Source organism: Aureibaculum flavum (assembly GCF_016406085.1).
Classification (GTDB): domain Bacteria; phylum Bacteroidota; class Bacteroidia; order Flavobacteriales; family Flavobacteriaceae; genus Aureibaculum; species Aureibaculum flavum.
On record NZ_JAEHFJ010000002.1, the window covers coordinates 1 to 57,671 of the forward strand.

Genomic DNA, 57,671 nt, shown 5'->3' on the forward strand with positions numbered 1-57,671 from the left:
CTACGTATATAATAACCTTAATCCTCTCTTTTGTTCTTTATGGTTAATTCACTAAATTTATAAAATGTAAACTTAAGCCGTATATAATTTATTGCTGGCTTCTTGCCTACTTGCGAAAGTCCTCGCGGACTTTCTTGGTCGGTAATTATTTACTAAATTAGTTGCTTGAAACACGCAACAAACCATATACAACAACGTTACAGCACATATGAGAAAAACCATCCGTAAAGACATAATTCCACTTCTGATTTCAGTAATTCTTGTGATAATTTCAATCGGAATTACATTGTTTACGGAATACGTTTTGAATTATAAACATTACGTGGGAATTGGACTCGTGGGAATTTCATCAGTCCTGTACTTTAAAAACAAAAAATTATATGTCTATATATTTGGACTAACTTTAATTGTCGGAATTATAAATCTGATTGACATTTATTACTCAAACATATCTTTCGGAATTGGATTAATTAAATTCAATCCAATATTTCTGACTTTATTTATTATTTTCTTGACTTTGAATAAGGAATTGTTGAATAAATTATTTCCTGAAAAGAAACTGAATGAAAATGATTTGGCAGAAAAAAATGCGGAAAACGAAAATCTGATTAAAAATTATGAACTAAAATTTCAATCAAAAACAGAATCGGAATTGAAAAGTATTGCGGATGAAAAAAGCGGATATGTGAACGAGGCGAAAATTGCTTCGAAAAACGTTTTGAGAAATAAATACGTGCTGTAACACCGTATATAATTTATTGCTTGCTTCTCGCCTACTTACGAAAGTCCTCGCGGACTTTCTTGGTCGGTAATTATTTACTAAATTAGTTGCTTGAAACACGCAACAAACCATATACAACAACGTTGGCAATAATTAACCAAAATCAAGAAAATTATGTTCGGAATAATAAACTTTGAGGCATTTATAATAGCTGGATTAATATTGAATTTAACACCAGGTGCTGATACAATGTATATTCTTGGGAGAAGTATTGCTCAAGGAAAAAAAGCTGGAATTTTATCAGCTTTGGGAATATCGACTGGAGCAGTTTTCCATATCATTTTTGCAACATTAGGATTATCTATTATACTCGCTAAATCTGCAATAACTTTTGAGATAGTTAAATATTTAGGAGCTGTTTACCTAATATTTTTAGGACTAAAAACAATCTTTAAAAAAGAAGATGGAAAATTTGAATTGAACAATGGAAACGAAATTGTGAATTATAAAAAGATTTATTTTTCTGGAATTATGACAAATATTCTGAACCCCAAAGTAGCCTTGTTTTTTCTTGCTTTTTTACCACAATTTATTGACCCAAATCATGTACAGAGCTCACTTCCATTTTTATTACTCGGAATTACATTCTTGTTAACAGGAACAATTTGGTGTTTAATTTTAGCTTTATTTGCTTCAAAACTATCTGACCGAATTAGAAAAAACTATAAAATAAAAATGTGGTTGGACAAAATAACTGGTGGAATTTTTGTCGCACTTGGAATAAAATTAGCATTAATGAAAAAATAACTATTGCCAACAAAGAACTGAGCTAAAAAATAAACAATTTCTTCATAAAATTAATTAAAATTAAAACTTATGCCGTATAAAATTTATTGCTGGTTTTAGCTCACTTGGGAATAGCGAAGCCTCGGGACGGTTCTTATTTGCTAAATTACGTGCTTAACCTGCAGCCATATTTCAGGACAAGTCATAAAATTCCATCTTATTTTTTTACCTCAGTCTATTAACATAGTTACTCGTAATATTTACTTCATAACATAAACTTGTTTTCCTGTTATTAAAGAAAGCTTACTACCTCTCCAAAATATTTCACCCTTAATCAAATCTGGTATGGTTATCTCGGCAAAAAGCTTAGAACCTGATTTCTTTAGTTTGAATATTATATTACCTTTTGCGGTGGGCAATAGTCCTTCAATAGTTTTCAATTCACCAAAAGATGGTGCAATACGTATTTCCTCAAAATTATTTTTTACAGATTGAATTCCTGCTAAATAATCGAAATAAAAATACGCTGGAGAAGTACTCCAAGGGTGCACCTCAGAGCGTGCTCGTTTCTCTTTACTATCAAACCGTTCTAATGTAGTCGTCATATGATTTGCAATCATTTCTTCCCATGGTTTTTGTGCTAAAGTAAAAAGTTCAGGTGCATTTACCTTTTTAATTGCTTCAAACAAATAATATCGATAATAATAAGTAGCTTGCAGCAATTCCTTGTCATTAAGCAATTTGATTAAAAGTTCTTTTTGAAGGCTCTCATCAACTGCATCGGTCAGAATGGCCATAATGTTTGTGTGTTGATCATAAATCGATTTATCTGGCCTTTCTGCAAACAATTTCTTTTCGCTGTCAAAACAAAGTTCATAAACGGATTTTTTTATTTCCATTGCCCTTTTTGCATATTGCTGCGAGGCCATTTCATCACCCATTTTTGCATACAACTTTGACGCATTCATTAAGGTATATACATAATGAAGGCTAACAATAGCTGAATTCTCCCCACCATTATTGGTGGCTGTACCTCCACCGTTATTTGGCCCGATATACCAGTCTACAAAATAGCGATACTTCGTTTTATTAACCAAATTTAAATCATTCATGTTCTTTTCAAATCCGCTTATTGTATGGGCTATTCCGTTTTTGTAGCTTCTAATAAAATCATCGTCTTCAGTTAATTTATAGTAGTCAGCTATCATATCAACCCAAATTAATGAATACGTAGGATATATAAAGGTAGAGCGAAGCGGATATGCTCCTAAAATATTTCCTTCTGAGTCTCGCGAATGGTGAAATTGCCGAATTGCGTTTTTTGTGTGAGCAAGATTACCGCTCATAGCATGCCATACTAGTGCTTGTATTTTAGTATCTCCTACATATTGCATTGTTTCATAGTAGGCATCACTCAAATAGTAATCTTGTGTACAAATATCGACAGTTCGTTTACATATCTCAAAAATGCGATTGTAAACTTCATTATCTGAATAAAATTGAGCAATTGATGGTATCGTAGTTCTTGTTTTATAATTCATAAAACTATTAAGGGTTAATGCTTCTTCTTTGGTCTCAATTTCAAATTCAATGAATCGAAAAGTACGCATCCAGTTTGGTAAAAACTTCTGAAACGCTTCGCCATTAGATATGATGTGGTCGTAATACCCCAGTAAAGTTTTGTTCTCCAAGTTATCTCGATCGCCCTTTTTGTTATTTGGGCCAAATAAATTTTCGGCATATTTTATTTTAATTGACGCATCCTTACCTTTACTGAAAACTAGTTCAGGAAATCCATTCATTACCACTTTCTGATCTAATAAGAAAGTAACTTTAGAATTTGAAGGAATTTGCATCTTTTCTTTTGGAAAATTAGATGTCTTACTGCTTGTTGATCTGACAATATTTTTCAGCTGTTCTTTTTCCCAAGAAAGCAAAGGAAGGTTTCTAGCTTCTAATAAATAGGCTATGGAACCACCCATACTACTTCCACTCTCAAAGAATTGATTATGTTGCCAGTCTGTATCATCAAAATCCAATAGCTGCCATGAGCTTTCAAATTTGTTCATATCTACAAAATCTGTAGGATTGTTTGCATAAAAACCACCTACTATTGATTTTTCGCCTTCCGTCCTCCAATTAATTTCTATCGCTTTGTAAGATTTATCAATACTACATTTCCAATGATCGGATTTACCAGATGTTGAAAGTACTTTTGCATTTTCTGTTACACCATTTACTAAAAGTGAAGTATATATAGATTGCATACCTAAAAAACGTCTTTTCCCAAAATCAACAACCTTAATAGCAACTATATTTTTTCCTTTTTTAAGATAATTCTTTAAATTCAATGTTTCATATTTCCAATGTTTAATATCACTTAATTGAGGGCCATGAGTAACAAATATTCCATTTATGTACATAAAATAATGATTGTCTGCTGAAATATTGACAATTAAATCTTCCGAGATATCATTAATCTCAAAAGTATTACGAAAAAGAATAACTTGATCTGACGGACCATTAATGTCAGGATGACTTACCCAACTTGCAGTTATTTTTTCTGGACCATACAACTCATCAGGATAATTTAATTCAGTTTGAGCTAATGCCAAAAATGAGATGGCTAAGAAAATATAAGTAACAAATAGTTTTTGCATTTTGAAAAAATTACGAATGTTTCATTTGCAATTTACTAGTAATTTACTAAATACAATGCATGAATTAATTTGACATATCTTTTATCAAAAAATATGTTTAATTAATTAGTGTTAAAAACAGTTCTTAGGGTAATTTTAACTTTAGAATTCACATATCGTCTGCTGTTTTTCTGAAGACGTGCTATTTATTATTTTTATATAGACTTATTGCAAGCTTTAAATTATGTTATTCAGAATACCCATAGATCGATTATAAATCATTTTGATGAGGATATAATTTGCGGTTTCAATCAGGTAATCAATTATCATATGTATGCCATTTACAGACCAGTTAATTCTATTCTATTAATTTTAAAAATATCAATAACTTTCATCAAAATTAGTAACATCAAAGAATATGTAACTACTATCTTTTCGAAAATATTTCATATCTTTATTCTTATTATTACCCTTTAATGAAAGTACAAATTATGTGAATTTTGGAATCTTATAGAATGGCATTAAATCTGGGTAAAATTGAGTTAAATTATTTCCAAAGACTCGGTATTAAAAAAGTTTATAATTGCTGCTTATTTAGCCACTTTAATCCTCTTTTTTTAATTATTGATTGAATACATTTGAAACATATTTATAAAACTATCCTGAGTTATACTTAAATATTTCCAGTAAGCTTATTATGCACTATTAATAATTTTAAAAATGAAGTTATCCTACATTGTTATTTTCGCAACAATCTTGATTTTGTCATCTTGTAAAAAAGCAGAAAATCAGGTTAAGAAACCTAATTTTATTTTGATTTCATGCGAAGACATCAGTCCTTATTTGAGTTTTTATGGCGATAGTACAGCCAAAACTCCAAATCTAAATCAATTATCAAAGGAAAGCCTGATATTTGACAATGCATTTGCAACAGCAGGAGTTTGTTCTCCCAGTCGTTCAAGCATTATTACTGGCATGCATCCTGTAAGTATTGGCACACACAATATGCGGACTGGAGGAGATGCAGTTGGTTGGGGAATGAGACATTATGAAAATCTTAGCAAAGACCTTATAGATAGTGAAGGTACTCCCTTCTCTATGTATTCAGCAGTACTGCCACCTGAGGTAAAATGTTTTACCAATTTTATGCGTGAAACGGGTTATTTTTGTACCAACAATTATAAAACAGACCTACAGTTTGCCTCTCCTCTCTCTGCATGGGATGAGAATAGCGAAGATGCCCATTTTAAAAATCGTAAAGAAAATCAGCCGTTTTTGGCAATTTTCAATCATATGATTACACACGAATCACGCCTGTGGGAAAAATCAAAGGACAGTTTACGAGTCAATCCTAACAACGTAAAACTACCTTCATACATTGCCGATTTTGACCAATCACGCGTAGATTTTGCTCGAAATTATTCAAACATCGAGGAACTAGATGCACAAGTTGGAAATTTACTCAACGAATTACAAAAATCAGGTGAATACGAAAATACTTATATCATCTTTTATAGTGATCATGGTGGTCCTCTACCTCGTGGAAAAAGAATGATTTATGATAGTGGCTTGAAAGCACCTTTTATGATACGTTTTCCTAACAAATCTCGGACTGGACGCACAGACCATTTAGTTTCATTTGTAGACATTGCTCCTACTATTTTATCATTGGCTAACATTGACATTCCAGAATACATTCAAGGGAAGGCCTTTTTAGGAAGTCAAAAGACTGAAGAACAGGAATATATTTTTGGCTCTGGTGATCGTTTTGATAATTGTTATGATCGTGTTCGTTGTATACGTAACAAAAACTACATGCTGGTAAAAAATTATTATACAAATAAACCCCGTTATATGGATATTGAATATCGCAAAAAAATCCCAATGATGCCTGAATTTCTACGTATGCGAGATGATGGTGAGTTAAACGATACTCAAATGTTATGGTTTAACCCCACAAAGCCTGAGATAGAATTTTATGATGTAAATGCTGACCCTGAACAGGTAAATAATATTGCTGACCTACCAGAATTTAAGCAGAAAATTAATACTATGCATGCGGATTTAGAGAGCTGGCAAAACAAAATTAAAGATAAAGGAAATATACCTGAAGCTCAATTACTATTGAGCAATTGGCCCAATATGGAGCAACCATTTACAGCTTTACCAGAAGTAAACTTAATTAATGACAAATATAAAGTTTCATGTACTACAGAAGGAGCAGATGTTGTATACAGATACAGCAACTCTTCAGATATAATTGAAGAACTAGATCATTGGAAACTATACACAGAACCAATAAAAGAACAGGAAAGTAAATATTTACATGTACGTTCTACACGAATTGGTTTTGTAGATAGCAAACCCGTTATTATAAAGATGTAATAAAAAATAAGCAGGACAGAAATACAACAATAAACAAACTATGGAGATTTTTTTTCCAAACCAAAGATATACGAGTAAAGGTGAACCTGATTTAGGGGTTGGTATTTTAAAAGAAGCCAGCAAAGAAAAAGTACAAATCTATTTTCCTTTGTCTAATGAAACACGATTATACGCAGTTGAAAGTGCTCCTTTGCAACGTGTTATTTTTAAAATTGGTGATACAATAATGGATGCCAAAGGGCAACCATTACTTATAGAACATGTTGAAATAGTCGACAATCTATACGTCTATTATGGCGAAGACAAAAAAATAACTGAGGCAGCACTAGGTGATGTGTCAGCAAATCACAGTGTAGATGACCGTCTTTTTATGGGAGATGTAGATACACCTCAAGCCTTTGCTTTACGTAGAGAAACTTTACAACATGAATATAAACGGAGATTATCGCCTGTACATGGATTTGTAGGCGGAAGAATCGATCTTATTCCACATCAATTGTATATTGCACATGAGGTGAGTTCAAGATATGCTCCTCGTGTCTTACTCTCTGACCAAGTTGGGCTTGGTAAAACTATTGAAGCTTGTTTAATCCTTCATCGTTTATTATTAAGCGGACGCATTTCTAGAGTGCTCATTCTTGTGCCTGAATCGTTATTACATCAATGGTTTGTTGAAGTTTTACGTCGATTTAATATGTGGTTTAATATTTTTGATGAAGAACGTTGTGAAGCACTTGATGACAATGCACCTGATGGTAATCCTTTTTTAGACAATCAACTTATTATTTGTAGTACTGAATTTTTAGCCGGTTCTGCCAAGCGAACAAAGCAAGCGATTTCGGCTAACTGGGATATGCTTGTGGTAGATGAAGCTCATAATCTGGAATGGTCTGTTAACAACATAAGCCCAGAATATCGTATTGTAGAACTTTTGAGTAAGGTTGCAAAAGGGTTATTACTGCTTACGGCTACCCCAGAACAATTAGGCGTAGAAAGTCATTTTGCACGACTCCGATTACTTGATCCTAACAGGTATGAAAACTATGATGATTTTATAAATGAATCTTCCAATCATAAAAATATTGCCTCTATTGTTGAAAAATTACATCTAGGAAAAGACCTAAATACTAAGGATACAAAAATTTTAGAAACACTTTTCTCAAAAGAGAGCGTACAATTGGTAATTGATGGAAAAGCTGGTGCAAAAGATAATCTTATTGAAAATCTACTAGACCAACATGGACCAGGCAGAGTATTATTCCGAAATACTAGATCTGGAATGAGTGGCTTTCCAAAACGAAAGGCACATCTAATTCCCATAAAAGTTGTAAAAGACAAGGAACTGTGGTTAGAACGTTTAAGCAATGAATTTGCCTATGAAATGACTCCAGATGAAACGACAAATAATCAACAATTTTGGTTTGCGAAAGATCCACGTGTTCAATGGCTGTTAACTATGATAAAAGAGCTTTATCCTGCAAAAGTATTGCTTATCTGTAAGCAAAAAGAAAAGGTGCTGGCTTTAGAAGAAATCTTAACAAAACGTGGGAATTTTAAAGTAGGTGTATTTCATGAAGAGCTAACCATTGTACAACGTGATAGAAATGCGGCATGGTTCTCAGAAGCCGATGGTGCTCAAATACTTCTTTGTTCAGAAATAGGGAGCGAAGGTCGAAATTTTCAATTCGCTCATCACCTCATCTTATTTGATTTGCCTTTGAACCCTGAATTGTTGGAGCAGCGAATAGGACGCCTCGACAGAATTGGTCAAAAAAAAGATATTCATATTCATATTCCTTATCTTATCAATAGTCCACAACATATACTTGTAAGATGGTTTCATGAAGGCCTGAATGCCTTTGAAAACAACATTGAAGGTGGAAATAAAATATCTAAATTATTTAGCAATCGATTACTTGAATTATCGAAATCAAATACTGAAGCCGTACATAAAACAGGATTAGAAACTTTAATTACGGAAACGTCAACGTTCCAAAAAGAGCTACAAAAAAGTTTAGCCGATGGCCGAGATAAATTACTAGAAATGAATTCTTTTCGTCCAAAAATAGCTACAAAACTAATCAAACAAATTAAAGCGGAAGACAACGATAAAAGTCTTGAAAATTATATGACCAAAGTCTTTAACCATTTTGATATTGAAATGGAAGACCTCGCTTCTCGAAGCTATTATTTAAAACCTACCTCTCTAATCACTGAAATTTTTCCGTCTATACCTACGGAAGGCATTGGCGTTACATTTGACAGAAAACATGCTCTTAGCAGAGAGGAAATCAGTTTCCTTAGTTGGGATCATCCCATGACCACCGATGCCATAGATATGGTGTTAAGTTCAGGTACAGGTAGTGCTAGTTATGGAGTTCTAAAGGGAAGTAAAAGCCCTGGTCTTCTACTTGAAATCATTTTTATTCTTGAAACACCAACACGACAAAACATAGCTGTAGACCGTTTTCTACCCAACACACCACTAAGAGTTATTGTAGACCATGCGGGTAATGAAGTTACAGAGGAATACCCTGTAGAATTATTAAACAAAAAATTAAGACCTGGTCAAATAGACGCTTTACTGGATAATGAAGCCATCGTTGAAACACTACTACCCAATATGATTGCAGTGGCTACAAAAATCGCTAATGAGATGAGCAACAAAGCAATAGTAAATGGTTTAGATAGCATGAACTTAACATTAAATCATGAAATTGACAGACTAAAACTATTACAAGAGAAAAACAATAATATAAGACCAGAAGAAATTCAAATAGCGTGCAATGACCAAATAGCCCTAACTGCAATCATTAAAAATGCACGTGTAAGGATGGATGCTATTCAATTGATAAGAAAAGAGTAAAACTGCTACCCTTAACCTTTATATAGTGATTCAAAATAAAATACCTGAAAGTTTAACCCGAAAATTCTTTTTTTCTTTTATTTAAAACAATCCCAAAAGTTGCTTTGAATTTTCTAGTACGTGTTTTATTTGTTACTTTAGTAGTTTACACTCAAACCATAACACAACGTTACTTCAACTGACAAAAATCACATATCACCCTCATTATTAAATTTTTATGAAACACAATTTAAAATACTTTTTGTTTGCTATTTTTCTAATTACAACACTTTTTTATCAAAGTTGTGAAAAAGCAACTCCAGATAATTGGAAATGGGAAACAATATCAACAATTGGAGAACCCACTGCGAGACATGAAGCTGGTTTCGTAGCTTACAAATCAAAACTTTACTTAATGGGCGGTCGTAGAATCAATCCAACTTCAGAATTTGACCCGAGCACCAATACATGGACTGAAAAATCACCTTCTCCGATTGAATTACATCATTTTCAACCTGTAGTATATGGTGATGCTATTTATATTATTGGGGCAATGACTGGACAATGGCCAAATGAAAAACCTGTGGACCAAATTATTATTTACTATCCTGAACGTGATGAATATGTTTATGGTGATTCTATTCCAAAACACCGAAAACGAGGTGGTGCCGGTGCTGTTGTTTATAAAGACAAAATTTACCTTGTTGGTGGTATTATAAATGGACATATGAATGGTTTTAAACCATGGTTTGATGAATACAATCCTAAAACTAAAGAATGGAAAACATTGACAGACGCTCCTAATGCACGCGACCATTTTCAAACAGTGGTAAGCAATGACAAGCTATATGCTTTTGCCGGCCGTACTACCTCAAGAATAACCAAAGAAGATTTTTCACTAACAGTGAACCATGGAAATACCTATAACTTTTTGACTCAAAAATGGGAACCCGTAACTAATGATACCGCAATACCCACGATGCGAGCAGGTAATTCTGCCCTTGCTTGGAATGGATCTATTGTTATTGCAGGTGGCGAAAGTATGGTACAAGAACTGGCTCACAATCAAGTAGAAGCTTATAATACAAAAACAAAACTATGGAGTAAATGGCCGTCTTTAAATCAAGGACGACATGGTTCTGGACTTGCCGTTATTGGTGATTATGTTTATACTGCTTCAGGATGTGGAAAACGTGGTGGAGAACCTGAATTGACAACCATTGAACGTTTACAACTCCCTAAGGGTAACGCAGCACCATTGACTGAAATTGCTGATACCACGCCTATTTATCAACAATACAACACACTGACCATACCTTTTGAAGGTCCTGAAACATCGGAAACCGATGCTATGAATCCTTTTCTAACCTATCGCTTAAGTGTTGAATTTCAGCATGAAGATACGAAGCAAACCATACGCGGGTTTTACGCTGCAGATGGAGATGCTGCTGAAACAAGTGCCAATACTGGAAAAATATGGAAAGTTCGGTTTACGCCTAATAAAATTGGAAAATGGACGTATACTGCGAAACTCCAAAAAGGAGATAGTATTGCGTTAACTGACGACTTAACTATTGGAGAGCTTATACCAATGACGAATGCAAAAGGCAACTTTATAATTGTAAATTCTGATAAAGAAGGAGATGACTTTAGAGGAAAAGGAAGGCTAGAAGCGGATAAAGGTTATTTCAAATTTCGTAACACAAATGATTATTGGTTAAAAGTAGGTACTAATAGTCCTGAAAACTTATTGGGCTATGTAGATTTTGACGATACCTATCGCATGAAATCTGAAGCTAGAGAAGGAGAAGCCGCTGCAACTGAAAACATTCACACATACACTCCACATTTAAAAGACTGGAATACAGGTGACCCGTCCTGGAAAAAAGGTAAAGGAAAATCTCTTGTTGGAGCAATTAACTATCTGTCCTCAAAAGGAATGAATTCCGCTTATTTTTTAACATTAAACATTTTAGGAGATGGTAAGGATGTATGGCCTTATGTTACTCCAGATAATTTTACCCGTTTTGACGTTAGTAAGTTAGAGCAATGGGAAATCGTTTTTCAACACATGCAATCTAAAGGTATTTTACTGCATATGGTTTTACAAGAAACCGAGAATGAAACCATGCTTGACAATGGTGATATGGGACCATTACGTCAGCTTTATTTTAGAGAACTGATGGCTCGTTTTGGGCATCACCTCGCTTTAGTTTGGAATTTAGGAGAAGAAAACGGCCCCGCTTCTTGGTCACCGATCGGCCAAAATGATAAGCAACGAAAAGCAATGGCTACATTTTTAAAAGAAACAGACCCCTACCAACACCCTGTATTATTGCATACACATTCTGAAGATCCATTGAGAGAAGATATTCTCAATGATATACTTGGATATAAAGACTTAGATGGCCTATCCTTACAACAGGCAAAACGTGAAGAGGCAAGTACTGTTGTAGAAACATGGAGAAAAAAATCAAAAGCTGCGGGTAAAGATTGGCTTATCACTATGGATGAAATTGGTATGTGGCATACGGGTGCTCTAACAGATACTCAAGACGCTAATCATTTTTCATTGCGACATTATGCCCTTTGGGGAACATTGATGTCAGGTGCCGCTGGTGTTGAATGGTATTTTGGTGCAAAACAACCACAAAATGACTTAACTTCTGAAGATTGGAGACAAAGAGATCATCTTTGGGAAATAACAAACCATGCAAAAGTGTTTTTCAATACCTATTTACCGTATTGGGAAATGCAGCCTAAGCATAGTTTAATTAATTCAAAAGAGGCATATTGCTTAAGAAAAGTGAATGAAATTTATGCGGTATACCTACCAAAATTAGGCAGATATACCATTGACCTAAGTGAAGCCTCAGGTGATTTTCAAATACATTGGTATAATCCATTTACTGGTGGGCCATTACAAACAGGCTCAGTTAAAACAATCTCTGGAGGTGGAATACGGTCATTGACAATACCAAAAGAACTTTCTACTACTGAAAAAAATACAGATTGGGTTGTGCTTATTAGAAAAAATGTTGAAATTAATCAAACGTCTAATTAATTATGCATAGCCGCAGAAAATTCATTTATGATATCACAAAAGGAATGGCTTTTGTTGCCTTAGCACAATCTGGAATTTCTTGTAAAACGAAAGAGCAACCGGCTTTTAGTGACCGAATGCTTCCTGCACCTGTTGGTGGAGGCTTTGAAATGGAAAACTATTGGGTATGGGGTTCTTCTGTGATAAAAGGTGAAGATGGAAAATATCATATGTTTGCTTCTCGTTGGCCAAAAGATATTGGCTTTGGTAAATGGGTTACTAATTCTGAAATTGTTAGAGCTGTATCTGATACTCCAGTAGGTCCATATACCTTTCAAGAAGTTGTTTTACCGATACGAGGTAAAGATTATTTTGATGGTTTGGTTACCCATAATCCTAGAATAATAAAATATGGTGACTATTACCTACTTTATTATTTTGGTACTACATACGATTTTAAAATTCCAGAAACCAATGTAAATATTTGGGGAGATGACAGAGCACGTAAAGCATGGATGAACAAAAGAATTGGTATGGCTTATTCTAAATCAGTTTTAGGTCCATGGAGACGTATGGATCAACCGGTATTAGAACCACGACCAGGAAAATGGGATGCTACGATAACATCAAATCCCGCTCCTGTAGTTAATGAAAAAACAGGTGAAATTCTATTAATTTACAAATCATCTACAAATGGCCCAGAACCGCCTTTATTATTAGGTGTAAGTAAAGCTGCTGGCATGCAAGGTCCTTATCTGAGAATTAAAGACGAACCTATATTTAATTTAGACACTAGTAAAACGAATGAAAATGATGTAGAAGACCCTTTTGTATGGTGGGCAGGTGATCATTATGAACTTATAATGAAAGATCGCTTTGGTCATATTTGTGGTGAAAAGGGCGGTGGAATTCATGCCTTATCGAAGGATGGCATTCATTGGGAATTTGCTCCTAATCCATTAGCCTATAGTAAAACTATTTTATGGGATAATGGGAAAACTGTTTATCAAAACCATTTTGAAAGACCTTCACTATTAATTGAAGACGGTAAGCCAACGCATCTTTTTGCAGCAACAGGTATTGGATCTAAAGAATGGACATTTGAAAAAACTTGGAATATGGTAATTCCTTTACAATCATAAAAGAATATCTAATTAGGTTATAATGTCATTTTTGTGCAAACCTCATCATTAACTCTATAATCACTCTAATTAAGCCGTAATAATTTTATGGCTCATTGCAATAATTAAAAATAATGACCACATTACCTGTAATAGCCTCTACCCTTTCCGCAACAGCTTTAGGTGAATTCGCCAAAGAACACTATGGATTACATAAAAATTTTAATTGTAAATTATTTAGAACAGGGATGAATCACACGTATTTCCTATCAGATAATGAAAGTAAATATGTTCTAAGAGTATACAGCCATAATTGGAGATCAGATTCTGAAATCAATGAAGAATTAACATTTTTAAACTTACTAAATGAAAATCATTTAAGTGTTTCAATTCCTATCCCCGATAAAAATGGCACCCTTATTCAAGAAATTAAAGCTCCTGAAGGTATGCGGTATGCTGTTCTTTTTTCTTTTGCTAAAGGAGATAAAATTAGATTTATGAATGAGGAAACCTGCTACGCAATAGGTTCTCTAATGGCTAACCTTCATAAAACCACTTTAAACAACACTATTAATCGTATTACCTATAATAAAAAGTCGCTTATAGAATTGCCTTATCAGTACTTGAAGCAACACTTTTCTGAGCGTTTACCTGAAATGGAATACATTAAAAACATTGGCACGTCTTTTACAAATAAAGATTTTGAAAATTCCAAAAAAGGAATTGTCCATTTGGATATATGGTATGATAATATGGCCATTACTAAAACTAAAGAAATTACAATCTTCGACTTTGATTTTTGCGGAAATGGATCGCAAATTTTGGATATTGCTTATTTCTGTAATCAGTTATTTAATATAGAATCTGACAAAAAATTGTACGAAACAAAAATGCAACATTTTTTAGAAGGCTACCATAAAACAAATCCCTTATCCAATAATGAACTTACATTAATTCCAAAAGCAGGGTTGGCCATATTCGTGTTTTATTTGGGTGTTCAAAGTCAAAGGTTTGATTGGTCTAATATTTTTCTCACTGAAAATTACCTAAAAATGTATACAAACAGAATGAAATCTTGGACAGCATATAACGATTCTAATAAAATAGGTTTAAAGAATTCTCAGATTTAATTGTAGGAAGTAATCTTTGAAGTATTGAGAAAGCACATCTATCCGCTACTTTTTCGTTTCAAATAATGTACTTAGAATTGTCACAAAATTAAAATAATGTTATTTCTAATCATAAAAAAGCCACTTCAGTTGAAGTGGCTTTTTATTGTAATTATTTACGATTGTATGCTTCTTATAACGGATTAGTTGTCAATAGACCCCATAACACGTTTCATAAATGAATTTAAGGCTTCTTTTTTGGGAGTACCTTCTTTAATCATTTTATTTACTTCTAAAGCACCGTACATATTAGAGATAATTTCTCCTATAACATCAAGTTCTTCATCTTTTAATGAAGGTAACTCTGTTAAGTGTTCTAATGTTTCGATAGTTTCGACTAAAAAATCTTCATCATTGTCTTCAATGAATTGGGACAAATGCTTAATTACTGGTAACTTCATCAACTAATTCTTTTAACACATCTAACTTATTCGTTTGTGTTTGATTAACAAAAGTGCCATTTTTAAAAGTAGCAAATGTTGGTAGGTTATCTACCGTTGCTAATTTTCTAGATTCTGGAAATTTTTCAGCATCAGCTATTACAAAAGTAATATTTTCTAATTCAGAGGCCAATTTCTTAACCTTTGGTTTCATAATTCTACAATTACCACACCATGTGGCAGAATACTGTACAACAACGGTTTCATTGCTGTTCACTATTTCTTGTAAGTTATCTTCACTTAACTCTTGAACCATAATTATATATTTTAAATTACAAACTCTAAATTTCAATAAATTCAAAATTTAGAGTCTGATATATTATTAATTAGTGAGAAGCTAAATATTCAGCAGTTCCTTTTGCATTTGCTTGCATAGCTTCTTTACCTTCTTCCCAGTTTGCAGGACAAACTTCACCTTTTTCTTGAACATGAGTTAAAGCATCAACAATACGTAAGTATTCATTCACGTTTCTACCAATGGGCATATTGTTTATACTTTCGTGTTGTACAACACCATCTTCATCAATAACATATGTTGCTCTATAGGTTACATTATCACCTTCAACCTGAACCGTTCCTGTAGCTTCATCATACGTTTCATTAGTAATATCTAAAATACCTAAGATACTTGATAAATTACGGTTACTATCAGCTAATATTGGATAAGTAACACCTTCTATACCTCCATTATCTTTTGGTGTATTTAACCATGCAAAATGCACTTCTGGCGTATCACAAGATGCACCAATTACAATTGTATTTCTCTTTTCAAATTCAGCCATAGCTCCTTGAAATGCGTGCAATTCAGTTGGACATACAAATGTGAAATCTTTTGGATACCAAAACAACAATACTTTTTTGTTGTTATTTTTTGCTTCTTCGAATACATTTACTTTAAATGTATCGCCCATTTCATTCATTGCGTCTACATTTAAATCTGGAAATTTTTTACCTACTAATGTCATTTTTTTATTGTTTTAAGCGTTATTTTCTGAGTACAAATATAACATGCAAAAAACTCAAAACATAGCGATGATTATGCAATTTTTTTATATGATTATAAAATTTACTTATAGTAATAAAATTACTATACTATTTACTTATAATTGCCAATTTGAATAAAACAATAATGAGATAATTCTATTTGCTTGCAAACAACTTTACATCATCTTCAGACACTTCGGTATTACCTAAAATAATTAAGCGTTCTACCACATTACGTAGTTCGCGTATATTACCGGTCCAATCGTATTCTTGTAGTTTTTTTATGGCCTTATCAGAAAATGATTTTTTAGCGGTTCCTTGTTCATTTGCAATTTTTTCAGCGAAGAAATTTATCAATAAAGGAATGTCTTCTCGTCTGTCGTTTAGAGCAGGTACTTTAATTAAAATCACAGCCAATCTATGATATAAATCTTCCCTAAAATTACCTTCAGATATTTCTTTTTTCAAATTTTTATTAGTTGCTGCCACAACACGAACGTTGACTTTTATATCTCTGTCACTACCTACTCTACTAATTTTATTTTCTTGTAAAGCTCTTAACACTTTCGCTTGAGCTGATAGGCTCATATCGCCAATTTCATCTAAGAAGATGGTACCTCCATTTGCAGCTTCAAACTTACCTGCTCTGTCTTTATTTGCACCAGTAAATGATCCTTTTACATGCCCAAACAATTCACTTTCTATTAATTCTGATGGAATTGCTGCACAATTCACTTCTACCATAGGCGATTTAGAGCGTTCACTTTTTTCGTGCAACCAATGTGCTACCAACTCTTTTCCTGTTCCATTTGGACCAGTAATTAGAACTCTAGCATCCGTAACGGCAACTTTTTCTATAATACCTTTAATATGTGAAATAGCATCACTATCACCAACCATTTCATAATTTTTACTGACCTTTTTCTTTAGTTTTTTATTTTCTACAACTAAACTCTTCTTATCTAAGGCATTCCGTACTGCATTCAATAATCTATTTAAATCTGGCGGCTTAGAAATATAATCAAATGCTCCCAAACGCATCGTTTGTACAGCGGTATCTAAATCACCGTGCCCAGAAATCATTAGCATTGGTATTTCAGGTTTTATTTTTTGTGTTTTTTCCAAAACCTCTACCCCATCCATTTTTGGCATTTTAATATCACATAACACCAAATCATAATCATTATTCTTGATCATTTCCATACCCACAAGACCGTCTTCAGCCTCTTCAACTTCGTACGTGGCGTTTTCTTCAGAAATAATCTTTTTTAATACTCTGCGGATAGCCGCTTCATCTTCAATAACTAATATTTTTGGCATTTTATTTAGGATTTTTCGTCGGAAGCCCAACGTTTATTATTTTATAATTTTAAGTGCAATTATTGTTCCATCTTTTATTTTTCAGCATCTGTATTGTATATATGCACATCTCTTTGCGGAAATGGGATGGTAATATTATTTTCCCTGAACAATCTGTCAATTTCAAATCTAATATCACTTTTTGGAATACGTACATTAAAACTGTCATTAATTGAAAAAGCAACTCTAAAATCTAAAGAACTATCTCCAAAATTCAGAAATAAAACTTTGGGCTCTGGTTCTCTTAATATTGCAGGATGGGTTTTTACTGCTTTTAGAAGTAAAGACTCAACCAATTTAACATCACTACCATAAGCAACACCAACATCTACAACTTCTCTTGTTTCGATACCATTTGCAGTCCAATTATATAAACTATTCGTTAAGTATAAATGATTTGGGATTACCAATACTTTATTATCCACAGTAACCGCTCTGGTGGTTCGTAGTTTTATTTCTTCCACCCTACCCACTTTTCCGTCTAATTCAATAATATCACCCACATGTACGGATTGATCTACCAATATAAATACTCCAGAAATTATATCTTGAAATAAGGTTTGTAATGCCAAACCAATACCAATTAATAAAGCCGCTGAAGCCGTAAAAAGAGCCGTTACATTTACACCAATATTATCGAAAGTGATGATTAAAATGATTAAATAAATAAACCAGCGTCCAAAAGAAAATAACGAAACAAATTTTACTTGATCATGCTTCGGTAGTTTTCGAGTAACTAATTTCCTGATCCATTTTAAAACAAATGATGTAGCAATCAGAGCAACTATTACAATTAACAACCCCTTATAGGTAATAGCTATTGAATCAGAAAATCTGATTGGTCTATTTAGAAGGTTAATTATATCGTCCATAATTTAAATTAAAACGTTAATACTTTAACCACTTATATATTTCTTTATAGCTTGGCTTTTTACCATACATTAAAATACCTACTCTATAAATTTTAGCAGCAAATAAAACAGTGATATAAAATGTTCCAAACAATATTAAAACCGACAATAATTGTTGCCAAATTGGTACACCAAAAGGAATACGCATTAACATAACTACTGGCGATGTAAACGGAATATAAGAAAAAACCTGTGATACCATTCCATGTGGATTTTCAATTACGGTGAAAAAACCGACATAAATTGCTAACATTAGAGGCATAATAATAGGCAACATAAATTGTTGTGTATCTGTTTCATTATCTACTGCTGCACCGATAGCCGCGTAAAGTGAAGCATATAATAAATATCCTCCTATAAAAAATAGAATAAACATTATAATAAGGTTAGCTAATGGCATATTGTAAATCTCTTGAAATATAGTCGCAGCCATTTCCTGAGCCTCAACATTTTGCGATGCCTGTTTCATCATTTCCGCCTGTTGTTGTGCCATGGGTCCTTGAGATGCTTCCACTCCGAAAAAAGCAGAAACACCAATCATTAATGCCGTACCAATTATTATCCAAACTGTAAATTGAGTTAGTCCCGCCAAAGTAGTTCCGAATATTTTACCTAATAATAATTTTATGGGTTTAACTGATGAAATAATAATTTCAATAATTCGACTCGTTTTTTCTTCAATCACACTTCGCATAATCATGTTTCCATAAATAATGATAAACATAAATAACAAATACCCTGCAGCCCCTCCAAATATCAATTTCATGTAGCTACCCGCCTTTGATGTCTTTTCCCCATCAAAAGTTTCTAAATTGGCTCTTACTTTGATATTTAATTTACTTACGAGAACAGGATCTAAACCCGATTCTTTTAGTTTTATAGCTCTAGCTTCCTCTTCAATTTTATCTTCAATACCATTCATTACTCCAACGGAAGGTGATTCTTCGGAATAAAATTTAATTTTATCGGCAATGGCATCTACATTTTCAGCAGGCGGAATGTATAACAACCCATAATTTTCAGCTTTTCTTACTAATTGCTTGGCGTCTTCTAAACTTAAACCTGTTAAAATATCATATTTGGTATGCTCCGTATTTTCAAATTCATTGGCAAATAAATTACTTTCATCTAGAACTGAAATTGTCCTAACACCATCATTATTCAATTGTGTTAAAAAACCAATTAATGCGAAAATGCCCACCATAATAAGGGGACTTAAAAAAGTCATGATGATAAATGACTTATTTTTAACTTTATTAAGATATTCTCTTTTTGTAATTAGAGATAAATGATTCATATTAATTATTTTGAACAGTTTGAATAAAAATATCATTTACACTTGGAATTACCTCAACAAAATGAGTAAGTTCTCCTTTAGAAGTCAAATGCTGTATGAGTTGATTCACAGGTAGTTTATTGTCAATTTTGATATTGAATTGTAATTCGTCATTTAAGGTTTTAAATGTAGCATTTGACAACTCAAAATTCTCTTTCAAGTTCTGAGTTACTTCTGCTTTATTATCAGTAATCAAGCCTACCTCATACATGTTGTTTTTGTATTGACGCTTTATGTCAATTAACTTGCCTTCCAAAATTTTATTTGATTTGTGTATCAGAGCAATGTCATCGCAAAGTTCTTCTACAGATTCCATACGATGTGTAGAAAAAATAACCGTTGCACCTTCTTCTCTTAATTTTAGAATTTCATCTTTAATAAGGTTCGCATTAATAGGATCAAAACCACTAAAAGGTTCATCAAATATTAATAATTTTGGCTGATGAAGTACAGTTACTATAAACTGTATTTTTTGAGCCATCCCTTTAGATAGTTCTTGAATTTTCTTATTCCACCAATCGCCAATTTCAAACTTATCAAACCAATATTTTAATCTTGCCTTGGCTTCTGATTCCGACAATCCTTTTAATTGTGCCAAATAAAGAGCCTGCTCCCCTACTTTCATAGATTTATATAATCCACGTTCTTCTGGCAGATAACCAATATCTTTAATATGATCTTGTTTTAAAGGTTCACCGTCTAAAGTTATCAACCCTTCATCAGGCATCGTAATCTGATTGATAATTCTAATTAATGTTGTTTTACCTGCTCCATTTGGACCCAAAAGTCCAAAAATGCTTCCCTTAGCAACATTTATAGAAACATTGTTTAAAGCCTTGTAATCGCCGTAATTTTTAACTATATTTTCAGCAACGAGGATATCACTCATATTTTAATTTTATTTTTCAAAGATATTGATTTGACGTTGTTAACCGCCAATTGTTACTTAGTAATTTATATTTATTACTAAATTTAAAGATACTATTTTTTAGTGGTAAGTTGTTTATCTATAATCCTATCGAAATAATCCTTCATAAAAGCTTTACAAGCCTCTTCAATTTCGTCCATTTCTGGAGTTCTTTTTTCAATAAGATTATCAACTAGTCCTTTATCATTGACACTAAAAAAGCCAGTTGCTTTTTCCCCATCAAAAGTACAGATTAAATTACCACGTTGCAATTGATATTGCGTTCCGTTATAATTCATTACATAAGGTTCAATTTCAGATTCGCTTAATAAACTTCTTCCCCAACTTCTAAATGGTTTCTCATAACCAATAGCATCTAACACTGTAGGATAAATATCTATTTGTTGAGCTAATTTTGTATCTACACCAACAAAAGTACTATCTGGCTTATAGATTAAAATAGGCACAGCTCCTCTATTGATAATTTTGTAATATTCATCCTTATAAAAGGATTGATTGGTATGATCAGCTGTTAGAATAAAAATAGTATTATTAAACCAAGGTTCTTTTTTAGCGGCTTCAAAAAACTTTTTAAATGCATAATCGGTATACCCTACAACTTGATGAATGGGGATATCTCCTTTAGGAAATTTATCTTTATATTTTTCTGGTGGTAGAAATGGCTCGTGTGAAGTAAGTGTAAAAAGTGAAGCAAAAAACGGTTCCTTTTTAGTATCTAAAACCTCTTTGGTGAATTGCATAAACTCCTCATCCCAAATACCCCAAAAGCCGTCATCATCTTCATCATTTGCATATTCTGTCATCCCATAATAATGGTCAAAACCTAAAATATTACCAAAACCTAAAAACCCCATAGACCCATTAGGTGCCCCATGAAAAAAAGAAGTATCATAATTACGTTCTTTTAATGTAGAGACTAACGATTCTATTTTCTGATTGGCGTATGGAGAAGAGGTAAACGCATGTTCAAAAGAAGGTATACCCGCTATTACTGATGACATACCATGAATGGATTTTCTTCCATTTGCAAAAGCATTTGTAAAAATAAGACTGTGCTCCGCTAAAGAATCTAAGAAAGGTGTATAACTTTTAAAATTTGGAATTTTAGTATCTTTATTAAAGGCTTGCCAATATTCTCGTCCATAACTCTCTACTATAAACACAACAATGTTAGGTGATGTTTTCGGGTTGTTTTTATACTGCTTTACAGGTTTGAAATACTTTTCAACAGCCTTAGGATCCACCTGATATTTCACTTTCTTTATGTTAATTGTATTAAACGTTCTTATAAAAGCAAATGGAGAGTTTAATACAAAATCGGCTTGTTGTAATTTAGTAACATGCCTACTCGCATCTACTAAATTTATTGGCCGAGTACTTTTCTTAAAATCTCCACCACGAATGGCTCCTATCATCATGATCACTAAAAAAACAAATACTAGGGTTGAGGATAAAAAATAACTCAAGTTACTTTTCTGATACCTTTTTTTAGTTAATTTCACTTTATTATAAAGGTAAATCCATAAGCCCGCAGCTATAAAAAACAGCAGGTATACATGCCAATAATTCGCTAAAAATCGAAAAAACATACTTGATTTATTCGATTCATTTTCCAACGTTTCAAAAACCGCCTTGGTTGTTCTACTAAACGTAAACCTATAATATATAAAGTCTATAAAGTTAATGGCATATGCGACAAGATTAAAGGTGAAATAAATAAAAAACAATAATTTTTGATACCATTTTTTCGTGTTTACTTTAAAAGGCAATAACGATAGCACAATAAACAAGGCATTTACATATAAAATGGCTGCGGTATCAAACGCAAGACCGTAATACGATAATCTAAAAAAATCAAAAAAGGTATCAATTCCTAATAAGTCACTGTTGTAGAAATAGAATAAAACCCTAGCAATGAAATAAAAAAAATAGGCTAGTAATAGCCTATAAAACATTATTTTATATTCATTCTTTCTTAAATAACTAAACATACATAAATTAGGTGTAGACATCAAAAGTACAACTTATTGAATAAATTACGATAATTTTAATTTTACAATTTTATTATGCGTGCATAGTATTTTTTTGCTATATTTGTAATATGCAAAAAGAAACGACGATCGATCATGCCTTAAGAGCAACCTGGCAAGCAGTTGCAAAAATGTACAATGAACAGGCGGCAAAACACGGTAGTACAATGGCTACAGCATTTGTATTGTTAAATATCGATTATGAAAATGGAACCCCTTCTACTGCACTGGGTCCATTAATGGGAATGGAACCTACAAGTTTGTCTCGAATTTTAAAAACAATGGAAGACAAAGGTGCCATTTTTAGAGAAAAACATCCTGAAGACGGCAGGAGTGTACTTATAAAATTGACTGACTACGGAAAGGAAATGCGGAAAGTTTCTAGAGCGTCAGTTATCGCTTTTAACGAAAAAGTTAAAGAAGAATTAGATGAAGAAAAGTTAAACAACTTTTTTGAAGTAACTGAAAAAATAAATCAATTAATAGCAGAACGTGACATTTTCAATGAAAATAAGCGTAAAGCGATTTAAAATAGTTAACAAATGAACAAAAGGCATATTAAAAAAGTAGCTGTTATTGGGTCTGGTATAATGGGGTCTGGTATTGCATGTCATTTTGCCAATATTGGCGTAGATGTATTACTATTAGACATTGTTCCTAGAGAACTAAACGACAAAGAAAAGGCTAAAGGGTTGACTTTAGAAGACAAAGTTGTAAGAAACAGATTGGTTAACGATGCTTTAACGGCATCCTTAAAATCTAAACCCTCTCCTATTTATAGTCAATCTTTTGCAAGTCGAATTACTACGGGTAATTTAGAAGACGACATTGCTAAAGTTGCTGACGTAGATTGGATTATGGAAGTTGTCGTTGAAAGACTAGACATCAAAAAAATGGTGTTCGAAAACTTAGAAAAATATAGAACTCCAGGCACATTAATTACTTCTAACACTTCTGGTATTCCTATTAAATTTATGAGTGATGGACGTAGTGAAGATTTTCAGAGACATTTCTGTGGAACGCACTTTTTTAATCCCGCTCGTTACTTAAAATTATTCGAAATAATTCCTGGTCCCAAAACAGATGCTTCTGTTTTAGATTTTTTAAATGAATATGGTGAGAAATTCCTAGGAAAAACATCTGTAGTTGCAAAAGACACTCCTGCTTTTATTGGAAACAGAGTTGGTATATTCAGTATCCAAAGTTTATTTCACGCGGTTAAAGAATTAGATTTAACCATTGAAGAAGTAGATAAATTATCAGGACCTGTAATTGGTCGCCCTAAATCTGCAACTTTCAGAACTGTTGATGTTGTTGGATTAGATACTTTAGTGCATGTGGCAAACGGAATTAGAGAAAACTGTCCTAAAGACGAACGTTTAGAGCTTTTCAAATTACCTGATTTCATCAACAAAATGATGGAAAAGAAATGGTTAGGAAGTAAAACAGGACAAGGGTTTTATAAAAAAACAGTTTCAGCTGAAGGTCAAAAAGAAATTTTGTCACTTGACTTAAACACCTTAGAATATCGTTCTGCAAAACGAGCAAAATTTGCAACTTTAGAATTAACGAAAACGATTGATAAAGTAGTTGACCGTTTTAAAGTATTAGTAAAAGGTAAAGATAAGGCCGGTGAGTTTTACAGAAAAAGCTTTACAGCATTATTTGCCTATGTATCTAACAGAATTCCAGAAATTTCAGATGAGCTCTACAAAATTGATGATGCCATGAAAGCTGGTTTTGGGTGGGAACAAGGTCCTTTCCAAATTTGGGATGCTATTGGTGTAGAAAAAGGAATCGAATTGATGAAAGCAGAAGGGCTAGCCCCTGCTGCATGGGTTAATGAAATGATTGCTTCTGGTAACACATCTTTTTATACGGTAAAAGAAGGATCTTCATATTTTTATGATATTCCGACAAAAACACAAACTAAAATCCCTGGTCAAGATAGTTTCATTATCCTAGATAATATTAGAAAAACAAACGAAGTGTTTAAAAACTCGGGGGTTGTTGTTGAAGATTTAGGAGATGGAATTCTTAATGTTGAATTCCAATCAAAAATGAATACTATTGGAGGTGATGTTTTAGCGGGTTTAAATAAAGCTATTGACTTAGCTGAAAAAGATTTTGCTGGATTAGTGGTGGGTAATCAAGCGGCAAACTTCTCTGTTGGGGCAAATATTGGAATGATTTTCATGATGGCTGCAGAGCAAGAATATGATGAGCTTAATATGGCTATCAAATATTTTCAAGATACTATGATGCGTATGCGTTATTCTTCAATACCAACTATTTCCGCTCCACATGGAATGGCTTTAGGTGGTGGTTGTGAATTGTCATTACACGCAGATAAAGTAGTTGCAGCAGCAGAAACCTATATGGGACTTGTAGAGTTTGGCGTTGGTGTTATTCCCGGCGGTGGTGGCTCGAAAGAGATGGCGTTGAGAGCATCAGACCTATTTCATAAAGGAGATGTGCAGTTAAATGTTTTACAAGAACATTTCTTAACTATCGCAATGGCAAAAGTATCTACTTCTGCTTACGAAGCTTTCGATGTAAACCTATTACAAAAAGGAAAAGATATTGTTGTAGTTAATAAAGACCGTCAAATTGCAGTAGCAAAACAACACGCTATTATAATGGCTGATATGGGTTACACACAACCTATAAAAAGGAAAGACGTTTTAGTTCTTGGTAAACAAGCCTTAGGTATGTTCTTGGTAGGAACAGATGCAATGGAAGACAGTCATTATATTTCAGAACATGATATGAAAATAGCTAATAAATTAGCTTACGTTATGGCTGGTGGAGATTTATCAGAACCAACTCGTGTAACAGAACAATATTTATTGGATTTAGAGCGAGAAGCATTCTTAAGTTTATGTACAGAGCGTAAAACTTTAGAACGTATTCAACACATGTTAAAAACAGGTAAACCATTAAGAAACTAAGAACTATGAAAACAGCATATATAGTAAAAGCGTATAGAACAGCAGTTGGTAAAGCACCAAAAGGCGTGTTCCGTTTTAAAAGAACTGATGAAATGGCTGCAGAAACCATTCAGCATATGATGAAAGAACTTCCAAATTTAGACAAAAAACGGATTGACGATGTGATTGTTGGTAATGCAATGCCAGAAGGTTCACAAGGATTAAATATGGCTCGATTTATTTCATTAATTGGATTAGATAGTGTAGATGTTCCTGGTGTAACTGTGAATCGTTTTTGTGCTTCTGGAATTGAAACTATAGGAATTGCAACTGCAAAAATTCAAGCTGGAATGGCAGATTGTATTATTGCGGGTGGAGCCGAAAGTATGAGTTCTGTACCCATGACAGGTTTTAAGCCAGAATTAAACTACGACACTGTAAAAGCAGGTCACGAAAATTATTATTGGGGAATGGGAAATACTGCAGAAGCTGTTGCAAATCAGTTTAAAGTATCTCGTGAAGACCAAGATGCCTTTGCATACAATTCGCATATGAAAGCGTTAAAAGCACAAGCTGAAAATCGTTTCCAAGATCAAATTGTTCCTATTGACGTGGAACAGACTTATGTGGATGCTAACGGAAAAAAAGCAACAAAATCATACACAGTAACGAAAGATGAAGGTCCTCGTGCTGGAACGAGTATGGAAGCTTTAGCTAAACTAAGAGCCGTATTTGCTGCTGGTGGTAGTGTAACTGCCGGTAACTCATCACAAATGAGTGATGGTGCAGCTTTTGTAATGATAATGAGTGAAGATATGGTTAAAGAGTTAAATCTAGAACCCATTGCACGTTTAGTAAACTATGCAGCTGCAGGCGTTGAACCACGTATTATGGGTATTGGACCCGTAAAAGCAATTCCCAAAGCATTAAAACAAGCAGGTTTAAAACAAGCGGATTTAGGCTTAATTGAATTGAACGAAGCATTTGCTTCGCAATCAATCGCAGTAATTAGAGAGTTGGATTTAAATCCTGATATTATTAATGTAAATGGTGGTGCAATTGCACTCGGTCATCCATTAGGATGTACTGGAGCTAAATTATCGGTACAACTTTTTGATGAAATGCGTAAACGCGATATGAAAGGTAAATATGGTGCAGTAACTATGTGTGTTGGTACAGGTCAAGGTGCTTGTGGCATTTTTGAATTTCTTTCTTAAACGAGAAACAAGAATAGAGAGAAAAGAAAAAAGACTTACGTGTGCTAAGAAAAGACATAATTACAAGAATTTGAAGATTTGGAAAATTGGTTTAGAGATTGCGAATGATATTTCTGACTTATTATTAAATTTTCCTAAACATGAAAGGTTTGATCTTAGTTCACAAATTAGTAGATGTTCTGTTTCAATGCCAAGTAATATTGCTGAAGGCTCAGCTAGAAAAGATAAATCATTTAGTCATTTTTTAGATATTTCTTTAGGCTCTTCATTCGAATTAGGAACACAACTGTTGGTAGCAAAACATAGAAATTATATAAACAAAAACAATTTAGAAACACTTGAAGAAAAAATAGAAGAATTCCAAAGGATGACAATGGGATTTCAAAATAGTCTCAATTAAAATCTATTCTCTATTTTCTATCTTCTCTAATCTTAAAAAACAATATGGAAGCAACTGAAAAAGACATCCTTCGTGGTGGTCAATTCTTAGTAAAAGAAACAAAATGTGAAGACGTTTTTACTCCTGAAGATTTTTCAGAAGAGCAAACAATGATGAAAGAATCAGTAATGGAATTTAATGATCGTGAAATCATTCCTCATAAACCTCGTTTTGAAGCCAAAGATTATGCTTTAACGGAAGAAGTGATGCGTAAAGCTGGAGATATGGGATTTTTAAGCGTTTCTGTACCCGAAGCTTATGGAGGAATGGGTATGGGATTTGTTTCTACAGTATTAACTTGTGACTATATTTCATCTGGAACAGGTTCATTTAGTACTGCTTTTGGTGCTCATACAGGTATTGGAACTTTGCCAATTACACTTTACGGTACAGAAGAGCAAAAACAAAAATACGTGCCAAAGTTAGCAACTGGAGAATGGTTTGGAGCCTATTGTTTAACAGAACCGGGAGCGGGATCTGATGCCAACTCTGGTAAAACAACTGCGACACTTTCTGCTGATGGTAAAACATACAAAATTAACGGTCAAAAAATGTGGATTTCAAATGCAGGCTTCTGTAGTTTGATGATTGTTTTTGCTCGTATTGAAGACGATAAAAATATTACAGGATTCATTGTTGAATTTGATAAAAACAACCCGAATGGAATTACCATGGGTGAAGAGGAGCATAAACTGGGTATTAGAGCTTCCTCAACACGTCAAGTATTTTTTAACGACACTGTTGTTCCTGCAGATAACATGTTGGCTGGGCGTGGCGAAGGTTTTAAAATTGCCATGAACGCTTTAAACGTTGGTCGTATTAAATTGGCTGCAGCATGTTTAGATTCTCAAAGACGAATTTTAAGTATCGCTGTAAATTATGCTAATGAGCGTAAACAATTTAAAACGCCTATTGCGGATTTCGGTGCCATTAAAACGAAATTAGCAGAGATGGCGGCTAGTGCTTATGCTGGTGAATCTGCAACCTATAGAGCAGCAAAAAATATTGAGGATCGCATCACTCTTCGCGAGGCTTCAGGCAACTCTCACCAAGAGGCTGAGTTAAAAGGTGTTGAAGAATATGCAATTGAATGTTCTATCCTTAAAGTGGCCGTATCAGAAGATGTTCAAAATGCTGCTGATGAAGGTATCCAAATTTTTGGTGGTATGGGATTCTCTGAAGAAACTCCGATGGAGTCTGCTTGGAGAGACGCTCGTATTGCTCGTATTTACGAAGGAACTAACGAAATTAACAGAATGCTTTCTGTTGGTATGTTAGTGAAGAAAGCCATGAAAGGTCATGTAGATTTATTAGGACCTGCTCAAAAAGTTCAAGAAGAATTAATGGGTATTCCTTCTTTTGATACTCCTGATTATTCTGAATTATTTTCAGAGGAAAAGGAAATGATTAAAAAACTTAAAAAGACATTTTTAATGGTTGCTGGTGGTGCTGTTCAAAAATATGGACAGAACTTAGAAGATCATCAACAATTATTAATAGCAGCTGCAGATATTTTAATAGAAATCTATATGGCAGAATCTGCAATTTTAAGAACTGAGAAAAATGTAAAACGAACTAGCGAAAAAGAGCAATCTGCACAAATCGCTATGGCAAAATTATATTTATATCATGCAGTTGATATCGTTGAAGAAAAAGGAAAAGAAAGTATTATTTCTTTTGCTGAAGGCGATGAACAACGTATGATGTTGATGGGACTTAAACGTTTCACTAAATACGCTAACTATCCAGATATTGTTGATTTACGTATCGAAATAGCTGAGAAAGTTAAAGCAGAAAACAAGTATTGTTTTTAAAAGTAGTATACTCAAATAATTATTTATTATAGTGGATAAAACCGTTTTCTAACTACCATATTTATGCTGGTATTGAAAACGGTTTTTATTTACACAAAATAAATACGTCAACTTTAGAAATGTTGAAAGGTTATTAAATCAAATAAGCACCACTCGCTTTAACAACATATTATTTATAATTTTATGGATATTACAAACAACTGGAAGGCAATTAGAAGTCATTTTAACAATAGTTTTAAATCGAATTTACATGTGTCAATAGCTTCAGTAGATACTAAAAACAATCCCACGGTTACTCCTGTTGGAACTTTATTTTTAAATGGTGATCAAACTGGATTTTATTTTGAAAAATACATATCAAAACTACCAGAAAACGCTAAATCCAACAATAACATTTGTGTTTTGGCCGTAAATAGTAATAAATGGTTTTGGTTAAAATCATTATACAATTTGAAATTTAATACCTATCCTGCACTTAAATTATATGGTAAGCTTGGTATAAAAAGAGAAGCCTCTGAAATTGAAATCAGTAGATTAAAAAAAAGAATGAAATCTACCAATACTCTTAAAGGCAATAAATACCTTTGGGGAGATATGGTACATGTTAGAGAAGTTTACTTTACCAACGTAGAAAAAATTAATATTGGCAAAATGACCTCGCATTTGTAAGATAACAGCAAACTTCAAATTAGCTCAAATGACGCTATAAATATCTATATAACAATACATTACACCAACTTCCGTTTCGTTCTCAAAAGAGATTTTTTTTCTACTACCCATATTTGATGCTACTAGATTCGTGAGTTTTTATTTTAAATGCAACCCATCTATTTTTTTATTTTTCTTATTTTAGTCCAAAATAAAAAAATATGAAAAAACTATTATTTATAGTTTTATACTTAATGATTATTTCTTGTTCAAAAGAAGAAAAAAGACCAGATTATGTAACTATAAACTTAGAAAATGATTCCATTTATATTGAAGTAATTAACCCAGTAACTTCTACTTCATTTTTAAAAATTGAAAATCTGGATAACGGTGAAACTAAAATATTAGATTTTGATAAACCAGATACCCTAATCGTTTTAAAGTTTCATAAATCTGAAATTGATACCGCTGAAATATTCAAAAATTATAAAATAAAAATAAATTATGGTTCATCAGTCTTTACAAAATACGATAGCTTATATAATTATGGACTTCCTTTTTTAAAAGGAAAACGCTTTCGTGTGTTACAAGGACAAAATTCTAGTTTTACGCATAATGGCCAAGTATCTAGTTATGCAATAGATTTTAAAATGGATATTGGTCAAGAAGTTTGTGCAATACGAGAAGGTGTAGTTGTTTATGTAAAAAATGATTCTGATGAAGGTGGTTCTGGCAAAGAATATAAATCAAAAGCGAATAGTACTTTGATTTTTCATAATGATGGAACATTTTCACAATATGCACATTTTAAAAAAAATGGAATTATTGTTAAGAAAGGTGATACAATTAAAAAAGGGCAACTAATTGGATATTCAGGAAACACGGGACAATCTACAGAACCACATCTACATTTTGTAGTTTATAAACCAACAATTAACGGTTTAGCATCAATTCCCTATATTTTAGACTCCATTCCAACGAATAAATATAAAACAGGAAGAATTGCTACAAATAACTAAAGTTAATTTAAACTTTAAATTTGAAATGGCTTAGTCGACTATCTTAGTTTGCCTCATGAAAAAATCAGAATACATAATTTCGAGTATTATAATTATATTCGCATATCTAACTTAAATTTTCAAAATGTCTAAAATCAACCTACTTATTTATGTTGTTATTTTTCTTTCGTTCAATCTCAATGCTCAAGATGAAAAGTCTAAAAAATGGGATGTATCAAATCCCGAAGGCGATTGGAATTTTAAAGAAGTTAAATTAAATACAGATGAAGGTACTTGGATGAACGTAGATGTGAGTCCTGACGGAAAGAGCATCGTATTTGACCTTTTAGGTGATATTTACAAAATGCCTATTGTAGGAGGAAAAGCCGTTTTATTAAGACAGGGGTTACCATTTGAAGTACAGCCACAATTTAGTCCCGATGGTGAAAAAATCCTTTTTACAAGTGATGCAGGTGGTGGAGATAATATTTGGACAATGAATGCAGACGGTTCAGATGCGAAACAAATTACTAAAGAAAGTTTTAGATTGTTAAATAATGCCACTTGGATGCCTGATGGCGACTTTATTATCGCTAGAAAGCATTTTACGTCTGGCAGATCTTTGGGTGCAGGAGAAATGTGGATGTATCATATTACCGGCGGTTCTGGAACTCAATTGACAAAAAGAAAAAACGATCAACAAGATGTAAACGAGCCTACTGTATCACCTGATAGTAAGTATTTATATTACAGCGAAGATGTATATCCTGGTGGAGCATTTAATTATAACAAAGATCCGAACAGTCAGATTTATGTCATAAAAAGATACAGCTTTGAAGATGGCAGTATAGAAACCATCACTGGTGGGCCAGGTGGAGCTGCACGTCCTCAGATTTCACCTGATGGAAAAAAAATAGCATTTATAAAACGCGTAAGAACAAAAACAGTACTCTATATCCATAATTTAGAAACAGGAGAAGAATTTCCTGTGTACGACAACTTAAACAAAGACCAACAAGAAGCTTGGGCAGTATTTGGAGTGTACACTCGCTTCAGTTGGATGCCTAATAATAACGAATTGGTATTTTGGTCTGGTGGTAAAATCAATAAATTAAACATTGAAACTTTAGCAGTAAGCAACATTCCTTTTGAAGTTGAAGCCACTATTAAAATTGCGAAAGCGGTGGAGTTTGATAATCCCGCATTTACAGATAGTTTTACAGCAAAAGCAATTAGAAACACCGTGACTTCTCCTGACGGGAAATCCTTAGCTTTTAATGCTCTTGGACATATTTACACTAAAAAATTACCAAATGGCACACCAAAACGACTAACTAAAGGAAATGACATTGAAGCAGAACCTCAATTTTCTCCAAACGGAAAAGAAATAGTGTATGTAACTTGGAATGATGAAAATTTCGGAGCCATTTACACAGTATCATCCAAAGGAGGTAAATCAACTAAAATAACTAGTGAAAAAGGTATATATAGAATGCCTTCTTTCAGTAATGATGGCAACAAAATTGTCTATGTAAAAGAAGGAGGTAATAATGAGCAAGGCAGAACGTATTCAAAAAAATCAGGTATTTACACCGTAAATAAAGATGGATCTGACAATAAATGGTTAAAAGTAAGTGGTGAATATCCAAAATTTTCGGCATCAAATCAACATATTATCTATCAAACAGGTGGAACGTATTTTGGTAACTTAACCAAATCCTTAAAAAGTGTTGATTTAAATGGACAACAAGAAAAAACACTAATCACCTCAAAATATGCAAATAGGTTAGTGCCAAGTCCAGATAATAAATGGCTTGCATTCAGTAACCTACACAACGTATACTTGGCACCCATGCCAGTAACTGGCCAAACATTAGATTTAGATAATAAAACCAAAGTAGTTCCTGTTTCTCAAATTTCAAAAGATGCAGGCACCAACTTACATTGGTCAGGCGATAGTAAAACAGTTCATTTTACATTAGGTGAAGAATATTTTAGCAATAAAATTAAAGATCGTTTTACATTTCTAAAAAATTCACCAGATAGCATTGCCCCACCAAACGATAAGGGACTCAAAATAAACTTAGTTGCCAAAATGGATAAACCAATGGGTAAAACAGCATTTACAAATGCTAGAATTATCACCATGGAAGGCAATGAGGTTATTGAAAATGGAACAATAGTAATTGAAGAAAATAAAATTAAAGCGATTGGAAAAGCTTCAGACATAACCATAGATTCAGATACTAGAGTTTATGATGTTGCTGGTAAAACAATTATGCCCGGAATGGTTGATGCTCACGCACACATCGGTGGATTCAGATATGGTCTGAATGCTCAAAAACATTGGCAATTCTATGCCAATTTAGCTCACGGGGTAACAACTTCTCATGATCCTTCGGCAAACACAGAAACTGTATTTACATTAGCCGAAATGATTAAAAACGGTGAGATGGTAGGACCTCGCCTCTACTCTACTGGATTTATTTTATACGGTGCTGATGGCGATTTTAAAGCCGTTGTTAATAGCTTAGATGATGCACGATCTTCTATTCGAAGAACCAAAGCTTTTGGGGCGTTGTCTGTTAAGAGTTATAATCAGCCGAGACGCGAACAGCGTCAACAAATTTTGCAAGCAGCCCGTGAAGAAGGCATTTTTGTGGTGCCTGAAGGTGGTTCTACATTTTATCATAATATGACCATGATTATGGATGGGCATACAGGGATAGAACATAACATTCCAATTGCCCCAGTGTATAAAGATGTCATAACATTGTGGAGTAATAGTAATACGGGCTATACACCCACCCTAATTGTTAATTACGCAGGTATGAGTGGTGAGTATTATTGGTATCAAACTACCAATGTTTGGGAAAATGAAAAATTGTTAAAATACACGCCTAGAAATATTATTGATGCCAGATCGAGACATAGAACCATGGTGCCCATGGAAGAATATGAAAATGGACATATTTTAACTTCAAAAACTACTAAAGCACTTTCTGATGCTGGTGTTAAAGTAAATTTAGGGGCTCACGGACAATTACAAGGTTTAGGTGCTCACTGGGAATTATGGATGCTACAACAGGGTGGTATGACCAACCATGAAGCTTTGCAAACAGCAACTATTAATGGAGCTGAATATTTAGGAATAGGCAATGATGTTGGCTCTCTAAAAGTAGGTAAATTGGCCGATTTAATTGTGTTAGATAAAAATCCGCTAGAAGATATTCAGAACTCAAATACGGTAAAATACACCATGGTAAATGGTAGATTATATGATACCGAAACCATGAACGAAATTGGGAATACAATAAAAAACAGGACTAAATTCTATTGGGAAAACAATAATTACAATCAAGCTTTTCCTTGGCATGAAGAAGCTCAAAGTTTTATGCAACCAGGATGTGGATGTGCAGTGGGGCACAATTAAAAAGCAGCAAAATCGTTTAACTTATTACAACCGATGTAATGATTTTTATTAAATCACATTTAGTTTAATAATTTCCATGCTATTTTATAAAAATTACTAGAAAACGAATGACTAGCTTTAAACCACATTATGTATATTTACTTATTACATTTTTTTTAATTATCTATCTCATCGCAATCATTCGAAAGAAAGATTGGGTTTTATTCGCAGGAAGTGGTAAATATAACTTCGATTATTTTATTAAGATTGTAGGTAAAACAACTGTCCGACTCTTTATAGGGTTTTTATCAATTTTGGGTATTGTAGCGTCATTTTCAGCCTTTTATTATCATCAAAACAAGGACAATAATGATAAAACAATTAATAACATAAAAGAAAATTCAGAAGGTGTTATCAATCAATTTAATAACTTTATAAGTCTAAATCCTCACTATAGCTATTTGCTAGTGGCTGCTGGTTTTGGAATTTTCTTTCTAGGGTTTTTGTTCAGATGGAATTGGGTACTTAACCCTCAAGGAAATCACAGAATGGTAAGATTTCATGAAATATTTGGAGAAGAAAACGTCAGGAAAATTATGATAGTTATTACAGCAATAGTTACCATAATTTGTCTTGGACAATTTTTTAATTCAAACTAATTCACTAAAGTTACAACTGCAAAAACATATTACTTATTCTTCACATAAATTAACTTAAACCTTTTATTACCTTGATCACGTTGTTCAATTTCAAATTGTGTAAGTGACTTGAATAATGGTGTTAACTTATCAAAACCAAAATTACGAGCATCAAAATTAGGTTGCTTTTTAATAATTAATGAACCTACATCACCTAAAAATGCCCATCCATCATCATCTGCAGCATCAGAAACAGATTGCTTTAACAGGCGAATCGTTTTTGGTGTTATTTTATCTAAACTCGGTTTCTTAGTTTCTGGTTTACCATCTTGTTGCTCTGTAAACGTTTCTAGAATTTCTAAATAAATAAATTTATCACAGGCTACAATAAACGGGTCTGGAGTTTTCTTTTCTCCAATGCCGATTACTTGCATACCTGACTCTCTAAGTCGCGTTGCTAATTTTGTAAAATCACTATCTGAAGATACTAAACAAAAACCATCAATATTTTTAGAATATAAAATATCCATGGCATCAATAATCATGGCAGAATCTGTGGCATTTTTACCAGTAGTATATCCGTATTGTTGTATCGGGTTAATGGCATTTTCTAATAGGACATTTTTCCATTTGTTCAAATGCGGTTTCGTCCAATCTCCATAAATCCTTTTAATTGTAGGAGTTCCGTACTTGGTAATTTCTTCCATCATCTCCTTGATGTACTTAGACGGAATATTATCACCGTCTATAAGTACTGCTAATTTTATATCTTTAATCATACTTGTAAATATACTAAAATAACTTAGGTTAATAAAGCATATAAAGCTTCAATATCAACTGTCTAATTCAATTTTTGTTAATTTATAAATGTTAAATTTTGTAGATTGCAGTAAATCAAATAATTATTACTTTTAACTAAATCAAATGTTTTATTTATGATAAATTCTAAATCGACAGTTTTAACCACTTTATTATTACTAATATTAACAACCTTTTTAGCGGCACAAGAAAAACATCATTATCAAACTGACTTTTCTCCCGAAGATTTTAATAAAAGAAGAACTCAAATATTTACCACAATTGGAAACAATGCTTTTGCGTTAATACAAGGCTCTGCGGGTGTTCCTGGATTTAGTGTTTACAGACAATCTAATACGTTTTATTATTTATGTGGATTAGAAACTGCTCATGCCTATTTATTGCTTAATGGGAAGCATAAAACATCAACCCTTTATTTACCCCATAGAGATGAAGGTAGAGAAAAAGGGGAAGGAAAAGTACTGTCTGCTGAAGATGCAGAATTGGTCAAAAAATTAACTGGTGTTGATGAGGTTCGTGGTCTCGAGTTTTTATCAAGTGATATTGTCAGTACCGGATTAATTAAACCACCTGGATTGTTATTATATACGCCTTTAAGCCCTGCTGAAATAGGTAATGATAGTCGTGATGAGATTTTATATGCCCAAGCTAGAACCGCTTCTGATCCGTGGGATGCTCAACCATCTCGAGAAGCTAAATTTACGCAAAAAATAAAAGAACGTTTTCCACAAGTTGAAATACGCGACCTTTCTCCTATTTTAGATGCTATGCGACTTATTAAAAGTCCTAAAGAGATTGACCTTATTAGAAAAGCAACCCAAATAGCTGGACTTGGTATTATTGAAGCCATGAAATCGACAAAACCGGGTATTTACGAATACCAACTAGATGCCGCCGCAAAATATATTTATTACTTAAATGGAGCCAGAGGTGATGGTTACGCGTCAATTATTGGCGGTGGAACCAATGCTTATTTTGGTCACTACTTTCACAAGAAAGATGTACTTAATGATGGTGATTTAGTACTTATGGATTATGCCCCTGACTATCGGTATTACACTAGTGATGTGACCAGAATTTGGCCTGTAAATGGTAAATTTAACAAAGCTCAAACAGCTTTATACGAATTTATTGTAGCTTATCGTGACGCTCTTTTTAAATACATAAAACCAGGAGTAACTTCTAATGAAGTTCTTAACAATGCCGCTGCAGATATGAAGAAATATATTGTAGGCAAAAAATTCGTAAAGCCTTCTCATTTAAAAGCAGTGCAAGACGGGTTAGTATTTCGTGGTCATTTTCAACATCCTGTTGGTATGGCCGTTCATGATGTGAGCAGAGTAAGAGGTGTTGAACTTAAACCAGGTATGGTTTTTACTATAGACCCTATGATTTGGTTACGAGACGAACAACTGTATATACGAATTGAAGATGTTGCCGTAGTTACCGAAACTGGTGTTGAAAACATGAGTGCTTTTGTTCCTTCAAGCATAAGCGATGTTGAAAAAACTATTAAAGGAAAAGGGCTGACTGATTTTAGACCTGCAACTGTATTACCATTAAAAGAATAGACTTAACCTCAACAAACATTTGAAGACCTTTAAATATGAAAAAATCTATACTAAGAATTGTAGGTGTACTTTGTGTATTTGCTATATCAATTATAAACTCATCACTCTATGCTTTTACCGACAACTATCCTAAAAATCCAAAAATTGATATTACTAATTATGCATTTAACATTAAACTCTCTGATACTACTGACGAAATAATTTGTGTTGTTACGATTGACGTAAACTATCTTGCTGATGGTGTAGCATATCTTAGACTCGATTTAATAAATACCTCAACCAAATTAGATCATAAAGGTATGACTGTAAGTAGCATTATTTCAAATGGAAAAGAAATTAAATTTACCCATGAAAATGATGAAATTTTAATTGAGCTTCCAGAAAAATCATACAAAAATCAAACCAGTCAGTATACCGTTTCTTATAAAGGTATTCCTGCCACAGGGCTTAAAATAGCGGATAATAAGTATGGAGACCGAACATTTTTTAGTGATAACTGGCCAAATAAAGGTCGTAACTGGCTAGCTATGGTGGATCATCCGTACGACAAATCAAAATGTGAATTTATAGTCACAGCTCCTAATCATTATCAAGTAGTTTCTAACGGTTTAAAAATAGAAGAAACCGATTTAGAAAACGGTATGCGACTTACACATTGGAAACAATCAGTGCCTATTGCTTCTTGGTTATATGTTCTTGGAGTAGCCAAGTTTGCGGTCCAATATGTCGATAAATTCGAAGGAAAATCAATTGAAACTTGGGTGTACCCTCAAGATCGTGATGCCGGATTTTATGATTTTGCCGAACCCACAAAAAAAGTCTTAGAATTTTACAGCTCCTATATTGGTCCTTTTTCTTATGAAAGATTGGCTAATATTCAATCAAACAGCGTAAGCGGCGGTATGGAAGCAGCATCTGCAATTTTATATAGCGAAACGTCTGTTAAAGGAGATAGAAATGAACGATGGCGAAATGTGGTAATTCACGAAATTGCACATCAATGGTTTGGTAATGCGGTTACTGAATATGACTGGGATGAAGTATGGCTTAGCGAAGGTTTTGCCACCTATTTCACGTTACTTTTTATAGAACATGAATATGGCAGAGACGCCTTTATAAATGGTCTAATTAATAGTCAGAAAAGAGTAGATGACTTTTATAAAAAAAATCCAACATATACAATTATTCATCATAATTTAAAGGACATGAAAGATGTTACGAGCTCTCAGACCTATCAAAAAGGAAGCTGGATTTTACATATGTTACGTGGTAATATTGGAACAGAAATATTTTGGAAAGGAATAAGAGCATATTACAAAAAGTATAAAGACCTTAATGCTACTGTTTCAGATTTTAAAACAGAAATGGAGATTGCATCAGGACAAGACTTAACAGTATTTTTTGATCAGTGGTTATATAAACCTGGAACCTTAAAATATGATGGCGATTGGAGTTATCAGAAAAAGAATAAAAAGGTGAAAATTCGTCTTAATCAAGTTCAAAAAGATGGTAGTTTTTATAAAATGCCAATAGAAATAGCAGTTCATTATCACGGAAATGAAAAACCTATTTTTAAAACCTTACAAGTAAATGAGAAAACAAACACCTTTTATATTGATACCGATACTGAACCAAAGAAAATTGATTTAGACCCCAATTTATGGGTGTTGATGGATGCTACTTTTAAAAAATTATAGTAACCAATTATTTATTTGCTAAATTGGGTTAATCATTTTTGCATTCAAGTCAACGCTTGATATTACGAATGGCTATGTTTGGATTATAATTAAAATAAAAAAAATATGAAGACCAAAACTGCACTACTGATGCTCTCAGTAATTATAATATCAACTTCTTGTAAATCTGATAAAAAAACAGGCAAAACGAATGAAGCTAGCGATACTATAACAGAATTGACTAAAACAATGCCAGAAAATATTATAGAAAAAGATAAAACTATTAAGGTTGAAATGATTTCTAAGAGTAATAGCAAAGTTACAGGAGAAATTGTATTTATTCAAGAGAACGACAAGGTAACAATGACAGCTAGTTTGCAAGGATTAACTCCTGGTGAACATGCCATTCATCTCCATGAAAAAGCAGATTGTAATTCAGATGATGCCACTTCAACAGGTGGTCATTGGAATCCTGAAGGTAAAGACCATGGTAAGTGGGGCGATGAAAACGGATATCACCGCGGTGACATAGGTAACTTAACTGCAGATGAAGATGGAAATGCTACGCTCACCTTTAAAACTGATCAATGGGCGATTGGAGGTTCTGATGAAAACAAAAATATTATCGGTAGAGGTATTATAGTGCATGCAAAAGCTGACGACTTTACAACACAACCTACTGGTGCGGCTGGCGGAAGAGTAGCCTGTGGAGAAATTAAATAATTGTATCTCAATTTATAAATCTAAAAAAACCGTTTTTAAACGGTTTTTTTAGTATTTTTCAACTTTAAAACATCTAAATGACCTTAGAGGAATCTATAATTCTATTTCAAAAAAAAGACGTAAAGGCTTTTGAGTACCTCTATAATACGTATAAAAAGAGTTTATTGGGCGTTATTTTCACCATTGTAAAAAACGACACCATCGCTGAAGAAATACTACAAGACGTTTTTATAAAAGCATGGAATAGTGCAGATTCTTACAATTCAAGTAAAGGCAGATTTTTTACTTGGATGTTGAATATTTCTAGAAATGCTGCTATTGACAAAATCCGATCTAAAAACTTTAAAAACAATAAAAAAAACCAACATGTCGATAATTTCGTAGATGTTATAGAGACCTATGACAATCTTGATGCTACTACAAATAGTATTGGTATAAAAAAGTTTGTCGATAAGCTGGCAGAAAAATGTAAAGAGGTAATTCACCTTCTCTATTTTAAAGGATATACGCAGAAAGAAGTGTCAGAAACGCTAAAAATGCCAATTGGCACAGTTAAAACTAGAAATAGAAATTGTATTAATGAATTGAGAAACATCGTTTTAAATTAGTAATGGAAGTAAAAGAATACATAGCATCAGGAATTTTAGAGCTTTACGTGGCTGGTGTACTTTCTGAACAAGAAAATCAGGAAGTTGCCGATATGGTTCAAAAACATCCTGAAATTGCCGATGAAGTTTCTGAGATTGAAGCTGCCATTTTAAAGTTAACAGCAGCAACTGCACCCGTTACTAACTCTACATTTAGCACTATTAAAGAAGAATTTGGGAATTTAAGTTCCACAAAAGCTAAGGTTATACCATTACAAAAAAAATCGAATAACTGGTTAACATATACTGGTTGGGCAGCTGCCGTACTATTAACAGGTGGTTTAATTTGGACAATGGTTCAGAATAACAATTTAAATACCCAATTAAAATCGGTTGAACTAGAAAAACAACAATTAGAAGAGCAAATATATAAATCGAATACAAGTCTCGCTGAGACCAAAAAATTAAACAAAACGCTTAGAGATAAAGACATTTTAGCAATTCCTTTAGGTGGGCAAACAGTATCACCATATTCTTATGCAAAAGTATATTGGAATAAAAACGATAATCAAGTTTTTGTTGATGTTCAAGGATTACCTAAACCTCCAGCAGGTAAAGTATATCAAGTTTGGTCTTTAAAATTAAATCCACTTACACCTACAAGCATAGGTATCTTAGACCAATTTAATGAAGACGAAAATAAGGTGTTTGCCTTGGCTAACGGCAAAGAAAATGAATCAGAAGCTTTTGGTATTACCTTAGAACCTGAAGGTGGTAGTGAGACACCTACTTTAGAGCAACTGTATACGTTAGGTGCTGTTTAGTGCCCCATAAAGCACTTTTAGCTTACTTATTAATCTCGTATTAATACGTCCAAAAGAAAAATCACACTTCATAGACCAAAAGCAAGTTTTAATTAAAACTGTTCGTAATAAATAATAGTTGGAGAAAAATTTCTGATTGAGTTTGAACGAAGAGTAAAAGATTATTGAAAGTCCAAATGGACTTATTAATAGACCTTTAAATAGTGAAATTCATTGGTATGGAAGTAATAAAGTGAAATTGAAAGCCATACTAGCAATCGAAAAAATAATTGTTAATGGGAATAGATTTTTAAATAAAAAACTTCTTTTATTTAAAGCGATGCTTCCTTTAGCTGGAATTATAATTTTTACTACAAACAATATTCTTTACTAAAAGATCAAAATTGGAATTTTGATATTATTTATTGCTTTAATAATTAGATTAATGACAATTTAAAGAAATCACTGGCTGACATTAAAAAACGGAATAAAAAAATGTTTTGGCCATACCAATACTGAATAGAATGCTTTGAAAGTAACTAAGTTTTGTGCAATTTCATAAGGTTCCCAAATCAATTTGATTAACATATTTTAATAATCAAAAAAAAATAGGCAATCAAAAACTCAAGCGTAGTGCGAAGTCAAAAATGAAACATTTTTTTGCTCTTCGCACTATTCTTAGCTTAGGCTTTGTAACTATATCTATCTCAATTTTACAGAGAATATTTCCGAGATTTAAACAAAAAAAATTATTTGTCCAATTTCATAAAATAATCGAAAATTTCTGGTACATTTTTACTCCCCATATCAGCATCTAAAGCGGACTGAAGATTAGTAGATGTAGCTTCTGCAATTAAAGAAACGGTATCAAGATCTTTCATCATTTGAACAAAATATCCCAAATCTTTATTCGCATTGGCAATAGAGAATCCTAAATCACTAACGTGGTCTACAGCGTAATTTTTACAGAACTTCATAAATGGTGAATTCGATGGTCCAGATGACATGATATCAAACAATTGTTGCCCATCTACTCCAGCTAGTTTCGCAGCAGCAAAAGCCTGTGACATTGCGACTACAGTAGTCATACCCATAAAATTATTAATAAGCTTGGTTGTATGACCAGCACCTAGAGCTCCCAAATAGAATATGTTCTCACCCTGTTCTTCCAATATTGGTTTCACCTTTTCAAAGATCTCTTTATCACCGGCTGCCATAATATTAAGTAATCCATCTTTTGCATGAGCTGGGGTACGTCCAAGTGGAGCGTCAATCATACCAGCTCCCTTTGTTGCAAGGTCTTTACCTATCTTTTTTGTAGACGCAGGTATTGATGTTCCGAAATCGATCAAAACAGCACCTTCTTTTATCCCTGCTAGAATACCTTCTTCTCCATAAACGATCTTTTCAACAACAGCAGAAGTCGTTAGACAAAGCATTATGATATCACTCTTTTCTGCCAATTCTTTTGGTGAGGCAGCTTCTGTTGCACTACCGCGAGCGATAACAGTTGCAACCTCGTCTTTATTAAGATCCATTACTATTAGCTCGAAACCTCTCTTTTGTAGATTTTCAACCATGTTACCTCCCATAAGCCCAAGTCCTATAAATCCGATAGTGGGTTTTTTCATATTTAATTTATTTATATTATATTTATTTGCACAAAGATATGCTTATGTTAGCATTTAAGAAAATTTTTAATAGAACTCTGACGAACTTTGATACGATTAAGTAAATCAATACTCGAAAAATCATTCCTTAAAAATAAAAAACATAACAATATAAAATTAATATTAGGGCTTGTCCTTCGAGAAAATTCAAGCTAATTTATTAACTTTATTTTTTAAATAAAGTTTGTGACTTATTTAATCCGAACCGCTTTTATGCGTGAGATCGTAACACATAAGATGAAAAACAAAATTTTAAACTTAATTTTTCTTTTATTCTTGACGAATTTCTGTTTTTCTCAAAAAAATTATAATTGGAAAGATATTCATAAAACTGAATTATTCTCTTTTTCTGAAAATGAATACTGCGATAATATTGAATCAAAAAATCTGACTGCTGATTTTTTAATATCATCTGAAGAGGGTGATTTTGCAAGTACTCTTATAGGATTAAAAGAACCGGAATTTGATGTACTGTTGGAAAAAAAATGCTTAATCCTTCGAGTTCATTTTTCACATAGGACTAGTGATTTTATTATTTATCGTGAACAAGGAATTCTTGTAGATTTAAACAATCCAATTGTTTTATTGCAATTAGAACATAAATCGGAATTTAATAAAGTATTAAAAAAGTATAGTAAATGATAAACCAGTCTCATCAAAGAACTGAAGTGAAATAACAACCATTCGCCTCTTTGAATTTACACTATCATGCTAAGTTGAAAATATTATTAATTCGTATTTCGTACTTTCAATGATTCTTACTTTAACACATGAAAGTTCACATACATAACGTTGGCATTTATAAAACAAGATGAAAATATTTTATTTAGCCCCCTTATTAATTCTATTTTTTTCCTGTACTGAAAAGAAAACCGTCCCAGATAAAAAGGAGTTTAAAGTGACAGTACAAGAAATTGTAGTTGAAGAATTTCAAACCATTATTGATTCGTCCAATGTTACAGGAGCCATTTTAATTTATGACCTTGAAGAAAATAAGTACTATTCAAACGATTACCAACGGGCTAAAAAAGGAAACTTACCAGCTTCTACCTTCAAAATAACCAATTCAATTATAGCACTTGAAACAGGGATAGTTGAAAACGATAGTACACTTTTCAAATGGAATGGAGAAAATAGAAGACTTAAAGCTTGGGAGCAGGATTTGATGTTTATTGATGCTTTTCGTTTATCATGTGTTCCTTGCTATCAAGAAATAGCAAGAAAAATTGGAGTAAAAAAAATGACAGAATATCTAGATAAACTGGCCTATAGAAATATGAAAGTGGACACTACCAATATTGACCTATTCTGGCTTGAAGGAGCATCTCGAATTAATCAATTTCAGCAAATAGACTTTTTAAAGCGGTTTTATACATCAGAATTACCAATTTCTGAACGCACGGAAAAAATAATGAAAAGAATGCTTATAAATGAAGAAAATGATACGTACAAACTTAGTGGAAAAACAGGTTGGTCCATCAGTGATGAAAAAAATAATGGTTGGTTCGTTGGATACCTAGAATGCCATAATAAAATCTATTTTTTTGCCACAAATATTGAACCCAAAGAGCAATTTGATATGGATAGGTTTCCTCTGATTAGAAAATATGTGACTAATAAAGCATTTGAACAAATAAAAATAATTAAATAAATATGCTCATGCAATCTTTAACTCATTGCTAGTTTTTGACTACTCTGAAATTATTTCCAATTTTATAGTCCATTTTTATTTCCTAAATTGGTAGCTCAATAGACAACTAACCAACTAAGCTTTAAAACAATAGTAATGACTTATAAACGAGATAATTCAATCGAAATCAGTAAGACAGAATTTCGTAAAATTGGATATGAACTCATAGATACCATTTCTGACTTTTTTGATGAGATTTCTGAAAAACCTATCACTACAAGTAAGTCGCCAAAGGAATTACAAAAGACATTAGGGAACTTAGCATTACCTGCAAATGGATTACCAGCAGAAGAATTACTTTCTAAAGCTTCTAAATTACTCTTTGAAAATTCATTATTTAATGGTCACCCAAAATTCTTTGGATTTATAACCTCATCGGCAGCACCTATTGGAGCCTTGGCCGATTTGTTAGCCTCAACAGTGAATGCAAACGTAGGCGGACAAATACTGAGTCCGATGGCTACAGAAATAGAAAAACAAACCATAAAATGGTTGGCTGAGTTTATAGGTGTCTCTCCCAATTATGGAGGTATATTGGTCAGTGGTGGAAACATGGCGAATTTTACTGCCTTTTTAGCCGCAAGAACTGCCAAAGCACCTAAAAACATAAAAGAAGATGGTCTTTCTAATTCTTCAAAAATGTTAATTTCCTATTGTTCAAAAGCTACACATACTTGGATAGACAAAGCCGCTGTTTTGTTTGGACATGGCTCTAATTCTATCCGATGGATTCCTACGGATGCCGCTAACAAAATGAATATAGAACTGCTAGAGCAAACTATAAAAGAAGATATAAAACAAGGAAATCAACCCTTTATGGTTGTTGGTACCGCTGGAGATGTAAGTACTGGTGTTGTTGATAACCTTGAAGCCATCGCTTCAACATGTAAAATGTACAATTTATGGTTTCACATCGATGGTGCCTATGGTATTCCAGCAGCTGTTATTCCTGAATTAAAAGATTTATTTGCAGGAATTAAAGAGGCTGATTCTATCGCTTTAGACCCCCATAAATGGCTTTATAGTGCTTTAGAGGCAGGTTGTACGCTGGTAAAAAACCCACAGCATCTTATTGACACCTACAGTTCGCATCCTGAATATTATAATTTTAGCTTAACGGAAGAAGGTGGCTCTTTGAATTACTTCGAATACGGTCTTCAAAATTCTCGTGGCTTTAGAGCTTTAAAAGTATGGTTGGCTTTACAACAAATTGGAAGTAATGGTTATGTCAAATTGATCAAAGAAGATATAGCATTATCTAAATACTTCTATGAATTGGCACATAAGCAATCGGAATTAGAACCCGTAACTCAAAATTTAAGTATTGCAACGTTTAGGTATGTACCTAAAAACTATCAAGAACAAGGTGAAAAAAGAGAGGCCTATTTAAACACTTTAAATGAAGAATTAGTGAACAGTGTGCAAAACGGAGGTGAATTGTTTTTATCAAACGCAATTGTAGAAAACAAATACTGCTTACGTACCTGTATCGTAAACTTTAGAACTACAAAAAAGGATATAGAAGAAAGTATAGAAATAATAATTAAAGAAGGAAATAAAATACATCTATCCTTACAAGCTTAACAAAATAGAACTTGTTTTTTTGAAGCATAATTTAATTTTGAAAAACGAAAATGCTTATCAAAAGATAAGCATTTTCTCACTACAAACATAAAACTCAAAACTTCAACATAGCAATTCACTTCCCTTTTCCATTTATTTTAATAGTGTTAAAAATTATAAGTAATACTTGTTTTTATGTTAAATGGTGTACCTGGTGTAAAATGAATTTCCTCCACAGAAACCAGTTCATTAAACAATCTCGATTCTGTAGCAAATTGAGTTTCATTCCATTGAGTGTTCAATAGGTTTTCAACAGCAACACCTATGGTAATATTTTTAATTTTATAATTGAGGTTCAAATCCGTTACAAAATAACCTTCGGCATTAATGGAGTTATCTTCATTCGCTGGTCTATCATCTATAAATCGATATCTCAGTCCACCAGAAAATCCTTTATAATCATTTAGAGAAAATCCACCTGCCAGGGTAAAATCGGGTGCTAATGGTATATAATCTTCACCTTTTATTTCATCAATGGAACGTGCATGGGTATATGTTGCATCAACATCAGCATAGATCCACTTGTTCAGCTGATAACGCAATCCTAAATCGACACCAAATCGCTGCGATTTTCCACTAGGCTCGACTATTCCCGCATCACCTACATACACAAACTCTTGTTCTGAAAATAGATACCATAAAGCTGAATTCACAACTAACTTGGGTAATGGCTTATAAATAAAACCTAAATCGGCACCATAAGCTCTTGGCAAAATCTTCTCACCTTCTTTATTTACTACAACACGGGTGTCATTCGAATGAAAACCAATACCCGTCTTTAAAAACCATTGCATATTTTGGTTGGGATTGAATAAAAAATTTAATTTGGGACTCACAATAGCTTTCTGCTCCGCTTGCGTTGTATATTCGGCCAACAATTGATCTTCATATAAAAACGTAAAGTAATCTAAACGTAAAGCGGGTGCTATCGTGAAATTTCCCAATTCAAAATCGGCATTCACAAAAGCAAAAACATTAGATTGATTGATATCACCCAATTGGATATTTTCTAAGGTCGTTTTTCGGTTTAATGTGTGAGACAGTTCCACATCATCAACAATATCATGTCTTAACCCGATACCAGATGTTACAGTGGTTTCAACAGTATTCCATCGAAAATTATTTTTTACTGACGCGTTAAAACCAAAAATATCTCTATCCTCTTTTTGCTTTATTTGATCGCCATTGATAGGGTCATCTAAAAAGAATGTAAAATTAGAATAAAGTTCAAACCCATATCTACTATAAAATACGTTCGATTTAAAAGAGGTATTACCATCTATAAAACCTTTGTATTCTAAATTTAAATTTGATCTTGAGGTCGTTCCACCTTCCGTGTCGTCAATTGCACCAAATCTAGAAATATTTCCATTGGCTATTTCACGTTTTGGAATTTGGCCAGAAGCATCCCACCTACTATTAAAATGAGAAGCAGTAATTGCTAATTTATTGTTCCCTTTTAAAAAAGTAGTATATTTTGTTACCACATTAATCCTATTAAAATTTTGAGGTGATTCAAATGGTCCGTCTGTTGCTATATATTCAAAAGCAACGTATGCATTCTGATTACTATTCTTATTCAATAGATCAAACAACCCCAAGGTTCTAAGTGTATTAAATTGTCCAACTTCTAAGTTTAAAGAACTGTTTTCTAACTTATCTTTAGTTTTGAAAGCTGCATAGCCCGCCGTAGCAAAATCACCACGATCAGCATTATATGGTCCTTTGCCAAAATCAACATTTACTACTGTTTCAGGAATTACAAAGTGAAAATCGCTATACCCCTGACCGTGAGCATGTGAAACCATATTGACGGGCATTCCATCAACAGATAAATTAATATCTGTACCATGGTCTATATCAAAACCTCTTAAAAATAATTGTTCTGCTTTACCACCACCGGCATGTTGACCGATTATAAGTCCAGGAACTTTTCTTAAAATTTCTTGTGAAGAATTCACAGGGTTTGATTGTAAATCAAGTTTTGCGATATGCTGTAAAGCATTGAGCTCTTTTGTAATAACTAACTCATCCAATTGAAAAATTTTGCTTTTCAATTGAATCGGAATTCCATTATCGATATGTGATTGGGTAATTACAATTGTTCTTTTATGAAAGCCTAACATTCCAACTTCTACAATGTCCCCAATATGGGTTCCTTCTATGGTAAATGTTCCAGTTACCAATGTGTGTGCATGCTTTGTGCTGCTAGCATTATAAACATATACACCCTCTAAAGGATATTGATTTTCGTCAGTAATCACCCCTTTTATTTGTTGGGCATACATTAGCTTGGAAAAAAGCACAATAAAAAGTATTATAATTGTCCGCATACCTACTATAAATTTTTAATATTTTGTTCTAAAACTGGCCCTAGTTCATAGGCACTTTCTAACAATTCCTTTTTCAATTTGTTTGCATCTTTTTCCATTCCGCTGGCCTTATAGATTGTAGCCATGTGATATTGAGCTTCCGGCTCATAAGTTTTATCAGCAATATGTTCTTTTACAATTTCTAAGGCCTTTTTCACATCTCCTTTATGGTAATATGACCATGCTAATAAATCATAAGACTGTGGTGTTGGTCGGTTGTCTATTTCAGTTCGTGCAATTTGCAAAGCAACATCTGCTTTATTTAATTCATCTGCAAATAATAAAGCATTGTATTTATTGTACATAGCTCCATATTGTTTGTTTTTTACAGCAGCCAAATACGCTTTTATGTTTTCCTCTTTTTTTACATTATTATTTTGAAATTCAGCAATTTCTGCTTTTAGCAAGTAATAATCTGGTGATTTATGTTGTGTATTTATCGCCTCTAAAATTCGCAATGCTTCTTCAGGGTTTCTTTCATATGAATATACAATCCAAGCAATGCCTTTTTTAGCATAGGCATCATTGGGGTTTAAGGCCAATGTTTTTAAATACATAATATAAGAGTCTTCAATCCGATTGGCATGGCCATAATAATCTCCTAAATTGGTATAAGACCATTGCATCAAACCTTTATTTTTTGAAGATTCTGCCAATGCTTTTGCCTGTTCCATATATTTTATAGCTCCATCTAAATTACCTTCATGATCGCTCCATTTTGATAACCGAATTAAATAACCAAAATCACTCAGGTCTTTTATTTCATTCAAATAGTATTTTGCCTTTTTTGAGTTTCCTAATTCTAAATAAACATCAAATAGCATTTGGTGAGTATTATTTAATTTTTCACCATTTATTTTCGCCCTTAATAAATGTTCTAATGCTTCTTTAAATCTGTGTTGCGAAATATAATTTCTTGCCAATCCTCTTAAATAGCCTGCATTATTATAGTTTGTTTTTTCATTAGCTAAGATTAAGTTCTGTTCTGCATTAATAAGGTAATTGATTTCACCTGTGGTTGAAAAAAGCTGAGAATTAGCACCTGAAATTTTCCCTAAGTATGGAAATTGGTTTGGAGTCTTTTCTAATTTTTCAGTCCAAAATTTATGTTCTTCATTAGCAAAAGCTAAATCCTTATTTTCTTTATTTTGCAGATAGCTGTTGTAGTCTACTGTATCTGTTATTTTATGTGGTATTTTATTACAACTCGCTAAAATAGTTAAGGATAAAACGGCTGTAATTATATGTTTAGAGTTCATGGTTATTTTGTTTTGAGTTTTTATGTGAGAAAAAATAAGGGCATGTCATAGCGGGCACACCCTTATCATTTTTATTTTACCAAGGTGAAGCCAAGTAAGGAAATGATTGTGAAAATGCTTTGTCATTTGCATCAACATGATCATCAGATAAATTTGGATTCTCAGAAAAATCTTCACCACCAAAAATTAATAATAACTCAACAGTAATTACATCATCAGCCAATGCTCTACCAGTCAATACATTTGTACCATCATAGAACGTTGTGGTACCATCTAATGACAGGGTCAAAACATCGGTTGCTAAAACGCCTGAAAAAGCAGCTGCATCTAAACCAAGTGCATTCTTATCTCCTTCATTAGCATATGCAGGACTCAATCCTTTTAAACCTGCTTCAAATTTTGCTTGAAATGCTGCACCTTGATCTTTTGGTGCTGTTGTATTAAACATATCTTTATCAGCCGAAGCTACAAATACAGTATTTATTGCAGGTCTTCCCATTTGGTCTGCTTGTGCATACGTTCCTGAAAAATCAGGTGCTATTGATTCCATTGGATCGTCATTATCATCACAGCTAATAAATACAATACTTGAAAGCAATGCGATGCTCATTAATTTTATATTATTTTTCATTTTTATATATTCTCGTTTCATGATTTTAAGTTTTAAAAATTTCTATTATTGTTTCCTTTTAGATTCTACCCATGTATTAATTGAACCAGATCCACCAACTGCCGATTTAGGAACTTCTACCACAATGGACATTACATTTGTACCTGAGAAGGTATCCGCTCCAGGATTATTAAAAGATGTTGCATTACCTGCAATAATTTCACCGTATTGAGCAAAATCCATAAAGAAAGGATCATCACGAGGACCTGCGAAATATGTCATCCCTGCGTTAGTTGCTGTAATGGCACTTGAACCATAAGGCGTAATGTCTACTGATGATTGCGTTGCGTTGATTAGAATAGTACTGTTTAATCCAGGAGCATTAGGTGCCATTGGTCCGAAAAAGTACATTTTACCATCTCTAGGTATCGCTTGTATTACCAGATCTTCCACATTATCTGCATTGGTGTCAATATTTATTTCTACCAATACATTTTCATCAAAGGATGCATTACCTGTAGCACTTGGACTTAATAGTCCTTGTACATTTGCTACAAATACAACATTGTCTGTATTTTGTCCTTGAAAGGCATAAAAGTCAGTGATATCACTACTCCCCCCCTTTACATCAGGAGCGTCAATATGATCAGCTGCTACAGTTAAAAGTCCGACCACTGCCAGTACTCCAATTCCAATACTAATTTTCATTTTTTTCATAATAGTTGAGATTTCGTTATTATTATTTTATGTTCTCTGCTTTATCTACGAAAAAATGAATGGGACGGTTTTCTAAATAATGAAATAAATTAAAATAAATACATTAAAAAACACAACTAACTGAACGTGTGGGTTTTAAAAATTAAATAAAATTTATTTTTTTAATTTAATATTGTAGTCATTCTATTTAAAGAAGAATGAGCATAAAAAAATGCCAAGATTTTAAAGAAAAATCTTGGCATTATATTATTCGATAACGATATACCTGTAAAAGTAGCGTTTGAGTGTTTAATTTGAACCTATTACTAACAGACCATTATTTTCTAACCTTACCACTAAACACACTTACCTTGGAATTAAAAGGGTTTCCAGATGCTCTTCTTAACATAGCAATTTGACCAGAATGCCAAATTGCATCTTCAATGGTACCACTAATGCTAATCCAAAAAGGATGCTCTGAAGTGCCATAATCATTCTTAAAAATAATATTAAAATCATCTAATGATTCCGCTTCTAATAAAATAGTACTCGCTTTTTGAAAGTTTAATAAAGTTGCACTTCTAAGTTCATCAAAACTTAAAGAATCTTTCTCTATTTTACCATTGGGTGTTTTGGTAGTTGCATTTACAATCATTTTAGACAAATCATAAATATGATGAACAGTTTCTGCACTTGTCCGCCCCTCATCACTTACCTTATAATCCAAATCTTCAGGACGTAAACCTTCTGTTGCCCAATAATACCTAAACCCTAATCCGTCAATCATTCTTGCTGCGACAGTTGTGGCCGTATATTTTTCAGGATGGGGAGGAACTACAGCATAAGGCAAGTCTGATTTCATATTCTGAGCATTAATAGATGAAATTGTAAAAAGGAGTACGATATATACAAAAGGTTTCATGCGATTTATTTATTTTTTATAATTATTATCCCAAAGCATTGGGACTGTTCGTTACTAATAATTTTGTAATGACTTAACGTTTTATACATACGCGTTTCATTATATAATTATTAATTTTGTTGTTTTAAAAGTAATATAAATATTGAAAATGGAAGCCCATTTTGGGTAGTTTAAAAAAAATGATTCACACCTCTCTTTTCAAACAACTATAAACGAGTGTGTTGAATACAATATAATATCGATGAATACAACTTTAGATGTTTTAATAATTGGTGCAGGACCTATTGGGATTGCCTGTGCATTAGAAGCCAAGAAAAAGAATTTAACCTACGTAATTGTTGAAAAAGGAGTTTTGGTCAATTCTTTATACAACTACCCTACTAATATGACTTTTTTTTCTACGTCTGAAAAATTAGAAATTGATGACATTCCATTTATTAGCAGTAATGCCAAACCCAATAAAAAAGAGGCCTTGGAATATTACCGCCGCATTGTGTCTTCAAACAAGCTCAATGTAAATTTATTTGAAAAAGTGGAAACGGTGAAATCTGAAAATGATTGCTACATCGTATCAACTGACAAAAATATTTACCAAGCGAAGCATATCGTTATTTCAACCGGCTTCTATGATATTCCTAATTATTTAAACGTGCCTGGAGAAGAGCTACCTAAGGTTTTTCATTATTATGATGATCCTCATTATTTTTCAGAACAAGATGTTGTTGTTGTCGGAGCTAGTAATTCTGCGGTAGATGCGGCTCTAGAAATTTATAGAAAAGGAGGCAGCGTTACCATGATAATTCGAGGAGAAAATATTGGCAATCGCGTAAAATATTGGGTAAAACCAGATATTGTAAATAGAATTGAAGAAGGCAGTATTAAAGCATACTACTATTCAGAAATTAAAGAAATTTTAAAAGATAATGTAGTTATTTCAACGAAAGAAGGTAAAGAAATAACCTTAAAAAATGACTTTGTAGTCGCCTTAACTGGTTACCAACCTAATTTTGATTTTTTAAAGAATATAGGAATTCAACTGTCAACCGATGGATTGAAAAAGCCAGCTTACAATCCAGATACAATGGAGAGTAATTTAAAAGGAATCTATTTAGCTGGAGTAATATGTGGTGGTAAAGAAACCCATAAATGGTTTATTGAAAACTCTCGCATACATGCAAAAATGATTATAAAAAATATAATAGCTAAACAGTCTTAATTTTGCAAAGACTCAACATGTATTGAAAATGGCTAAACTACCCGAAATTTATTTTAAACGAGATATTGAATGGAGAGCATGGTTGGAAGAAAACCATACTATTGCTGATGGTGTTTATCTTATTTTTTATAAAGTGGAAAGTGATATGCCGAGTATGCGATGGGAAGAGGCCGTAAAAGTTGCCCTATGTTTTGGTTGGATAGACGCTACTGTTAAAAAAATTGATAATGAACGTAGAAGACAATATTTCTGTCCAAGAAATGCTAAAAGTGTTTGGAGTAAACTCAATAAAAATCACATTATAGAGCTTATTGAAAATGACTTAATGCATCAGAGTGGCTTAACAAAAATAGATGTAGCCAAGAAAAATGGCTCATGGATAGCATTAGATGATGTTGAAAATTTAATTGTACCAGAAGAATTACAAAATGCCTTTGATAAAAACAAGTTAGCTTTTGAAAATTACACCAATTTTGCACCCAGTTACAGAAAAAGCTATTTGTATTGGTTAAATCAAGCAAAACGGCCTCAAACAAGAATAAATCGAATTGAGCAAATTATTCAATTTTGTGAGAAAAATATAAAATCTAGAGATACTTGGTAACCCTATAAAAACACATTGCTTGAATTGGCATACGACTTGTCAAACTCTTGTTGATTTAGATTTAATACTACCTCATGCTCTTTAAAATAAGAAACTAATTTCTCGGTAGGCATATTACCTGTTAACTCATCTTTTGCCATTGGACAACCTCCATATCCTTTAATGGCACTATCAAAACGATTACAACCAGAAGAAAATGCAGCATGTACTTTTTCTTTCCATGTGCTAGGTGTAGTATGCAAATGGGCACCAAATTCTACATTAGAATGCATCGGAATCAGATTAGTGAAAAGATATGCTATGATATCTGGTGTTGAACTTCCAATAGTATCTGACAAAGAAATTATTTTAACTCCCATAGCGGCCATTTTTTGTGTCCAATCGGCTACGATATCAACATTCCAAGGATCTCCATAAGGATTACCAAATCCCATGGATAAATAAGCTACCACTTCCTTGTTCGATTTATCTGCAATATTTAAGATTTCCTCTAAAATAACAATAGATTCTCCAATGGTTTTACCAGTATTACGCATTTGAAAGTTTTCAGAAATAGAAAAAGGATAGCCTAGATAATCTATTTCCTCAAATTGAGAAGCGTCATTTGCCCCACGAATATTGGCAACAATTGATAATAATTTACTTTTTGTAGTATTTAAGTCAAGCTTAGAAAGCACCTCAGCAGTATCTCGCATTTGTGGAATTGCCTTCGGTGAAACAAAGCTACCAAAATCAATAGTATCAAAGCCAACCTTTAATAGTTGATTGATATATGCCGCCTTTGTTTCTGTAGGTATAAACAACTTTATACCTTGCATGGCGTCTCTTGGACATTCTATGATTTTTAATAGACTCATTGAAAATCAAAGATACAATTTGATATAACTATTTTAAGAAAAAAAAATAAAAATTGCTATTCCAACAAAAACAATTATTTGTAACCATTTTAAAAACCTACCCATATTTTTATTTTCCTTTATATACGTTGCTATTTGTCCAGAAAGCAATGCCAATAATGAAAAAACAATCAAAGAAACTGCCATAAAAATAAAGCCTAAAATAAAAAACTGTAATAGGGTACTAAGCTCTTCACTGAATAAAAATGAAGGAAAAAAAGCCAAAAAGAAAATAGAAACTTTTGGATTCAGTACATTCATAATGAACCCTCGTTTAAATAATTGGTACATGCTTTTTTCGACTTTAACATCTGTAGTCAAATTAATATTTGATGAACTTTTGTAAACGTTGTAGGCCATAAACACCAAGTAACTTGCACCAAATATCTTAAGTGCTAAAAATAAATTTTCATTGTTTTTTATGATGGCAGATACTCCTAGTGCCACCAACGTAGTATGAATTATGCAGCCCGAGATTAAACCAAATACAGTTGCTAACCCATATTTTACACCATCAGAAATACTTGTAATTAATACATAAATATTATCAGGGCCTGGGGTAATTGCCAATAATGCTGTTGCTGCTATAAATGAAAGTATGATGTCCAAGAAGCTTACTAAATTGTAGGTTAATAGTTATTTTTAATTCAGATACTTGCTAAATTAAGCAAAAAAAAATCCTGCCGAAGCAGGATTTCAATATTCTTATAGTGCTGTATCAATTATAAAGTTGCAGCGTATTCAATAAGGTCAACAATTTTAGTTGAATACCCCATTTCGTTATCATACCAAGAAACAACTTTTACAAAGTTATCATTTAATGCAATACCAGCTTTAGCGTCAAAAATTGAAGTACGAGTATCTCCAACAAAATCTTGAGAAACTACCATATCTTCAGTATATCCTAAAACACCTTTCATTGGTCCGCTTTCTGAAGCAGCTTTCATAGCAGCACAAATTTGTGCATATGTAGCTGGCTTTTCTAACTTCACAGTTAAATCTACAACAGAAACATCCATAGTAGGAATTCTAAAAGCCATACCCGTTAATTTACCATCCATTGCAGGAATTACTTTACCTACAGCTTTTGCAGCTCCCGTAGAAGAAGGAATTACGTTGCCAATAGCAGAACGTCCACCTCTCCAGTCTTTCATAGAAGGACCATCAACAGTTTTTTGAGTTGCAGTTGCAGCATGTACAGTTGTCATTAAACCTTCAACAATACCAAAGTTATCGTTTAAAACTTTAGTTATTGGAGCTAAACAGTTCGTTGTACAAGATGCGTTAGAAAATATTTTTTGATCAGCTTTTAATTCTGTATTGTTTACACCCATTACAAACATTGGTGTATGATCTTTAGAAGGAGCAGATAATACTACTTTTTTAGCACCAGCTTCTAAGTGTTTTCCTGCAGTTTCTTCAGTTAAGAAAAATCCTGTAGATTCAATTACATATTCTGCACCAACTTCATCCCATTTTAAATCTGCTGGGTTTCTTTCTGCTGTAATTCTAATTTCGTTTCCGTTTACAATTAATTTACCGTTTTTTACATCAACAGTTCCATCAAATTTACCGTGAACTGAATCGTATTTTAACATGTAAGCTAAATAATCTACATCTAATAAATCATTTATTGCTACTACTTGTACGTCTTTTCTATTTACTGTAGATCTGAATGCTAATCTTCCTATTCTACCAAATCCGTTAATTCCTATTTTAATCATAATTCTTGTTTTTTATACTGATAGTATATCAGATATTCTTAATAATTCTCTATTTATATCATGAGAGCTAATTATAGCTTCCTCAATGTCTGTTGTTACAATTTTATTGTTTAAAAATCCAACCATTGCATTAGACTGACCGTCCAATAAACTTTCTACAGCTTTAACTCCTAATTTACTAGCTAAAACTCTATCGAAACATGTTGGACTTCCACCACGTTGCATGTGACCTAAAACAGAAACTCTCGCTTCATATTCTGGTAAGTTTTTAGTAACATATTCGGCTAATTCAAATACATTTTTACCCGTTTTATCTCCTTCTGAAACGACTACAATACTAGATGATTTCCCTCTACGTTTACTTTTCTTCAACGATTCTAATAATCTATCTAAACCTAAATCCTCTTCTGGTAATAAAATTTCTTCTGCTCCAGCTCCAACACCTGCATTTAAAGCAATAAACCCTGCATCACGCCCCATAACCTCAACAAAAAACAGTCTATTATGTGAACTTGCAGTATCTCTAATTTTGTCTATACACTCTACTACTGTATTTAATGCCGTATCATATCCTATTGTTGATGACGTACCTGCGATATCATTATCGATAGTTCCAGGAATACCAATAAATGGAATACCATGTTCTTTTCCAAACACAATACCTCCATTAAAAGTACCATCACCACCTATAAGTATTAAAGCATCTACTTTTGCTTTTTTTACTTGCTCATAGGCCTTTAACCTACCTTCTTTTGTACGGAACTCTGTAGAACGAGCAGATTTTAATATTGTACCTCCTTTACTAATAATATTTTTTACACTTCTCGCTGTGAGTTCTACGAAATCACCTTCAATCATACCTTGGTAACCTCTGTAGAAACCAATACATTCAATATTATAATAAGAACAGGCTCTCGCTACAGCTCTAATGGCCGCATTCATTCCTGGAGCATCGCCTCCAGACGTCATTACACCTATTTTTTTTATATTTCCCTTCATTTTTTACTCTTGTTTTAAAGCAGTGTAAAACTAAGAATAATTAAGGTAATTTAAGGACTTTTTAGAAGATTTATACGAAATCGTTATCGTTAGAAGTTGTAACACCTACGGCCTCACATTTTATTTAAATCACTAAATACGTGTAATTTATGGCACTAACGGAAAAGTCATTTAATTTTAACATTGCTGGGTAGAGAATCTTTTTTTCTTGTTCCAATGTTGATTAATTTCTTTTCAGCTTTTAAGCTATCCTTAACTTTTTTCTTAAGCTTACTCTTGTCACTTCTTTGAAGTAATTTATCAACTAACTCTTTTGTGTTATCATAATCAACTCGCCATGACAAACCTATTCCATGTGTATACCCCTCTAAATCAGTAACATCATACTCAATGTCATTTTGCCTAGTATATGCTTTGG

At 33.0% G+C, this 57,671-nt stretch carries 47 protein-coding genes (1 of these 47 running past the window's edge); 26 read left to right on the forward strand and 21 right to left on the reverse strand.

The annotated features are described in order from the left end of the window. Positions 1-208: 208 nt before the first annotated feature. The gene (locus JBL43_RS03440) at positions 209-742 is read left to right on the forward strand and encodes a hypothetical protein (RefSeq protein ID WP_198840091.1); all 534 of its coding nucleotides are present in this window, start codon (positions 209-211) and stop codon (positions 740-742) included. A 153-nt stretch (positions 743-895) separates the two neighbouring features. Further along, positions 896-1,528, forward strand: coding sequence for a LysE family translocator (locus JBL43_RS03445; protein ID WP_198840092.1), 633 nt, complete (start codon positions 896-898; stop codon positions 1,526-1,528). Between the two features lie 239 nt (positions 1,529-1,767). Here the strand turns inward: JBL43_RS03445 and JBL43_RS03450 are convergent, their stop codons facing one another. Next, positions 1,768-4,167, reverse strand: a complete 2,400-nt coding sequence (locus tag JBL43_RS03450; protein ID WP_198840093.1) for an alpha-L-rhamnosidase-related protein — start codon at positions 4,165-4,167, stop codon at positions 1,768-1,770. Positions 4,168-4,866: 699 nt separating this feature from the next. Here JBL43_RS03450 and JBL43_RS03455 point away from each other — a divergent pair. From JBL43_RS03455 to JBL43_RS03475, 5 genes are all read left to right on the forward strand, one after another. Beyond that, positions 4,867-6,531 carry a sulfatase family protein gene (locus JBL43_RS03455; protein WP_198840094.1) on the forward strand — a complete coding sequence of 555 codons (1,665 nt, stop codon included), beginning with the start codon at positions 4,867-4,869 and terminating at the stop codon, positions 6,529-6,531. A 40-nt stretch (positions 6,532-6,571) separates the two neighbouring features. Next, positions 6,572-9,397, forward strand: coding sequence for an RNA polymerase-associated protein RapA (rapA, locus tag JBL43_RS03460; protein WP_198840095.1), 2,826 nt, complete (start codon positions 6,572-6,574; stop codon positions 9,395-9,397). A 217-nt stretch (positions 9,398-9,614) separates the two neighbouring features. Continuing rightward, on the forward strand, positions 9,615-12,440 hold the full coding sequence (locus JBL43_RS03465; RefSeq protein WP_198840096.1) for a Kelch repeat-containing protein: 2,826 nt from the start codon (positions 9,615-9,617) through the stop codon (positions 12,438-12,440). A gap of 2 nt (positions 12,441-12,442) precedes the next feature. Next, entirely contained in the window at positions 12,443-13,561 is a 1,119-nt protein-coding gene (locus tag JBL43_RS03470) for a glycoside hydrolase family protein (RefSeq protein ID WP_198840097.1), read from the forward strand. 113 nt (positions 13,562-13,674) lie between these two features. Then, complete coding sequence (locus tag JBL43_RS03475; RefSeq protein ID WP_198840098.1) at positions 13,675-14,670, forward strand: phosphotransferase; 996 nt, start codon at positions 13,675-13,677, stop codon at positions 14,668-14,670. 182 nt (positions 14,671-14,852) lie between these two features. On the opposite strand, the gene JBL43_RS03480 is transcribed toward JBL43_RS03475, so the two are convergent. The 8 genes from JBL43_RS03480 to JBL43_RS03515 form a co-directional block, all read right to left on the reverse strand. Continuing rightward, positions 14,853-15,110, reverse strand: a complete 258-nt coding sequence (locus JBL43_RS03480; RefSeq protein WP_198840099.1) for a DUF6952 family protein — start codon at positions 15,108-15,110, stop codon at positions 14,853-14,855. Next, positions 15,091-15,405 carry a thioredoxin family protein gene (locus JBL43_RS03485; RefSeq protein ID WP_138948816.1) on the reverse strand — a complete coding sequence of 105 codons (315 nt, stop codon included), beginning with the start codon at positions 15,403-15,405 and terminating at the stop codon, positions 15,091-15,093. The genes JBL43_RS03480 and JBL43_RS03485 overlap by 20 nt, the downstream gene beginning before the upstream one ends. Before the next feature lie 70 nt (positions 15,406-15,475). Further along, a complete protein-coding gene (locus JBL43_RS03490) occupies positions 15,476-16,114 on the reverse strand; it encodes a peroxiredoxin (protein ID WP_198840100.1) in 639 nt (212 codons plus the stop codon). A 175-nt stretch (positions 16,115-16,289) separates the two neighbouring features. Beyond that, positions 16,290-17,453: a sigma-54-dependent transcriptional regulator gene (locus JBL43_RS03495; RefSeq protein WP_198840101.1), complete on the reverse strand. Its 1,164-nt coding sequence runs from the start codon at positions 17,451-17,453 to the stop codon at positions 16,290-16,292. Positions 17,454-17,527: 74 nt separating this feature from the next. Next, positions 17,528-18,364 carry a mechanosensitive ion channel family protein gene (locus tag JBL43_RS03500; RefSeq protein WP_198840102.1) on the reverse strand — a complete coding sequence of 279 codons (837 nt, stop codon included), beginning with the start codon at positions 18,362-18,364 and terminating at the stop codon, positions 17,528-17,530. A gap of 16 nt (positions 18,365-18,380) precedes the next feature. Continuing rightward, on the reverse strand, positions 18,381-19,700 hold the full coding sequence (locus tag JBL43_RS03505; protein WP_198840103.1) for an ABC transporter permease: 1,320 nt from the start codon (positions 19,698-19,700) through the stop codon (positions 18,381-18,383). Between the two features lies 1 nt (position 19,701). After that, a complete protein-coding gene (locus tag JBL43_RS03510) occupies positions 19,702-20,628 on the reverse strand; it encodes an ABC transporter ATP-binding protein (RefSeq protein ID WP_198840104.1) in 927 nt (308 codons plus the stop codon). 92 nt (positions 20,629-20,720) lie between these two features. After that, positions 20,721-22,658 (reverse strand): LTA synthase family protein, encoded by a 1,938-nt coding sequence (locus JBL43_RS03515; protein WP_198840536.1) that lies wholly within the window; start codon positions 22,656-22,658, stop codon positions 20,721-20,723. Positions 22,659-22,768: 110 nt separating this feature from the next. Between JBL43_RS03515 and JBL43_RS03520 the strand changes: the two genes are divergently transcribed. The 9 genes from JBL43_RS03520 (at position 22,769) to JBL43_RS03560 (ending at position 34,814) form a co-directional block, all read left to right on the forward strand. Next, positions 22,769-23,227, forward strand: coding sequence for a MarR family winged helix-turn-helix transcriptional regulator (locus JBL43_RS03520; protein ID WP_198840105.1), 459 nt, complete (start codon positions 22,769-22,771; stop codon positions 23,225-23,227). Positions 23,228-23,239: 12 nt separating this feature from the next. Next, positions 23,240-25,648, forward strand: coding sequence for a 3-hydroxyacyl-CoA dehydrogenase/enoyl-CoA hydratase family protein (locus JBL43_RS03525; protein WP_198840106.1), 2,409 nt, complete (start codon positions 23,240-23,242; stop codon positions 25,646-25,648). Positions 25,649-25,653: 5 nt separating this feature from the next. Then, the gene (locus JBL43_RS03530) at positions 25,654-26,844 is read left to right on the forward strand and encodes an acetyl-CoA C-acyltransferase (RefSeq protein WP_198840107.1); all 1,191 of its coding nucleotides are present in this window, start codon (positions 25,654-25,656) and stop codon (positions 26,842-26,844) included. 70 nt (positions 26,845-26,914) lie between these two features. Further along, positions 26,915-27,244: a four helix bundle protein gene (locus JBL43_RS03535; RefSeq protein WP_233098683.1), complete on the forward strand. Its 330-nt coding sequence runs from the start codon at positions 26,915-26,917 to the stop codon at positions 27,242-27,244. A 44-nt stretch (positions 27,245-27,288) separates the two neighbouring features. Beyond that, entirely contained in the window at positions 27,289-29,097 is a 1,809-nt protein-coding gene (locus tag JBL43_RS03540) for an acyl-CoA dehydrogenase FadE (protein ID WP_198840108.1), read from the forward strand. A 183-nt stretch (positions 29,098-29,280) separates the two neighbouring features. Further along, entirely contained in the window at positions 29,281-29,766 is a 486-nt protein-coding gene (locus JBL43_RS03545) for a hypothetical protein (RefSeq protein ID WP_198840109.1), read from the forward strand. A 200-nt stretch (positions 29,767-29,966) separates the two neighbouring features. Further along, positions 29,967-30,764 carry a M23 family metallopeptidase gene (locus JBL43_RS20330; RefSeq protein WP_198840110.1) on the forward strand — a complete coding sequence of 266 codons (798 nt, stop codon included), beginning with the start codon at positions 29,967-29,969 and terminating at the stop codon, positions 30,762-30,764. Between the two features lie 124 nt (positions 30,765-30,888). Continuing rightward, positions 30,889-34,176 (forward strand): amidohydrolase family protein, encoded by a 3,288-nt coding sequence (locus JBL43_RS03555; protein ID WP_198840111.1) that lies wholly within the window; start codon positions 30,889-30,891, stop codon positions 34,174-34,176. Between the two features lie 107 nt (positions 34,177-34,283). Further along, entirely contained in the window at positions 34,284-34,814 is a 531-nt protein-coding gene (locus tag JBL43_RS03560; protein WP_198840112.1) for an Imm17 family immunity protein, read from the forward strand. A 29-nt stretch (positions 34,815-34,843) separates the two neighbouring features. Here the strand turns inward: JBL43_RS03560 and JBL43_RS03565 are convergent, their stop codons facing one another. Next, positions 34,844-35,572 carry an NYN domain-containing protein gene (locus JBL43_RS03565; protein WP_198840113.1) on the reverse strand — a complete coding sequence of 243 codons (729 nt, stop codon included), beginning with the start codon at positions 35,570-35,572 and terminating at the stop codon, positions 34,844-34,846. Positions 35,573-35,728: 156 nt separating this feature from the next. On the opposite strand from JBL43_RS03565, the gene JBL43_RS03570 reads away from it, so the two are divergent. The 5 genes from JBL43_RS03570 to JBL43_RS03590 all read left to right on the forward strand — a co-directional run bounded on the left by JBL43_RS03570 (position 35,729) and on the right by JBL43_RS03590 (position 40,993). Next, positions 35,729-37,183, forward strand: coding sequence for an aminopeptidase P N-terminal domain-containing protein (locus JBL43_RS03570; RefSeq protein WP_198840114.1), 1,455 nt, complete (start codon positions 35,729-35,731; stop codon positions 37,181-37,183). A gap of 35 nt (positions 37,184-37,218) precedes the next feature. Next, complete coding sequence (locus tag JBL43_RS03575; protein ID WP_198840115.1) at positions 37,219-38,880, forward strand: M1 family metallopeptidase; 1,662 nt, start codon at positions 37,219-37,221, stop codon at positions 38,878-38,880. 105 nt (positions 38,881-38,985) lie between these two features. Then, positions 38,986-39,582 carry a superoxide dismutase family protein gene (locus JBL43_RS03580; RefSeq protein WP_198840116.1) on the forward strand — a complete coding sequence of 199 codons (597 nt, stop codon included), beginning with the start codon at positions 38,986-38,988 and terminating at the stop codon, positions 39,580-39,582. A gap of 77 nt (positions 39,583-39,659) precedes the next feature. After that, positions 39,660-40,190 carry an RNA polymerase sigma factor gene (locus tag JBL43_RS03585; RefSeq protein WP_198840117.1) on the forward strand — a complete coding sequence of 177 codons (531 nt, stop codon included), beginning with the start codon at positions 39,660-39,662 and terminating at the stop codon, positions 40,188-40,190. Positions 40,191-40,192: 2 nt separating this feature from the next. After that, positions 40,193-40,993: an anti-sigma factor gene (locus tag JBL43_RS03590; RefSeq protein ID WP_198840118.1), complete on the forward strand. Its 801-nt coding sequence runs from the start codon at positions 40,193-40,195 to the stop codon at positions 40,991-40,993. 728 nt (positions 40,994-41,721) lie between these two features. Here the strand turns inward: JBL43_RS03590 and JBL43_RS03595 are convergent. Beyond that, positions 41,722-42,603: an NAD(P)-dependent oxidoreductase gene (locus JBL43_RS03595; protein WP_198840119.1), complete on the reverse strand. Its 882-nt coding sequence runs from the start codon at positions 42,601-42,603 to the stop codon at positions 41,722-41,724. 276 nt (positions 42,604-42,879) lie between these two features. Here JBL43_RS03595 and JBL43_RS03600 point away from each other — a divergent pair, with 276 nt between their 5' ends. The 3 genes from JBL43_RS03600 (at position 42,880) to JBL43_RS03610 (ending at position 45,916) form a co-directional block, all read left to right on the forward strand. Beyond that, a complete protein-coding gene (locus JBL43_RS03600; RefSeq protein WP_198840120.1) occupies positions 42,880-43,284 on the forward strand; it encodes a hypothetical protein in 405 nt (134 codons plus the stop codon). A 169-nt stretch (positions 43,285-43,453) separates the two neighbouring features. Further along, positions 43,454-44,293: a class D beta-lactamase gene (blaOXA, locus tag JBL43_RS03605; protein ID WP_198840121.1), complete on the forward strand. Its 840-nt coding sequence runs from the start codon at positions 43,454-43,456 to the stop codon at positions 44,291-44,293. Positions 44,294-44,428: 135 nt separating this feature from the next. Then, positions 44,429-45,916 (forward strand): pyridoxal phosphate-dependent decarboxylase family protein, encoded by a 1,488-nt coding sequence (locus JBL43_RS03610; protein WP_198840122.1) that lies wholly within the window; start codon positions 44,429-44,431, stop codon positions 45,914-45,916. Positions 45,917-46,062: 146 nt separating this feature from the next. Here JBL43_RS03610 and JBL43_RS03615 read toward each other — a convergent pair whose 3' ends face one another. The 5 genes from JBL43_RS03615 to JBL43_RS03635 form a co-directional block, all read right to left on the reverse strand. Further along, positions 46,063-48,288 (reverse strand): TonB-dependent receptor, encoded by a 2,226-nt coding sequence (locus tag JBL43_RS03615; RefSeq protein WP_198840123.1) that lies wholly within the window; start codon positions 48,286-48,288, stop codon positions 46,063-46,065. Positions 48,289-48,293: 5 nt separating this feature from the next. Then, positions 48,294-49,586, reverse strand: coding sequence for a tetratricopeptide repeat protein (locus JBL43_RS03620; RefSeq protein WP_198840124.1), 1,293 nt, complete (start codon positions 49,584-49,586; stop codon positions 48,294-48,296). Between the two features lie 76 nt (positions 49,587-49,662). Then, the gene (locus JBL43_RS03625; protein WP_438839431.1) at positions 49,663-50,238 is read right to left on the reverse strand and encodes a DUF4331 family protein; all 576 of its coding nucleotides are present in this window, start codon (positions 50,236-50,238) and stop codon (positions 49,663-49,665) included. A 24-nt stretch (positions 50,239-50,262) separates the two neighbouring features. Continuing rightward, positions 50,263-50,913 carry a DUF4331 family protein gene (locus tag JBL43_RS03630; protein ID WP_198840125.1) on the reverse strand — a complete coding sequence of 217 codons (651 nt, stop codon included), beginning with the start codon at positions 50,911-50,913 and terminating at the stop codon, positions 50,263-50,265. Between the two features lie 316 nt (positions 50,914-51,229). Beyond that, complete coding sequence (locus tag JBL43_RS03635; protein WP_198840126.1) at positions 51,230-51,814, reverse strand: DinB family protein; 585 nt, start codon at positions 51,812-51,814, stop codon at positions 51,230-51,232. A gap of 241 nt (positions 51,815-52,055) precedes the next feature. Here JBL43_RS03635 and JBL43_RS03640 point away from each other — a divergent pair, with 241 nt between their 5' ends. Continuing rightward, positions 52,056-53,030, forward strand: a complete 975-nt coding sequence (locus JBL43_RS03640) for a YpdA family putative bacillithiol disulfide reductase (protein WP_198840127.1) — start codon at positions 52,056-52,058, stop codon at positions 53,028-53,030. A gap of 28 nt (positions 53,031-53,058) precedes the next feature. Then, positions 53,059-53,634 carry a YdeI/OmpD-associated family protein gene (locus JBL43_RS03645; protein ID WP_198840128.1) on the forward strand — a complete coding sequence of 192 codons (576 nt, stop codon included), beginning with the start codon at positions 53,059-53,061 and terminating at the stop codon, positions 53,632-53,634. Between the two features lie 2 nt (positions 53,635-53,636). On the opposite strand, the gene JBL43_RS03650 is transcribed toward JBL43_RS03645, so the two are convergent. From JBL43_RS03650 to JBL43_RS20380, 5 genes are all read right to left on the reverse strand, one after another. Then, positions 53,637-54,491, reverse strand: coding sequence for a hydroxymethylglutaryl-CoA lyase (locus tag JBL43_RS03650; RefSeq protein ID WP_198840129.1), 855 nt, complete (start codon positions 54,489-54,491; stop codon positions 53,637-53,639). Between the two features lie 33 nt (positions 54,492-54,524). Continuing rightward, positions 54,525-55,139 (reverse strand): LysE family translocator, encoded by a 615-nt coding sequence (locus tag JBL43_RS03655; protein WP_233098684.1) that lies wholly within the window; start codon positions 55,137-55,139, stop codon positions 54,525-54,527. Between the two features lie 113 nt (positions 55,140-55,252). Next, positions 55,253-56,254, reverse strand: coding sequence for a type I glyceraldehyde-3-phosphate dehydrogenase (gap, locus tag JBL43_RS03660; RefSeq protein ID WP_198840130.1), 1,002 nt, complete (start codon positions 56,252-56,254; stop codon positions 55,253-55,255). 12 nt (positions 56,255-56,266) lie between these two features. Next, complete coding sequence (pfkA, locus tag JBL43_RS03665) at positions 56,267-57,253, reverse strand: 6-phosphofructokinase (RefSeq protein WP_198840131.1); 987 nt, start codon at positions 57,251-57,253, stop codon at positions 56,267-56,269. Positions 57,254-57,420: 167 nt separating this feature from the next. Then, on the reverse strand, positions 57,421-57,671 hold the final stretch of the coding sequence (locus tag JBL43_RS20380; RefSeq protein WP_198840132.1) for a translocation/assembly module TamB domain-containing protein. It continues 4,075 nt past the right edge of the window; only the last 251 of its 4,326 coding nucleotides appear in the window; the start codon falls outside the window, past its right edge; its stop codon occupies positions 57,421-57,423.

Bases quoted from the DNA above. Each gene is read 5' to 3' on its own strand.
- JBL43_RS03440 (WP_198840091.1), top strand. From the start codon at position 209: ATGAGAAAAACCATCCGTAAAGACATAATTCCACTTCTGATTTCAGTA.
- JBL43_RS03445 (WP_198840092.1), top strand. From the start codon at position 896: ATGTTCGGAATAATAAACTTTGAGGCATTTATAATAGCTGGATTAATA.
- JBL43_RS03450 (WP_198840093.1), bottom strand. From the start codon at position 4,167: ATGCAAAAACTATTTGTTACTTATATTTTCTTAGCCATCTCATTTTTG.
- JBL43_RS03455 (WP_198840094.1), top strand. From the start codon at position 4,867: ATGAAGTTATCCTACATTGTTATTTTCGCAACAATCTTGATTTTGTCA.
- rapA (WP_198840095.1), top strand. From the start codon at position 6,572: ATGGAGATTTTTTTTCCAAACCAAAGATATACGAGTAAAGGTGAACCT.
- JBL43_RS03465 (WP_198840096.1), top strand. From the start codon at position 9,615: ATGAAACACAATTTAAAATACTTTTTGTTTGCTATTTTTCTAATTACA.
- JBL43_RS03470 (WP_198840097.1), top strand. From the start codon at position 12,443: ATGCATAGCCGCAGAAAATTCATTTATGATATCACAAAAGGAATGGCT.
- JBL43_RS03475 (WP_198840098.1), top strand. From the start codon at position 13,675: ATGACCACATTACCTGTAATAGCCTCTACCCTTTCCGCAACAGCTTTA.
- JBL43_RS03480 (WP_198840099.1), bottom strand. From the start codon at position 15,110: ATGAAGTTACCAGTAATTAAGCATTTGTCCCAATTCATTGAAGACAAT.
- JBL43_RS03485 (WP_138948816.1), bottom strand. From the start codon at position 15,405: ATGGTTCAAGAGTTAAGTGAAGATAACTTACAAGAAATAGTGAACAGC.
- JBL43_RS03490 (WP_198840100.1), bottom strand. From the start codon at position 16,114: ATGACATTAGTAGGTAAAAAATTTCCAGATTTAAATGTAGACGCAATG.
- JBL43_RS03495 (WP_198840101.1), bottom strand. From the start codon at position 17,453: ATGCCAAAAATATTAGTTATTGAAGATGAAGCGGCTATCCGCAGAGTA.
- JBL43_RS03500 (WP_198840102.1), bottom strand. From the start codon at position 18,364: ATGGACGATATAATTAACCTTCTAAATAGACCAATCAGATTTTCTGAT.
- JBL43_RS03505 (WP_198840103.1), bottom strand. From the start codon at position 19,700: ATGAATCATTTATCTCTAATTACAAAAAGAGAATATCTTAATAAAGTT.
- JBL43_RS03510 (WP_198840104.1), bottom strand. From the start codon at position 20,628: ATGAGTGATATCCTCGTTGCTGAAAATATAGTTAAAAATTACGGCGAT.
- JBL43_RS03515 (WP_198840536.1), bottom strand. From the start codon at position 22,658: ATGTTTAGTTATTTAAGAAAGAATGAATATAAAATAATGTTTTATAGG.
- JBL43_RS03520 (WP_198840105.1), top strand. From the start codon at position 22,769: ATGCAAAAAGAAACGACGATCGATCATGCCTTAAGAGCAACCTGGCAA.
- JBL43_RS03525 (WP_198840106.1), top strand. From the start codon at position 23,240: ATGAACAAAAGGCATATTAAAAAAGTAGCTGTTATTGGGTCTGGTATA.
- JBL43_RS03530 (WP_198840107.1), top strand. From the start codon at position 25,654: ATGAAAACAGCATATATAGTAAAAGCGTATAGAACAGCAGTTGGTAAA.
- JBL43_RS03540 (WP_198840108.1), top strand. From the start codon at position 27,289: ATGGAAGCAACTGAAAAAGACATCCTTCGTGGTGGTCAATTCTTAGTA.
- JBL43_RS03545 (WP_198840109.1), top strand. From the start codon at position 29,281: ATGGATATTACAAACAACTGGAAGGCAATTAGAAGTCATTTTAACAAT.
- JBL43_RS20330 (WP_198840110.1), top strand. From the start codon at position 29,967: ATGAAAAAACTATTATTTATAGTTTTATACTTAATGATTATTTCTTGT.
- JBL43_RS03555 (WP_198840111.1), top strand. From the start codon at position 30,889: ATGTCTAAAATCAACCTACTTATTTATGTTGTTATTTTTCTTTCGTTC.
- JBL43_RS03560 (WP_198840112.1), top strand. From the start codon at position 34,284: ATGACTAGCTTTAAACCACATTATGTATATTTACTTATTACATTTTTT.
- JBL43_RS03565 (WP_198840113.1), bottom strand. From the start codon at position 35,572: ATGATTAAAGATATAAAATTAGCAGTACTTATAGACGGTGATAATATT.
- JBL43_RS03570 (WP_198840114.1), top strand. From the start codon at position 35,729: ATGATAAATTCTAAATCGACAGTTTTAACCACTTTATTATTACTAATA.
- JBL43_RS03575 (WP_198840115.1), top strand. From the start codon at position 37,219: ATGAAAAAATCTATACTAAGAATTGTAGGTGTACTTTGTGTATTTGCT.
- JBL43_RS03580 (WP_198840116.1), top strand. From the start codon at position 38,986: ATGAAGACCAAAACTGCACTACTGATGCTCTCAGTAATTATAATATCA.
- JBL43_RS03585 (WP_198840117.1), top strand. From the start codon at position 39,660: ATGACCTTAGAGGAATCTATAATTCTATTTCAAAAAAAAGACGTAAAG.
- JBL43_RS03590 (WP_198840118.1), top strand. From the start codon at position 40,193: ATGGAAGTAAAAGAATACATAGCATCAGGAATTTTAGAGCTTTACGTG.
- JBL43_RS03595 (WP_198840119.1), bottom strand. From the start codon at position 42,603: ATGAAAAAACCCACTATCGGATTTATAGGACTTGGGCTTATGGGAGGT.
- JBL43_RS03600 (WP_198840120.1), top strand. From the start codon at position 42,880: ATGAAAAACAAAATTTTAAACTTAATTTTTCTTTTATTCTTGACGAAT.
- blaOXA (WP_198840121.1), top strand. From the start codon at position 43,454: ATGAAAATATTTTATTTAGCCCCCTTATTAATTCTATTTTTTTCCTGT.
- JBL43_RS03610 (WP_198840122.1), top strand. From the start codon at position 44,429: ATGACTTATAAACGAGATAATTCAATCGAAATCAGTAAGACAGAATTT.
- JBL43_RS03615 (WP_198840123.1), bottom strand. From the start codon at position 48,288: ATGCGGACAATTATAATACTTTTTATTGTGCTTTTTTCCAAGCTAATG.
- JBL43_RS03620 (WP_198840124.1), bottom strand. From the start codon at position 49,586: ATGAACTCTAAACATATAATTACAGCCGTTTTATCCTTAACTATTTTA.
- JBL43_RS03625 (WP_438839431.1), bottom strand. From the start codon at position 50,238: ATGAAACGAGAATATATAAAAATGAAAAATAATATAAAATTAATGAGC.
- JBL43_RS03630 (WP_198840125.1), bottom strand. From the start codon at position 50,913: ATGAAAAAAATGAAAATTAGTATTGGAATTGGAGTACTGGCAGTGGTC.
- JBL43_RS03635 (WP_198840126.1), bottom strand. From the start codon at position 51,814: ATGAAACCTTTTGTATATATCGTACTCCTTTTTACAATTTCATCTATT.
- JBL43_RS03640 (WP_198840127.1), top strand. From the start codon at position 52,056: ATGAATACAACTTTAGATGTTTTAATAATTGGTGCAGGACCTATTGGG.
- JBL43_RS03645 (WP_198840128.1), top strand. From the start codon at position 53,059: ATGGCTAAACTACCCGAAATTTATTTTAAACGAGATATTGAATGGAGA.
- JBL43_RS03650 (WP_198840129.1), bottom strand. From the start codon at position 54,491: ATGAGTCTATTAAAAATCATAGAATGTCCAAGAGACGCCATGCAAGGT.
- gap (WP_198840130.1), bottom strand. From the start codon at position 56,254: ATGATTAAAATAGGAATTAACGGATTTGGTAGAATAGGAAGATTAGCA.
- pfkA (WP_198840131.1), bottom strand. From the start codon at position 57,253: ATGAAGGGAAATATAAAAAAAATAGGTGTAATGACGTCTGGAGGCGAT.